The organism is Cupriavidus plantarum (assembly GCF_905397285.1).
In the GTDB taxonomy this organism is placed as follows: domain Bacteria; phylum Pseudomonadota; class Gammaproteobacteria; order Burkholderiales; family Burkholderiaceae; genus Cupriavidus; species Cupriavidus plantarum.
On record NZ_CAJPUX010000005.1, the window covers coordinates 398,273 to 455,298 of the forward strand.

49 protein-coding genes (2 of these 49 running past the window's edge) are annotated in these 57,026 nt (G+C 66.0%); 25 read left to right on the forward strand and 24 right to left on the reverse strand.

The annotated features are described in order from the left end of the window. Nucleotides 1-519, reverse strand: partial view of a GntR family transcriptional regulator gene (locus tag KHP16_RS21875; protein WP_109584390.1) — the 5' portion only. 423 nt of this gene lie to the left of the window's left edge; only the first 519 of its 942 coding nucleotides appear in the window; the start codon lies at nucleotides 517-519; its stop codon lies off the left edge, out of view. A gap of 106 nt (nucleotides 520-625) precedes the next feature. Here KHP16_RS21875 and KHP16_RS21880 point away from each other — a divergent pair, with 106 nt between their 5' ends. The 8 genes from KHP16_RS21880 to KHP16_RS21915 all read left to right on the forward strand — a co-directional run bounded on the left by KHP16_RS21880 (nucleotide 626) and on the right by KHP16_RS21915 (nucleotide 10,631). Beyond that, a complete protein-coding gene (locus KHP16_RS21880; protein WP_211961115.1) occupies nucleotides 626-1,780 on the forward strand; it encodes a C45 family autoproteolytic acyltransferase/hydolase in 1,155 nt (384 codons plus the stop codon). Nucleotides 1,781-1,800: 20 nt separating this feature from the next. Beyond that, nucleotides 1,801-3,396, forward strand: coding sequence for an ABC transporter substrate-binding protein (locus KHP16_RS21885; protein ID WP_244835944.1), 1,596 nt, complete (start codon nucleotides 1,801-1,803; stop codon nucleotides 3,394-3,396). A 15-nt stretch (nucleotides 3,397-3,411) separates the two neighbouring features. Then, entirely contained in the window at nucleotides 3,412-4,368 is a 957-nt protein-coding gene (locus KHP16_RS21890; RefSeq protein ID WP_244835945.1) for an ABC transporter permease, read from the forward strand. Further along, complete coding sequence (locus KHP16_RS21895; protein ID WP_115954215.1) at nucleotides 4,365-5,177, forward strand: ABC transporter permease; 813 nt, start codon at nucleotides 4,365-4,367, stop codon at nucleotides 5,175-5,177. Before KHP16_RS21890 ends, KHP16_RS21895 begins: the two co-directional genes overlap by 4 nt. After that, complete coding sequence (locus KHP16_RS21900) at nucleotides 5,174-6,820, forward strand: dipeptide ABC transporter ATP-binding protein (RefSeq protein WP_211961116.1); 1,647 nt, start codon at nucleotides 5,174-5,176, stop codon at nucleotides 6,818-6,820. Before KHP16_RS21895 ends, KHP16_RS21900 begins: the two co-directional genes overlap by 4 nt. Nucleotides 6,821-6,885: 65 nt before the next feature. Beyond that, a complete protein-coding gene (locus tag KHP16_RS21905) occupies nucleotides 6,886-7,785 on the forward strand; it encodes a LysR family transcriptional regulator (RefSeq protein WP_109583832.1) in 900 nt (299 codons plus the stop codon). 146 nt (nucleotides 7,786-7,931) lie between these two features. Next, nucleotides 7,932-8,543: a glutathione S-transferase family protein gene (locus KHP16_RS21910; protein WP_109583831.1), complete on the forward strand. Its 612-nt coding sequence runs from the start codon at nucleotides 7,932-7,934 to the stop codon at nucleotides 8,541-8,543. 45 nt (nucleotides 8,544-8,588) lie between these two features. Continuing rightward, nucleotides 8,589-10,631: a 2Fe-2S iron-sulfur cluster-binding protein gene (locus tag KHP16_RS21915; RefSeq protein WP_244835946.1), complete on the forward strand. Its 2,043-nt coding sequence runs from the start codon at nucleotides 8,589-8,591 to the stop codon at nucleotides 10,629-10,631. A gap of 20 nt (nucleotides 10,632-10,651) precedes the next feature. On the opposite strand, the gene KHP16_RS21920 is transcribed toward KHP16_RS21915, so the two are convergent. The 6 genes from KHP16_RS21920 to KHP16_RS21945 all read right to left on the reverse strand — a co-directional run bounded on the left by KHP16_RS21920 (nucleotide 10,652) and on the right by KHP16_RS21945 (nucleotide 15,400). Beyond that, nucleotides 10,652-11,398, reverse strand: coding sequence for a helix-turn-helix domain-containing protein (locus KHP16_RS21920; protein ID WP_121492304.1), 747 nt, complete (start codon nucleotides 11,396-11,398; stop codon nucleotides 10,652-10,654). A 48-nt stretch (nucleotides 11,399-11,446) separates the two neighbouring features. Beyond that, nucleotides 11,447-12,397, reverse strand: coding sequence for a PDR/VanB family oxidoreductase (locus KHP16_RS21925; protein WP_244835947.1), 951 nt, complete (start codon nucleotides 12,395-12,397; stop codon nucleotides 11,447-11,449). Nucleotides 12,398-12,424: 27 nt separating this feature from the next. Then, nucleotides 12,425-12,916 (reverse strand): MOSC domain-containing protein, encoded by a 492-nt coding sequence (locus KHP16_RS21930; protein WP_109583827.1) that lies wholly within the window; start codon nucleotides 12,914-12,916, stop codon nucleotides 12,425-12,427. 3 nt (nucleotides 12,917-12,919) lie between these two features. Next, nucleotides 12,920-13,309 carry a Rid family detoxifying hydrolase gene (locus tag KHP16_RS21935; protein ID WP_109583826.1) on the reverse strand — a complete coding sequence of 130 codons (390 nt, stop codon included), beginning with the start codon at nucleotides 13,307-13,309 and terminating at the stop codon, nucleotides 12,920-12,922. 99 nt (nucleotides 13,310-13,408) lie between these two features. Then, nucleotides 13,409-14,731, reverse strand: coding sequence for an MFS transporter (locus tag KHP16_RS21940; RefSeq protein ID WP_244214735.1), 1,323 nt, complete (start codon nucleotides 14,729-14,731; stop codon nucleotides 13,409-13,411). A 303-nt stretch (nucleotides 14,732-15,034) separates the two neighbouring features. Then, on the reverse strand, nucleotides 15,035-15,400 hold the full coding sequence (locus KHP16_RS21945) for a glyoxalase superfamily protein (RefSeq protein ID WP_109584387.1): 366 nt from the start codon (nucleotides 15,398-15,400) through the stop codon (nucleotides 15,035-15,037). A 197-nt stretch (nucleotides 15,401-15,597) separates the two neighbouring features. Between KHP16_RS21945 and KHP16_RS21950 the strand changes: the two genes are divergently transcribed. The 4 genes from KHP16_RS21950 to KHP16_RS21965 are packed head-to-tail and all read left to right on the forward strand — an operon-like array spanning nucleotide 15,598 to nucleotide 18,154. Further along, nucleotides 15,598-15,858, forward strand: coding sequence for a BufA1 family periplasmic bufferin-type metallophore (locus tag KHP16_RS21950; protein ID WP_109583825.1), 261 nt, complete (start codon nucleotides 15,598-15,600; stop codon nucleotides 15,856-15,858). Between the two features lie 48 nt (nucleotides 15,859-15,906). Next, nucleotides 15,907-16,842, forward strand: a complete 936-nt coding sequence (gene bufB, locus KHP16_RS21955; RefSeq protein WP_211961118.1) for an MNIO family bufferin maturase — start codon at nucleotides 15,907-15,909, stop codon at nucleotides 16,840-16,842. After that, on the forward strand, nucleotides 16,829-17,620 hold the full coding sequence (locus tag KHP16_RS21960) for an HvfC/BufC N-terminal domain-containing protein (protein ID WP_181366189.1): 792 nt from the start codon (nucleotides 16,829-16,831) through the stop codon (nucleotides 17,618-17,620). The genes bufB and KHP16_RS21960 overlap by 14 nt, the downstream gene beginning before the upstream one ends. A 12-nt stretch (nucleotides 17,621-17,632) precedes the next feature. Then, nucleotides 17,633-18,154, forward strand: a complete 522-nt coding sequence (locus tag KHP16_RS21965; RefSeq protein ID WP_244835948.1) for a DoxX family protein — start codon at nucleotides 17,633-17,635, stop codon at nucleotides 18,152-18,154. A gap of 8 nt (nucleotides 18,155-18,162) precedes the next feature. Here the strand turns inward: KHP16_RS21965 and KHP16_RS21970 are convergent, their stop codons facing one another. Continuing rightward, complete coding sequence (locus KHP16_RS21970) at nucleotides 18,163-18,393, reverse strand: zf-HC2 domain-containing protein (RefSeq protein WP_109583822.1); 231 nt, start codon at nucleotides 18,391-18,393, stop codon at nucleotides 18,163-18,165. A 16-nt stretch (nucleotides 18,394-18,409) separates the two neighbouring features. Beyond that, nucleotides 18,410-19,003, reverse strand: coding sequence for a sigma-70 family RNA polymerase sigma factor (locus KHP16_RS21975; protein WP_115954209.1), 594 nt, complete (start codon nucleotides 19,001-19,003; stop codon nucleotides 18,410-18,412). 154 nt (nucleotides 19,004-19,157) lie between these two features. On the opposite strand from KHP16_RS21975, the gene KHP16_RS21980 reads away from it, so the two are divergent. The 3 genes from KHP16_RS21980 to KHP16_RS21990 are packed head-to-tail and all read left to right on the forward strand — an operon-like array spanning nucleotide 19,158 to nucleotide 23,247. Beyond that, nucleotides 19,158-19,838: a (2Fe-2S)-binding protein gene (locus tag KHP16_RS21980; RefSeq protein WP_211961119.1), complete on the forward strand. Its 681-nt coding sequence runs from the start codon at nucleotides 19,158-19,160 to the stop codon at nucleotides 19,836-19,838. After that, nucleotides 19,835-20,923, forward strand: a complete 1,089-nt coding sequence (locus KHP16_RS21985) for an FAD binding domain-containing protein (protein WP_211961120.1) — start codon at nucleotides 19,835-19,837, stop codon at nucleotides 20,921-20,923. Before KHP16_RS21980 ends, KHP16_RS21985 begins: the two co-directional genes overlap by 4 nt. Continuing rightward, nucleotides 20,920-23,247, forward strand: coding sequence for a xanthine dehydrogenase family protein molybdopterin-binding subunit (locus KHP16_RS21990; protein ID WP_211961121.1), 2,328 nt, complete (start codon nucleotides 20,920-20,922; stop codon nucleotides 23,245-23,247). The genes KHP16_RS21985 and KHP16_RS21990 overlap by 4 nt, the downstream gene beginning before the upstream one ends. A gap of 16 nt (nucleotides 23,248-23,263) precedes the next feature. Here KHP16_RS21990 and KHP16_RS21995 read toward each other — a convergent pair whose 3' ends face one another. Beyond that, the gene (locus tag KHP16_RS21995) at nucleotides 23,264-23,404 is read right to left on the reverse strand and encodes a hypothetical protein (protein WP_167468486.1); all 141 of its coding nucleotides are present in this window, start codon (nucleotides 23,402-23,404) and stop codon (nucleotides 23,264-23,266) included. A 279-nt stretch (nucleotides 23,405-23,683) separates the two neighbouring features. Here KHP16_RS21995 and KHP16_RS22000 point away from each other — a divergent pair, with 279 nt between their 5' ends. Continuing rightward, entirely contained in the window at nucleotides 23,684-24,742 is a 1,059-nt protein-coding gene (locus KHP16_RS22000; protein ID WP_109583817.1) for an alpha/beta fold hydrolase, read from the forward strand. A gap of 90 nt (nucleotides 24,743-24,832) precedes the next feature. Here the strand turns inward: KHP16_RS22000 and KHP16_RS22005 are convergent, their stop codons facing one another. Next, nucleotides 24,833-26,323: a PQQ-dependent sugar dehydrogenase gene (locus KHP16_RS22005; RefSeq protein WP_179594142.1), complete on the reverse strand. Its 1,491-nt coding sequence runs from the start codon at nucleotides 26,321-26,323 to the stop codon at nucleotides 24,833-24,835. A gap of 278 nt (nucleotides 26,324-26,601) precedes the next feature. Here KHP16_RS22005 and KHP16_RS22010 point away from each other — a divergent pair, with 278 nt between their 5' ends. Then, a complete protein-coding gene (locus KHP16_RS22010; RefSeq protein ID WP_109583815.1) occupies nucleotides 26,602-26,904 on the forward strand; it encodes an RNA 2'-phosphotransferase in 303 nt (100 codons plus the stop codon). A gap of 107 nt (nucleotides 26,905-27,011) precedes the next feature. On the opposite strand, the gene KHP16_RS22015 is transcribed toward KHP16_RS22010, so the two are convergent. From KHP16_RS22015 to KHP16_RS22030, 4 genes are all read right to left on the reverse strand, one after another. Continuing rightward, nucleotides 27,012-27,692: a DUF2968 domain-containing protein gene (locus tag KHP16_RS22015; protein WP_109583814.1), complete on the reverse strand. Its 681-nt coding sequence runs from the start codon at nucleotides 27,690-27,692 to the stop codon at nucleotides 27,012-27,014. Nucleotides 27,693-27,896: 204 nt separating this feature from the next. Continuing rightward, entirely contained in the window at nucleotides 27,897-28,457 is a 561-nt protein-coding gene (locus KHP16_RS22020) for a GAF domain-containing protein (RefSeq protein ID WP_244835950.1), read from the reverse strand. A 16-nt stretch (nucleotides 28,458-28,473) separates the two neighbouring features. Next, nucleotides 28,474-29,451, reverse strand: coding sequence for a Bug family tripartite tricarboxylate transporter substrate binding protein (locus KHP16_RS22025; RefSeq protein ID WP_121492296.1), 978 nt, complete (start codon nucleotides 29,449-29,451; stop codon nucleotides 28,474-28,476). A 106-nt stretch (nucleotides 29,452-29,557) separates the two neighbouring features. Next, complete coding sequence (locus tag KHP16_RS22030) at nucleotides 29,558-31,390, reverse strand: gamma-glutamyltransferase family protein (RefSeq protein WP_211961122.1); 1,833 nt, start codon at nucleotides 31,388-31,390, stop codon at nucleotides 29,558-29,560. A gap of 115 nt (nucleotides 31,391-31,505) precedes the next feature. Here KHP16_RS22030 and KHP16_RS22035 point away from each other — a divergent pair, with 115 nt between their 5' ends. The 3 genes from KHP16_RS22035 to KHP16_RS22045 are packed head-to-tail and all read left to right on the forward strand — an operon-like array spanning nucleotide 31,506 to nucleotide 33,838. Continuing rightward, nucleotides 31,506-32,447 carry a LysR family transcriptional regulator gene (locus KHP16_RS22035; protein ID WP_109583811.1) on the forward strand — a complete coding sequence of 314 codons (942 nt, stop codon included), beginning with the start codon at nucleotides 31,506-31,508 and terminating at the stop codon, nucleotides 32,445-32,447. Between the two features lie 60 nt (nucleotides 32,448-32,507). Continuing rightward, entirely contained in the window at nucleotides 32,508-33,524 is a 1,017-nt protein-coding gene (locus KHP16_RS22040) for a 5'-nucleotidase (protein ID WP_211961123.1), read from the forward strand. Further along, nucleotides 33,521-33,838: a YnfA family protein gene (locus tag KHP16_RS22045; RefSeq protein ID WP_211961124.1), complete on the forward strand. Its 318-nt coding sequence runs from the start codon at nucleotides 33,521-33,523 to the stop codon at nucleotides 33,836-33,838. The genes KHP16_RS22040 and KHP16_RS22045 overlap by 4 nt, the downstream gene beginning before the upstream one ends. Here KHP16_RS22045 and KHP16_RS22050 read toward each other — a convergent pair. The 3 genes from KHP16_RS22050 to KHP16_RS22060 form a co-directional block, all read right to left on the reverse strand. Further along, nucleotides 33,816-34,988, reverse strand: a complete 1,173-nt coding sequence (locus KHP16_RS22050) for an alpha-hydroxy acid oxidase (protein ID WP_115954201.1) — start codon at nucleotides 34,986-34,988, stop codon at nucleotides 33,816-33,818. The genes KHP16_RS22045 and KHP16_RS22050 overlap by 23 nt on opposite strands. Before the next feature lie 22 nt (nucleotides 34,989-35,010). Beyond that, nucleotides 35,011-36,039 carry a Bug family tripartite tricarboxylate transporter substrate binding protein gene (locus KHP16_RS22055; protein WP_244835951.1) on the reverse strand — a complete coding sequence of 343 codons (1,029 nt, stop codon included), beginning with the start codon at nucleotides 36,037-36,039 and terminating at the stop codon, nucleotides 35,011-35,013. A 103-nt stretch (nucleotides 36,040-36,142) separates the two neighbouring features. Then, the gene (locus KHP16_RS22060) at nucleotides 36,143-36,868 is read right to left on the reverse strand and encodes a ribonuclease activity regulator RraA (RefSeq protein WP_109583807.1); all 726 of its coding nucleotides are present in this window, start codon (nucleotides 36,866-36,868) and stop codon (nucleotides 36,143-36,145) included. Nucleotides 36,869-37,051: 183 nt separating this feature from the next. Here KHP16_RS22060 and KHP16_RS22065 point away from each other — a divergent pair, with 183 nt between their 5' ends. Together KHP16_RS22065 and KHP16_RS22070 are read left to right on the forward strand one after the other, a co-directional pair. Then, entirely contained in the window at nucleotides 37,052-37,921 is an 870-nt protein-coding gene (locus KHP16_RS22065) for a LysR family transcriptional regulator (protein ID WP_109583806.1), read from the forward strand. A 118-nt stretch (nucleotides 37,922-38,039) separates the two neighbouring features. Next, a complete protein-coding gene (locus tag KHP16_RS22070) occupies nucleotides 38,040-38,447 on the forward strand; it encodes a VOC family protein (protein ID WP_115954200.1) in 408 nt (135 codons plus the stop codon). Between the two features lie 18 nt (nucleotides 38,448-38,465). On the opposite strand, the gene KHP16_RS22075 is transcribed toward KHP16_RS22070, so the two are convergent. Then, the gene (locus KHP16_RS22075) at nucleotides 38,466-38,696 is read right to left on the reverse strand and encodes a hypothetical protein (protein ID WP_109583804.1); all 231 of its coding nucleotides are present in this window, start codon (nucleotides 38,694-38,696) and stop codon (nucleotides 38,466-38,468) included. Nucleotides 38,697-38,825: 129 nt separating this feature from the next. Between KHP16_RS22075 and KHP16_RS22080 the strand changes: the two genes are divergently transcribed. The 3 genes from KHP16_RS22080 to KHP16_RS22090 all read left to right on the forward strand — a co-directional run bounded on the left by KHP16_RS22080 (nucleotide 38,826) and on the right by KHP16_RS22090 (nucleotide 43,254). Further along, nucleotides 38,826-39,716 (forward strand): alpha/beta hydrolase, encoded by an 891-nt coding sequence (locus KHP16_RS22080; protein WP_109583803.1) that lies wholly within the window; start codon nucleotides 38,826-38,828, stop codon nucleotides 39,714-39,716. A gap of 10 nt (nucleotides 39,717-39,726) precedes the next feature. Further along, complete coding sequence (locus tag KHP16_RS22085) at nucleotides 39,727-41,787, forward strand: penicillin-binding protein 1A (RefSeq protein WP_211961125.1); 2,061 nt, start codon at nucleotides 39,727-39,729, stop codon at nucleotides 41,785-41,787. Nucleotides 41,788-41,988: 201 nt separating this feature from the next. After that, the gene (locus KHP16_RS22090) at nucleotides 41,989-43,254 is read left to right on the forward strand and encodes an arsenic transporter (protein ID WP_211961126.1); all 1,266 of its coding nucleotides are present in this window, start codon (nucleotides 41,989-41,991) and stop codon (nucleotides 43,252-43,254) included. A 996-nt stretch (nucleotides 43,255-44,250) separates the two neighbouring features. Here KHP16_RS22090 and KHP16_RS22095 read toward each other — a convergent pair. The 5 genes from KHP16_RS22095 to KHP16_RS22115 all read right to left on the reverse strand — a co-directional run. After that, a complete protein-coding gene (locus KHP16_RS22095; RefSeq protein ID WP_211961127.1) occupies nucleotides 44,251-46,017 on the reverse strand; it encodes a ShlB/FhaC/HecB family hemolysin secretion/activation protein in 1,767 nt (588 codons plus the stop codon). A 93-nt stretch (nucleotides 46,018-46,110) separates the two neighbouring features. Beyond that, the gene (locus KHP16_RS22100; RefSeq protein ID WP_211961128.1) at nucleotides 46,111-46,542 is read right to left on the reverse strand and encodes a hypothetical protein; all 432 of its coding nucleotides are present in this window, start codon (nucleotides 46,540-46,542) and stop codon (nucleotides 46,111-46,113) included. Then, complete coding sequence (locus KHP16_RS22105; RefSeq protein WP_211961129.1) at nucleotides 46,539-55,070, reverse strand: hemagglutinin repeat-containing protein; 8,532 nt, start codon at nucleotides 55,068-55,070, stop codon at nucleotides 46,539-46,541. Before KHP16_RS22105 ends, KHP16_RS22100 begins: the two co-directional genes overlap by 4 nt. 163 nt (nucleotides 55,071-55,233) lie before the next feature. Continuing rightward, the gene (locus tag KHP16_RS22110; RefSeq protein ID WP_211961181.1) at nucleotides 55,234-56,244 is read right to left on the reverse strand and encodes an acyl-CoA dehydrogenase family protein; all 1,011 of its coding nucleotides are present in this window, start codon (nucleotides 56,242-56,244) and stop codon (nucleotides 55,234-55,236) included. A gap of 13 nt (nucleotides 56,245-56,257) precedes the next feature. After that, nucleotides 56,258-57,026 carry the 3' portion of an acyl-CoA dehydrogenase family protein gene (locus tag KHP16_RS22115; RefSeq protein ID WP_211961130.1) on the reverse strand. 383 nt of this gene lie beyond the right edge of the window, so the window shows 769 of its 1,152 coding nt (coding positions 384-1,152); the start codon falls outside the window, past its right edge — the gene reads right to left on this strand; its stop codon occupies nucleotides 56,258-56,260.

Below are 57,026 nucleotides of genomic sequence, written 5' to 3' on the forward strand. Positions count from 1 at the left end.
CAGGCGGAAGCGATAGCTCTCCAACCGGGCTTCGCTATACCAGACCGCGTCCTGGAACTTCCACCGGTAGCCAAGCCGCCGCTCGACGATACCGAGATCCGCCAGGCGCACGAGCGCCTGCTTGATGGTTACGCGCGTCTCGTTATAGCGCTCCATCAGATCGCGTTCCGAGACTTCGTCCGGTAACGCCTTGCGCTGCCTGTCATGCGCGATGCGCGCGAGCAGCTCGTCCTCGTCCGCCGGCGAAGTGACCTCGGCCTCCGCCACCGGCGGCGGCGCCAGCAGCGCCACGCCCTTGTTGCGGCGCCGCTCGACGAACCCCCGTGCCTCGAGCTGATCCAGCGCGGCCCGGATCGGCGTGCGAGACACCCCTAGCGACTCGGCGAGCTTCTGCTCGTTCAGGCGATCGCCCGCCTCCAGCGATTCGTCCCGGATCCATTGCGCGATGCGGTCCTGCAGCGCGAGACGCGTCCGGCCCGATCCCTCTCCCGGCGCCTCGTTCGGAACGTTGTTAGGCATGCTCATTGATTTTTTTGTGTCATCAAAATACACTTTGGATCATACAACAACGATTAGACACAACCCCAGCGGTACTCCTGACCTCTCCCGCCGTACGCTACCGACCATGACCGACACCCGACAAGCCGCACCCGCGCCCGAATGCCCGCTGATCGAAGTCAGCGGCCCGCCCCGCGAGCGCGGCCGCCAGTATGGCGAGCAAGCCGCCACGCGTATCAAGCGTGGCATTGAACATTACTCCCGACAACTCGAGAACAACAAGCTCGGCTGGCCGGAGTTGCAGAAGATCGTCGCTACATTCGAACCGACGATCGCCGCGTTCGACGCCAGTTACATCGAAGAAATGCACGGCATTGCGGAGGGCGCCGGTGTGGAATACGCCGCGGTGGTCATGCTCAACGCCCGGACGGAAGTGCTCAAGCTGGCCGACCGCATGCGCAACAAGCAGCCCGTGCCGATCGACCCGGACGGCTGCACGGGCGTGATCGCCCTGCCCGAAGCCACCGCCCATGGCCGCGTGATCCATGCGCAAAACTGGGACTGGAAGGCCGAATGCGCCGAATCGTCGGTCGTGCTGAAGGTCCATCGCGACGATGGCCCCGACTACCTGACGTTCACCGAAGCGGGAGCGCTCGCCCGCTCGGGCATGAACGCGGCCGGTATCGCGATCACCGCCAACTACCTCGAATGCGAACGCGACTATCGCACACTCGCCGTACCCCTGGCACTGATCCGCCGCAAGGTGCTGGAGCAGAAGCGGCTGGCGCTGGCGATGCAGGCCGTGTACGTGACGGCCAAGTCCGCCGCCAACAACATCATGGTGTCGCACGCCGGCGGCGTGGCCATCAACTTCGAGTGCGCGCCGGACGAGACCTTCCAGGTGCAGCCGGAACGCGGCGTGGTCGTGCATGCGAACCACTGGCTGAGCCCCGTCGCGCTGACCAAGCTGCGCGACCTCGGCGTCCAGAAGATGCCCGATTCGCTCTATCGTGACGAACGCGTGCGCCAGCTTGTGACGCCGCACATCGGCAAGATCACCGCCGACACGATCAAGAACGCGCTGTTCGACGACTTCGAGACGCCGTGGTCGGTCTGCCGGCCGCCGCGCCCCAATACCAGCAACAACCTGTCGGCCACCGTCGCGATGATCGTGATGGAGCCGGAACTGGGATCCATGGAGGTATCGATGCTGCCCGCGCTGTACCCGAGCTTCACGACATTCCATCTCGAGATGGACATCCAGAAAGCCACCGGCCGATGACGGCCGCCGGAGGAGACAGCATGGCCAGGGCGATGAGGACATCGGTCGGCACGACGGGGACGCGGATGGCGTTGGTGGCGCTGGTCGCCGGCCTGCTCGCCCCCGGCGCGCACGCACAGCCCACGCGGGACACGCTGCGCGTACGGCTCAACGCCGATATCCGATCGACCGACCCGGGCATCAACCGCGACGTCAATACCGATGCCGTGGTCGCGCATCTCGTCGAGGGACTCGTGGCCTTCCGCGAAGACACATCCGTGGGACCGCTGCTCGCGCAGAAGGTCGAGACGTCCGCGGACGGCCTCACGTACACGTTCACGCTGCGTCCGGGCCTGAAATTCCAGAACGGCGCGCCCATCACCTCGGACGACGTCGTCTTCGCATGGCAACGCTATATGACTCCCGCGAACAACTGGCGCTGCCTGTCGGAGTTCGACGGCCGCGGCTACGCGAAGGTGGTCAAGGTGGAAGCGAAAGACCCGCTGACGGTGGTCTATACGCTCGACAAACCCTCCGCCCTGTTCCTGAAGACGATGGCGCGGCCGGATTGTGGCGGCACGGGTATCTACCATCGAAGCGCCATCGGCCATGACGGCAAGTGGCGCGAGCTCGTCGGCTCGGGCCCCTACAGGCTGACTGACTGGAAGCGCGGCCAGTACCTGGAGCTGCAACGCAATCCCTACTATCAGCCGCTGCCCGGCAAGCGCGATGGCAACACGGGCAACAAGACGCCGGAGATCGCGAAGGTGCGCTTCATGGTCATTCCCGACCCCTCGTCGGCCAAGGCCGCGCTGCTGTCGGGCAATATCGACGTGATTCCCGACGTCGAGGACAACGACCTGCCCGAGTACCGCGCGCGCAAGGACCTCCTGCTCGACAGCACGCCGACGATGAGCCAGGCGGGCCTGCTGTTCCAGACGCGCGACCCGGTACTCAAGGATGCGCGCATCCGCCGCGCGATCGCGCTGACGATCGATGTGCCAGAGCTCGTCGATGCGGTGACGGGCGGCAACTCGACGGCGAGCCGCTCGGTGATCCCGCGCCCCAGCCCGTTCTACGGCAAAGCTCAGGCCGTGATGCCCGGCCGCGACATCGCCGCCGCGCGCAAGTTGCTCAATGAAGCCGGCTACCGTGGGCAGACCATCAAGATCCTGACGACAAAGCGCTACAACGCGCTGTTCGATATCGCCGTGCTCACGCAGGCGATGGCGGCGGAGGCCGGCCTGCGCATCGACGTCGAGGTACTCGACTGGGCTACCCTCCTCGACCGCTACACGCGCGGCGACTATCAGGCGATGGCGTTCAGCTATTCGGCGCGTCTCGACCCATCGCTGTCGTACGAGATGATTACCGGCCCCAAGGACAAGCAGCCACGCAAGGTCTGGGAAACTCCGGATGCGATCCGCCTGCTCAACGAGAGCATGAACGAGAGCGATCCCACGCGGCGACAGGCCACGTTCGACGCGCTCGAGGCCCGCATGCGCGAGGACGTGCCTGCCATCTTCGTGTACTCGGAGACGCGGACCAGCGCGGTCCGCAACGACGTGCGCAATTTCCATGGCTGGCCGCTCGGGCAGCCACGCGCGTGGGGCGTCACGTTCGCCAACGCCAAATAAGCGGAGCCGACTCCCGTGTCATCCTCCTTCATCCTCTATCTGCTGCGGCGCGCGCTGTGGACACTGCCAACGCTGCTGCTGGTGGCGCTGATCGTGTTCGTGCTCATGCGCCTGATCCCCGGCGATCCCGCGCAGTTGATCCTCGGCGACAGCGGCACCGCCGAACAACTGGCCGACCTGCGTTCGCAACTCGGCCTCGACCGGCCAATTGCCGTGCAGTTCGGCGTCTGGCTCTCCGATATGGTTCGTGGCGACCTCGGCCATTCCATCACCACGAACGAAGCGGTGCTGCCGCTGCTGATCGAGCGGTTCCAGGTCAGCGCGACCATCGTGCTCGTGGCCGTGGCCGCCGCGGCGGCGATCGCGGTGCCCGCCGGCCTCTTCGCCGCCTGGAAGCAGAATTCGCTGACCGATACCGTCATCGTGGCGGGCGCGACATTCTTTCTGTCTATCCCGAGTTTCTGGCTGGGCCTGCTGTTGCTGCTGCTGGTCGGCCTGAAGCTGGGCTGGGTGCCCGTGGTCGGGTACGTGGCGTTCAGCGAGGACTGGCGCGCGGCGCTGAGCTATCTGGCGCTCCCCATCGTCACGCTGACACTGATCGAGATGGGCGTGCTGACGCGCATGGCGCGCGCCAGCGCGATCGAGACGCTGCGCCTGGAATACGTCACGCATGCCCGCGCCAAGGGTCTTTCCGAGCGCCGTGTGCTGCTGCGCCACGTGCTACCCAACGCGTTCGCGCCCACATGGACGATGATCGGCCTCGTGCTCGGCAACCTGCTCGGCGGCATCGCGGTGCTGGAGACCGTATTCACGCTGCCTGGCCTTGGCCGGCTGCTCGTCGATGCGATCTTCGCGCGCGACTATCCCGTGGTGCAGGGCTGCCTGTTGTTCACCGCGGTGATCTACGTCGTGGTCAACCTCGTAGTGGACCTCTTCTATCCCCTCTTCGACCCGCGCGTGGCCAGCTCATGAAACTTCGTCTCAATGCGGCCATCGGCGGCACGCTTGTCGGCACCGTGATCTCGATGGCATTGCTGTCGACGGTGTGGACCCCGTTCGATCCGCTCAAGCTCAATCTGCGCATGCGGCTCAAGCCGCCCACCGGCCTGCACTGGCTCGGCACCGACGAGTTCGGGCGCGACATCCTTTCGCGGCTCATCGCCGGCGCGGGCGCGAGCCTGCTCGTCGCCGCGCTGACCGTGACGCTCGCGCTGCTGCTCGGCACGCTGTTCGGCCTCGTGGCCGGCTACTTTCGCGGCCGCATCGATCGCGTCATGATGGTCGTCAACGATGCGCTGCTCGCGTTCCCCGGCATCCTCCTCGCGCTCGGCATCATGGTGATCACAGGCGCCAACAAGTACGGCATCGTGCTGGCGCTCGGGCTCGCCTATACGCCCACCGTCGTCCGCCTCGTGCGCGGTACCGTGCTGTCGCTGCGCGAGAAGGAGTTCGTCGAGGCATCGCGCGTCATCGGCAACAGCGAGCTCACGACGATGCTGCGCCATATCCTGCCGAATTGCGCCGCGCCGCTGATGGTGCTGGGCACGTCGATGTTCGGCTGGGTGGTCCTGGCTGAGAGCGCGCTGAGTTTCCTCGGCCTCGGCGTGCCGCCCCCCGCGCCGACGTGGGGCAACATGCTCTCTTCCGGCCGTCCCTATATCGAATCCGCCGCGTGGCTCGGCATCGCGCCGGGCCTCTGCATCGCGCTGACGCTGCTGGGCATTAATCTGCTGGGCGACGCATTGCGCGACTGGCTCGACCCTCGCATGGAGCAGGCATGACCCATCCCGTGTCCCCCGTGGCGCCGCTGCTGTCGGTGCGTGACCTGACGCTGCACAGCACGCGCGGCAATGCGATCCTCAAAGGCATCTCGTTCGAGATGGCGCCCGGCGAAGTGCTGGCGCTGGTCGGCGAGTCCGGCAGCGGGAAGACCATGGCCGGCCGCGCAATCATGCGGCTGCTGCCCCTGCAGGTAAAGCAGACTGGCGGCACCATCGTGCTCGACGGCAAGGACGTCGGCGCGCTCTCTGACCGCGCCATGCGCGATCTGCGCGGACAGGTCGCCGGCATGGTGTTCCAGGAACCGATGGTCTCGCTGAATCCCGCCATGACCGTGGGTGCGCAACTGTGCGAAGGGCTGCTGCTGCACGAAAAGCTGTCGCCGAAGGCCGCGCGCGAGCGTGCGATCGAGATGCTGCGCCGCGTGCAAATCGCCGACCCAGAGGGCTGCATGGCGTCCTTCCCCCATGCGTTCTCCGGCGGCATGCGCCAGCGCATCATGCTGGCCTCGGTGATGCTGCTGAAGCCGCGCCTGCTGATCGCCGACGAACCGACCACCGCGCTCGACGCGCTGAGCCAGCGCGAGGTCATGGAGATCATGGCCGACCTGACGCGCAACAGCGGCACGGCCGTGCTGCTGGTCACGCACGACCTGCAACTCGTCGCGCACTATGCCGACTCCGTGCTCGTGCTGCGCCGCGGCGCTCAGGTGGAGTACGGCAGCGCGCGCACGGTGCTGTGCGAGCCGAAAACCGAATACACGCGCAGCCTCATCCAGGCGCTGCCGCAACGCGCGGTCGGCCGCCCGCCGGTTGCGGATGTGCCGCCCGTGATCGAGGCCAGGGACGTCTCGGTCGCCTACCCCGGCGCGCATCGCATGTTTTCGCGCGGCACGGACAAGCTGGCCGTCGATCGCGTATCGCTGGCCATCCGCCCCGGCGAAGTCGTGGCCGTGGTGGGCGGTTCGGGTTCAGGCAAGACGACGCTGGGCCGCGCGATGATCGGCCTGCTGCCGCTCACGGGCGGCACGCTGCGGTTCCGCGGTGAGCCCGTAGGCAGCGGCGGCAAGGCGCAACAGCGCGATTTTCGGCTCGCTTGCCAGATGGTGTTCCAGGATCCCTACTCCTCGCTCGATCCCCGCCAGCGCATCGGCGAGATCGTCTCCGAGCCGCTCGATCATGCCGAGCCGATGACCGCAGGCGAGCGCCGGCTGCGCGTCGATCGCATGCTGGCGGAGGTCGGGCTCGATGGACTGGCCGAGCGCTTCCCGCACGCATTGTCCGGCGGGCAGCGGCAGCGGGTGGCCATTGCCCGGGCGCTGATTCGCAGTCCGGCGCTGGTGGTGGCGGACGAGCCCGTGTCCGCGCTCGACATGACCATCCAGAAGCAGGTGCTCACGCTGTTCCGCGAGCTGCAGCGTACGCACGGCTTTGCCTGCTTCTTCGTGTCGCACAACCTCGCGGCCGTGTCCGAGGTGGCCGATCGTATCGTGGTCATGCATCAGGGTCGCATCGTCGAGGAAGGCAGCGTCGATGACATTCTTGATCGGCCGCAGCATGCGTACACGCGCGCGTTGCTGGAAGCGGCCTACGTCGCCCCAGGCCAGCGCACCCCGCTGACGATGAGGATGGAAGCCGCGGCCTAGCGTCCCTCACCGTCCCCGCCCGCAGTCGATATACTCCGTGCCATCAACCATCTCGGGGAGCACGCGTGGATCGACTGCAGGCCATGAGGACGTTCGTCTCGGTCGTGGAATCGGGTGGGTTCACAGCCGCGGCGCGCAAGCTCGATGTCTCGCTCTCCGTGGTCAGCCGCGTCGTGACCGAACTCGAGGCCCACCTCGGCGTGCGGCTGCTCACGCGAACCACCCGGCTCGTGCGGCCGACCGATACGGGCATGGCCTACTTCGAGAACTGCCGGCGCATCCTGGGCGAGATCGAAGAGGCCGAGTTATCGGCGGCGGGCACCCACGGCACACCGCGTGGCCATCTGGTCGTTACCGCGCCCACGCTCTTCGGCGCGCGGCACGTCATGCCGATCGTCGTCGAATATCTCCAGCGTTACCCCGAGGTCGATGTCAGCACGCTGCTATTGGATCGCAATGTGAACTTCGTCGATGAGGGCGTCGACGTGGCGGTCCGCATCGGGGAGCTGACGAGCTCTTCTCTGCAGGCCGTGCAGGTCGGCCGCGTTCGCCGCGTCGTCTGCGCGGCGCCCTCCTATCTCGAACGTCACGGCACCCCGCGCACGCCGGACGACCTCGCGCACCACAGCCTGATCCACACCACGGCCGTCGCGCTCACACCCGAATGGCGCTTTATGGCCGAGGGAGAGCCCTATCCATGGCGCTTCCAGCCGCGCCTGTCCACGACGACGAACGACTCGGCCATCCGGGCGGCGGTTGCCGGCCTGGGCATCGCGCGCGTCCTGTCTTATCAAGTGGCGGCCGAATTATGGTCAGGCGCGCTGCGGGTCGTGCTGGCGGAGTTCGAGCCACCGCAGCAGCCGATCCATGTCATCCATCGGGAAGGCCGGCATGCCATGCAGAAGGTCCGGGCGTTCCTCGACCTTGCCATCGAGCGGCTCCGGGCCGACAAATCGCTCAATTAAATCGAAGACGAGCCATCGATTCTTCTCGTTTCAAGAAGAATACCTTCTGCGAAAGCCTGTTTTTCGCGCGCTTGCGTGGCCCTATGATGGTTTCCAGCACGACATTACGTGCAAAACCCACAACACAGCCATCTGAGGACACGCAAATGAAGCTCTACTACCACCCGCTCTCCGGCCACTCCCACCGCGCCCGCCTGTTCCTGTCGCTGATCGGCGCCTCGTTCGAACTGGTGCATGTCGACTTGGGCACAGGCGCTCACAAGAAGCCGGAATTCCTGAAGATCAACCCGTTCGGCCAGGTGCCCGTGCTGGTGGACGGCGACACGGTGGTGGCCGATTCGAACGCGATCCTCGTCTACCTGAGCAAGAAGTTCGGCAAGACCGACTGGCTGCCCGAAACGCCGGCCGAGGCCGCCGCGGTGCAGCGCTGGCTATCGGTTGCCGCCGGCGATATCGCCTTCGGCCCCGCCGCCGCCCGCCTGATCACCGTCTTTGCCGCGCCGCTCGACAGCAAGGCCGTCATCGCCCGCGCCCATGTCGTGCTCAAGCGCATGGACGACGCGCTGGCCGGCCGAGAGTGGATCGCCGCCAGCCAGCCGACCGTTGCCGACGTCGCGCTGTATAGCTACACCGCACGCGCGCCGGAAGGCTTCGTCGATCTGCAGGACTACGCCAACGTGCGCGCCTGGCTGGAACGCGTCGAAGCCCTGCCTGGCTTCGTTGAATTCCAGAAGACGCCGGTCGGCCTCGCTGCCTGATCGCCCGCTCTCGATATCGAACTGACGATGCAGGAGGTACAGATCATGTCCACGACTCGTGCGCCCTGGCATGCCGGTGAACTCGCGCTGCAAACGCGCGTCGGCGTCGCCGCCAGAATGGATGAAGTCGGCCGCCGCGTGGTGCGCGACTACATGCCGGACCAGCATCGTGAATTCTTCGCGCAGTTGCCCTTTGTCGTGCTCGGTTCCGTGGCGCCGGACGGCCGCGTCTGGGCGACGCTGCGCGCGGGGCAACCCGGTTTCCTGAACTCGCCCGATCCGCGCGTGCTGGACATCGGCCTCGTTCGCGATGCCGCCGATCCCGCCGACGCGGGCTTGGAGGATGGCGATGCCGTCGGCCTGCTCGGCATCGACCTCGCCACGCGCCGGCGTAACCGCATGAATGGCACGTTGCGCCACGACGCGCCGGGGGCGGCCCATATCGACGTCGGGCACAGCTTCGGCAACTGCCCGCGGTATATCCATGAACGCACGCTGGCGCCCCTGGATGCGTTGGCGGGTGCAACCATCGAGGGTCCCGTGCCGCAATGGCTCGATGGGCTGGATGACCGCGGACGGGCCCTGGTCGCATCGTCCAGCGCGTTCTTCGTCGCCTCCTATGCCGATGTGCCGGGGGAGCCGAGACAGGTCGACGTGTCGCACCGCGGCGGCAAGGCGGGATTCGTGCGGCTGGATGCCGACGGCGGCATGACCATTCCCGACTTCGCGGGCAACCTGTTCTTCAACACGCTGGGCAACTTCATGGTCAACCCGATGGCCGGCGTGACGTTCGCCGATTTCTCGACGGGCGAACTGCTGCAAATGCATGGGCGCGCAGAGGTCATCGTGGACTCGCCGGAAATCGCCGCGTTCCAGGGCGCCGAACGCCTGTGGCGCTTTTTCCCCGAGCAGATCGTGCGGCGCGAGCAAGCGCTGCCGCTGCGCTGGATCACGAAGGCCGATGGCGATGCGCCGAGCTCGCTGCTCACGGGCAACTGGGACGAGGCAGCGGACCGCATGCGCGCGGCCAGCGTCGCGGATCAATGGCGGCCGTTCCGCGTGACGCGGATCGTCGATGAGAGCAGCGTGGTGCGGTCGTTCCATCTGGCACCGGCCGACGAGGTGGGGATCATCGCGCATCAGGCTGGCCAGCATCTGCCGATTCGCGTGACGCTGCCGGGAGAGGATGCGCCCGTCATGCGCACCTATACACTCTCGGTGGCCCCATCCGATGCGGCCTACCGTATCAGCGTCAAGCGCGATGGCGAGGTCTCGCGTTACCTGCACGATCACGTGAAGGCCGGCGACATCATCGAAGCGCGCGCCCCCGCGGGCGCCTTCACCATCGATCCGCTGGCGCGCCGCCCCGCCGTCCTGCTGGCGGCCGGCATTGGCGTCACGCCGATGCTGGCCATGCTGCGCCACATCCTCTACGAAGGCACGCGCAAGCAGCGCATGCGGCCAACGTGGTTCTTCCATTCGGCGCGATCGCTGGCAGAGCGCGCGTTCAGCGCGGAGCTCGATGCGCTCGCCTTGCGGGGCAATGGTGCCGTGGAGATCGTCCGCCTGCTCAGCGACCCGTCGGGCGCGACCATCGGCAAGGATTACGACGAGTCCGGACGCATCACGATCGACGTGCTGCGGGGGCATCTGCCATTCGACGACTACGACTTCTATCTATGCGGCCCGGCGCCGTTCATGCAGTCGCTGTACGACGGCCTGCGCGCGCTGAACGTGCCCAACGACCGCATCCACGCGGAGGCGTTCGGCACGTCCTCGATCGTCCGCGACAATGCGCCTGTGTTGGCGCCGGTCGCGGCGAGCCCGGTACCGGTCGTGTTCACGGATTCCGCCAAGGAAGCGCGCTGGATGCCGGGCGGCGGGTCGCTGCTGGAACTGGCCGAAGACCGGGGGCTTTCGCCGGCGTTCAGTTGCCGGAGCGGCAGTTGCGGCAGCTGCCGCACGCGCGTGGCCCAGGGGGAGGTTACCTACGCGCAGGCGCCGGAGTTTCCAGTGCCCGAAGGGGAAGCGCTGATCTGCTGCGCGGTGCCGGCGGCGGGCAGCCAGCCGGTTCACCTCGTGCTCTGAGTCAACGTCGCACCATGCCGCTAAGCGAGGGTTTCCTTGTCCGTGGTCGGCGCGTACATGACCATCAGCGCCTTGGCCGAGCCTGACAGGCTCCGGCCGCGGTGAGGAATGCGGGAATCGAAGTGGATCGTATCGCCGGGCTCGAGCACGTACTTGTCCATGCCGATCTGCCACTCGAGCTTCCCTTCGAGCACGTGAAGCAGCTCCTCGCCGTCGTGCTCGAAGAACACGTACTTGTCGATCTCCTCGGGAAAGCTGAACAGGAATGCCTGCAGGGCCTGGCCATGCGCGGCATTCGTGACGGACAGATAGTTGTAGCCAAACGCCGTGCCGCCGAGCACCGTCGGCCGGTGGTCGTCGCGCTTGACGAGGCTCACGCCGCGCCACGCGGGGACCGCAGTGCCCGGTCCGGCGGTTTCCGCAAGCAGCGCGCCGGGCTCGACGCCGAGCACCGCGGCAATGCGGGCCAGCGTCGCGATCGGGGGCACTTTCTTGCCGTTTTCGATCCGCGACAAGTATGCCTTGCCGAAGCCCGAGCGCTCGGCCACTTCCGCCAGCGTCATGCGCGCATCGAGCCGATGGCGGCGCAGCCGTTGACCGAGCGCGCCATGCGCGGAGCCGCTGGCGTCCTCCGGGGCGGACGGCTCGTTGGCGGCGGTGGAAATGACGGCGGCGGAAGCGGCTGCCGCCGGCGCGGACGACGGCGCCGACGATGGCGCGGCCTGCGGCGACTTCTTCCTGTTCCCGGAGATGCGGCTCGGTTTCATGCGTGCGATGCGAGTTGCCTGATCTGCGCGCAAGTTTACCGCATTGCCTCAGAGGTCCAGCGTCACCCCGACGCGCGCGCGCGACACGCACAGCGCAAGGGTCTCCTGGCGGCGTGACGCGTCGAGAAACGCATCCCGGTGGATGACCACACCGTCGGTATAGCCGCACACGCACGATCCGCACACGCCCATCTCGCACGACGATGCCAGCGGAAAGCCCCGCTCGCGCAGCACCGTCAGCGCCGACGCGTCGGCGGGCACGCGGATCGTTTCCCCTGTGGAAGCGATGCGGATATCGAACGGCTCGGCCTTGAAGTTCTCGTCGAGCGTCGGCGCGAAGACCTCGAAGTGGACCTGTTCGGCGGGCCACTCCTTTGTCGCTTCGCGTACCGATTCGACGAGACTTGCCGGCCCGCAGCAGTACAGATGCGTCCCCGGCAAGGGCGTGGAGAGCATTGCCGCGTCGAAACGCTGGCCTTCGGCGTCCCGGCTGAACCATGTCCGCAATTGACCGGCCGTGCACAACGACGCGAGTTCCGCGCGGAGCGGTGCCTCGGCAGCCGTGCGCGCGCAGTAGTGCAGCGTGAAGTCGGCCCGCGCCGCCGACAGATGCCGCACCATCGAGACGAACGGCGTGATGCCGATGCCGCCCGCGATCAGCACATGCCGCTCGGCGTCACGCGCGAGACCGAAGTTGTTGCGCGGCACCGTGACCGGAATCTCCATGCCCGGCACCAGATGCTCGTGCAGCCAGCGCGAGCCGCCGCGTCCATCGGCCTCGCGCTTGATCGCGATGCGATAGCGGCCGGGCTCCGCGGGATCGTTGCACAGCGAGTACTGGCGGATCTTGCCGCCGGGAATATGCACGTCCACGTGCGCGCCCGGCTCGGCCTCCGGCAGGGTGGGGCGGCGCGGGTGGCGAAACGTGACGACGCGGACGTCGGGCGTGTCGTCGATCACGCGATCGACGATGAGCTTCATGATGATGCGTGCGGACATGAGGCGGGATGCGGTAGAAATGCGGTTTCAGTCCAATGGCTCGATGGCGTCGCCCTTTTCGATCCATCCACCCTCGACGATCGAGCAGTTGAGGCCCGAGCGGTTGTAGAGCGGGAGGTAGAGCGGCATGCCGAGCAGCTCCTCGAGGTACTTGCACGGAAAGTTCAGCCGGCCGCCCTTGAGCACCACGTTGCCCACACGGAATCGCTTGCCGACGAGGTAGTCGAGCGGCACGCCGGACACCGTCAGATTGCGGCGGTGTTCCTCGGGCTTGAGGTGGATGGGGCCCTGTTGGAGCGGCGGGTCGTTGCGCGCGAGCGCATCGAGGACTTCGGCCGCAAACAGCGTGACTTCGCGGACGTCAGGCTTCGGCGAGTACGTGCCCGTGCCGAGGAAATAGCGGTCGCCGACGATGCCCTTGCCGGCGACGAGTTCGGCGCGGTCGAGCTCTTCCATCTCGTACGACGCCGACGGGGCGATATGGATATGGTGCAGTCGTCCACCGGTCCACTGGATCATGACTTACTCCTCGGTGGCCACACCGGCGATCGCCTCGATCTCCACGAGCACGTCGCGCGGCAGGCGGGCCACTTCGATCGTCGAACGCGCGGGAACGCTCGCGCCGAAGCATTCCTGATAGACGGCATTCATCAGTGCGAACTGGTTCATGTCCTTCAGGAACACGGTGGTCTTCACCACGGTCGCCAGGCTCGCGCCGCCGGCCTCGAGCACGGCGGCGACATTGGCGAGCGACTGGCGGGTCTGGCCTTCAACGTCCGCGGGGATGTTGCCCGTCGTGGGGTCGATCGGGAGCTGTCCCGAGCAGAACACGAGGTCGCCGAGGCGCACGCCCTGCGCGTAGGGCCCGACGGCGGCGGGTGCCTGCCCGGTCTTCAGAGTGATAGGTTGCATGGAGCGGTACGTGTGGTATCAGTACGTGATCGATAGTTTCGGAGGTTTCCGAAAGTTTCCCGATAGGAAACTTTAGTCTAACGCAGGAACGTCGCCCTGTCACGCATGGTGAATGGCATCGCCACGCGTCTCCCGCGCAAACAGCGCAGCGATGAGCGTCACGATGGCCACGCCGATCAGCAGCAGCGACACGCCCGCCGTACCGCCGAGCTTTTCCACGAGCACGGTCGCGAAGATCGGCGTCAGGCCCCCGCCAATCGCCGCCGCGACCTGGAAGCCGAACGACGCGCCGGTATAGCGAGCCCGAGCGCCGAACAGCTCGGGGAAATACGTTGCCTCGATGCTGAACATCATCCCCTGCCCAAGAATCAGACCCATCGCGATCGCGGCAACGATCAGCGTGGGATCCCGCGTATCGACCATCCAGAACATCGGGTAGGCAAACAGGACCGTGAAGGCGGTGCCGATGAAAAACAGCGGCCGGCGTCCGATGCGGTCCGCGAGCAGGCCGAACAGCGGCATGATGAACACCTCGATCACCGCGGCGATGAAGATGGCATTGAGCAGCATCTTCTTCGGCAAGCCGAGTTTCGTCGTGGCATAGACAACCAGGAACACCGTCAGCAGATAGACCCACGACACCTCGCACAGCTTGAGGCCGATGGCCACGAGGAACGACTTGCGATGGCGCGTGAACACTTCCTTGAGCGGGTTGGCCGCAAGCTCGTTCTTCGCCTTCATCTCCTCGAATACCGGGGATTCCGTGATGCGCATGCGTACGAAGCTGCCGAGCCCGACCAGCACGATGCTGAGCAGGAACGGCACGCGCCATCCCCAGCTCATCAGCGCTTCCTCGGGCAGCGAGGACACGGCCCAGAACACGGCAGTGGACAAGATCAGGCCAAGCGGGAAACCCACCTGCACGAGACTGCCATACAGCCCGCGACGATGCTTCGGCGAATGCTCGAGGACCATCAACGCCGCCCCGCCCCACTCGCCCCCGAGCCCGATGCCCTGCACGATGCGCAGCAGCACGAGCAGTATCGGCGCCCAGACGCCGATCTGCTGGTACGTGGGCAACAAGCCGATGGCAAAGGTACCGACGCCCATCAACAGCAGCGACATCAGCAACATCGACTTGCGGCCGAGCCGGTCGCCCATGAATCCAAACACCGCGCCCCCGAACGGCCGCGCGAGGAACCCGACCGCCGCGCTGCCGAGCGCCGCGAGCGTACCGAGCATCGGATCCGCGGCGGGGAAAAACAGCTTGTTGAAGATCAACGCGGCGGCGGTGCCGTAGATCAGAAAGTCATACCACTCGATGATGGTGCCGACGGAGCTGGCGAAAAGCACCCGGGCAAGATTGGATTCGTCGGCGACGGCCGGCTGTGCCGGCGTCGCAATGGCTGCTGGATAGGTCACGGTGGCACTCCCCCTAGGGTTTCCCAAAAAGTTTCCCGATGTTTCCCATATGCACAACGTGTGCCACCCGGCGTGGCATATAGGAAAGCGGGAACATGAGGGTCGGCGGACCTACCCGGGGTCACTTGAAGACGCGGAAACTAACGGAAAAAAAGCGCGATTTGAGTGCGGCGAGCACTACGGAAGTGCGGGGAAGCGCGAGGCTGGCACCACGATCGCGGTGCCGGAGGCCTTGTTCTGAGGCTAGCTCTGGTTTTCCCTATTGGGAAACTTCGAAAGGGGAAACTTCGAAAGCTTCGTTTTTTAACCCTTGGAGAACTCGCAGAACCGCAGCCGGTTGCCGAACGGATCGGCGATCTGCATCTCGCGGCCCCAGCCGGTCGGCTCGATGCCTGGGCGGGCGTAGCCATACTGCCTGGCGATCAATTCCTGCTGAAAGGCGTCGATGTCTTCCATCGGCACGAAAACCGCGGAGCCGGGCGTGGCGTCGCCGTGGTGTTCGCTCAGATGCAGCGTCAGGCCGGATCGGTGGATTTGCGCGTAGAGCGGCAGGTCCGGTTCGAAGCGGTGCTCCCAATCCAGCGTAAAGCCAAGGAAGTCGAGGTAGAACTCCTTGGCTTTGTCGACGGAGAAGATACGGAGGATGGGGACCGCGGCGGAGAGTTGCATCGTGAGCGACGGGACGAATAGGAAGGACTTCGATGATACGGGAATGCCAGCGGCCAGGCCCGCAAAAAAAATCTCGCGAAGTGTGTAAGGAACGCAGGCAAGGCTCCGACTACCGTCCAGATCGTCGCCGACGGTCGCCGCAACGGCGCTTCCCAATGCTGCCGTGCGGCATTGACAGACACCAAGGAGTCTTCACCATGAACAAGCAATCCGCCCTCGTCGCCGCCGCCCTCGTCGGTCTGTTCTCTGCCGGTGCCGGTGTCGCGCATGCCGCCGACGCCAATGCCGACAAGGAGAAGTGCTACGGCGTCGCCATGGCTGGGCAGAACGACTGCGCGAGCAGCTCCGGTAGCCACTCGTGCGCGGGGCAGTCGAAGGCCGACAAGGATCCGAAGGACTGGAAGTACGTTGCCAAGGGCACCTGCGCGCAGATGGGCGGCAAGCTGAGCGCCAAGTAAGCGACAAGTAAGCACCAAATAAGCACGACACCCCGGCGGAGCCCTGCCATGACCTCGCGTCCTCCCTCACGCGCCGCCGCGCCCGGCGATCTCGGCTTCGGTATCGGGCTGCGCACGTCGCTCTATGCGGAAGTGCTGGCCCGGCGCCACGTTGCCGATCGCGCCGACTGGTTCGAGGTGCATACCGAGAACTACCTCGGCGCGGGCGGGCGCGATCTTCGCGTGCTCGAAGCCCTGCGTCCCGACTATCCGTTGAGTCTGCATGGCGTGGGACTGGGACTCGGCTCCGCCGCCGACGATCATTTCGCCCCGCATCTCGAGCGCATTGCCGCATTGGTCGAGCGGATAGAGCCGGCGCTCGTCTCCGAACACCTGTGCTGGAACCGCATCGCGCGGCATCAGTTCAACGATCTGCTGCCGCTGCCGCTCACGGATGGCGCGCTCGCGCTGATGGCCGACCGCGTCGACCGCATGCAGGCGCGATTGCGGCGGCCAATTCTCGTCGAGAACGTGTCCACGTTCCTGCGTTACCGCGACGATCAAATGAGGGAGACCGAGTTCCTCGCCGCGCTCGCGCGGCGGACGGGCTGCGGGATCCTGCTCGACATCAACAATCTCTACGTGAATCAGTTCAACCACGGCGAGGACGCTCATCGCGCGCTCGACGATCTTGCCGCCTTGTCCACCGGCACGATCGGCGAGATTCATCTGGCCGGGCATCTCGAGGCCGGCGACGATGCGACCGGACGCGTGCTCATCGACCATCATGGCGCCGCCGTGGCGGAGCCGGTCTGGGCGCTGTACGAAGCGGCGATCGCCAGGCTCTGCCGCGGCGACGGCGTGGCCATTCCCACGCTGATCGAATGGGACACCGACGTGCCGCCGCTCGACGTGCTGCTGGCCGAACGCCGGCTGGCCATCGATCATGCATGGCACGCAATGCGCCCCGTCGTCACGCGAGAGGACGGCCATGCGATCGCCTGACGCCCAGCAACGGTTGTTCGCCCGGGCGATCGTCGCCTCTCGGCTCGACACCGGCATCGCTTCCGCCTGCCTGTCCATCTTCACCGGCGAGGAAGATGCCATCCGCCGCCGCCTGGCCTATTACCGCGGGAATCAGCAGGCTACTGCGCTGTCCGTACTGGGCAATGCGTATCCCGTAGTGCGCGCATTGCTCGGAAACGAGTTCTTCGAAGCGCTGAGCGACGTATATCGCCGCGCGCATCCGTCGGACGATCCCGACCTGCATCGCTTTGGCGGCGCGTTCAGCGATTTCCTCCGGGCGTTCGAGCCGGTCGCGCCCTACCCCTACGTGCCTGAGGTCGCGCGACTCGAATGGCTTTGCCATGGCGCCTACTACGCGCGGGACGACACACCGCTGACCGTGGCCGACCTTGCGGCGTTGTCGCCGGACACGGTGGCATCGATGCCCGTCGCGCTGACAGCCTGCACGCGGCCGTTCACGTCGCCCTGGGATGCGGTGACGATCTGGCGCGCGCACCAGCCCGACGGACCGGCGCTACCGGAAGATCCGCAAACGACGAGCGCGGGCATCGTCGTGCGTCCGGGCTGGCGCGTGAACGTGTTGCCCGCCTCCCCGGCGGAAGCCGTCGCGCTAGCCTCGCTGGCATCGAGCGCCGTCGACAACCCCACGGCGCTCGGCGCGTTGCTGCAACGCGCGGCTACTCTCGATCGTCAGTTTCAACCCGCTGAGGCGCTGTCGCGCTGGCTTCATGCCGGCATGCTGCGCCACGTGTCCTGAAAGGAACGAGACATGAACACCATGACCCAACCCTCGCCACAACCCTCGGACGACGGCTCCCATGCCGGCGCCGCGCGCCGCACGTTTCGGCAGGCCGAGCAATGGCTCGGCGACTGGGGACTGTCGCTCGTGCTGCTCGGCATCCGCTGGTATGTCGGCTGGCAGTTCTTCGCGTCGGGCAAGCTCAAGCTGATGGACTGGGGCTCGACGCTCGCGCTGTTTCGCGACGAGTATCACGTGCCCCTGCTGCCGCCGCATATCGCCGCGATCGCGGGCACGTTCGGGGAGCTCGCGTTTCCATTGCTGCTGTTCGTGGGATTGTTCTCGCGGCCGGCCGCGCTGGGCCTGTTCGCGGTGAACCTGATGGCGGTGATCTCGTATCCGGATCTATGGACGTTCGAATGCCCGGCCGCGATCCAGAGTCATCTCTACTGGGGCATGCTGCTGCTCGTACCGCTGACCGCCGGTGCCGGACGGCTCAGCCTCGACGCTCGCCTACACGCAACCCTCCACGCGCTGCGCAACCGCCGCTGAGCGGTCCGTCAATCGTCGCGCTCGCCCGGCTCCTGCTGACCGAGCCGGCGCATCGCATTGCGCATGATGCGCATCTGGCCGTTGAAGTTCGTGCACGCGTCGCAGATGGCCAGATGCATGCGCATCCGCACGCGCTCCACCCACGTGAGCGGCTGATCCATGCCCTTCATGGTGAGAAAATGCACCTCTTCGCATTTAGGCAGCAGGTGCTTGCGGGGACCATCGGGAAAATCTGGCATGGGATTCCTGTGAGCGTCAGGTCCCGCGCTGCCCGAACCAGTTGAGTTCCAGGCATTCGCGCAGGCGCATGCGGGCGCGATACAACATCACCCATGCGTTCGTCGCGCTGATCTTCAAATCCTGACAGATTTCTTCGGTCTCGAGTTCCAGCCATTCGCGCATCATGAAGATGCGGCCGGCCTTGGCGGGCAGCTTGTCTACGCACAACTGCAAGATCTCGAAGAACTCGCGCCGCTCGAGCGAACGGTCGGGATTGCCCCAATCCGAAGGTGGATCCTGATAGTGGCCATTGCGCGTGAACAGCGCATCGAAGGCATCGTCGTCCGATTGCGCCTCGCCATCCTCGTTCGATGCCAGCGCGATGCGTACCTCGCGCTTGCCGCTGCGCAGCAGGTCCACGATCTTGTGCTTGAGGATGCCGACGAGATAGGTGCGCAGCGCGGACTGCCCGGCGAACCGCTCGGGATGCTCGAGCGCCGCGAGGATGGTCTCGGAGACGGTGTCCTCGGCGAGGCTGTCGTCGCGCAGTTGCAACCGCGCAAAGCGCAGCAGATACGGCCGGACGGTCTCGAGTTCGTTGGGGTCGATTCCCGCGGTAGACGATGCCATTTGATCTCGTGGCTCTTGTTCTGTGAGTCGGCACGATCCTCATGCCGCGACGATCGCCATGATACCCGTTAGACATCCGAAAAGCACAGGGATGGAACAGCGCTTGCGTCGAGCGTGCAGCGCGCATGTCCCCACAACCCGCAAAGGACACCCCATGCCAAGCTCACCCAGCGATACCGTCGCCATCCGCCCCCCTCCGCGCTCACGCGCCGACACCGCCGCACCCGGCACCAGCACGGATGACGTGGAAACCACGCGTCATATTTCCGAAATTACCGCGCAAACTTACAAGCCGCCCGCGGCACATCCGACCCACCTCCGCATCAACGGTACCGAGTACCGGCTCGACATTCCAGCCTGGACCACCCTGCTGGACCTCTTGCGCGACCGACTGGACCTCACGGGCACCAAGAAAGGCTGCGACCACGGCCAGTGCGGCGCCTGCACCGTCATCGCCGATGGACGGCGCATCAATGCCTGTCTTGCCCTGGCCGTCGCTTACGACGATGCGGATATCACGACCATCGAAGGCATCGCCACCGAGGAAGCGGGCGATACCCCCGGCGGCCTGCATCCGATCCAGCGGGCGTTCATGGCGCATGACGCGTTTCAATGCGGCTACTGCACGCCGGGCCAGATCTGCTCCGCGGTCGCGTTGCAGAACGAAGCGCCCGTCCTCAACCGCGCCGAACTGAGCGAGCGCATGAGCGGCAACCTCTGCCGCTGCGGTGCATACGCGCAGATCGTCGACGCGATCGCCAGTGTGCTCCTGACGGACGGCGATGCGTCCAACAACGCAGCCAACAACACGACCAACAACAAGGAGCAGCCATGACGCCGTTCCGCTATCTGCGCGTGGACACCGTGCCGGAGGCGCTCGCCGCGATCGCCACGCTCGCGGGCGATGCCGAACCGGGCCACGACCGCGAAGGCCGGTTATTCGCCGGCGGCACCAACATGCTCGACCTGATGAAAGAGAACGTGATGCACCCGCACGCGCTCGTCGACATCGGTCGCCTGCCGCTGGCCGATATCGGCTACCGCGACGACGGCACGCTGCACCTCGGCGCGCTGGCGCGTAACGCCGATACCGCCGAGCATCCCGACGTGAAACGCGATTTCCCGATGCTGCGCGCCGCCATTCTCGCCGGCGCATCGGGCCAGATCCGCAACATGGCGACCAATGGCGGCAACCTGCTGCAGCGTACGCGCTGCATGTATTTCTACGATGCGGGGGTGCCCTACAACAAACGCGCACCGGGCACCGGATGCCCCGCCGCGCACGGCATCGCGCGCCAGCACGCCATTCTCGGCGCAAGCGAGCATTGCATCGCCACGCATCCGTCGGACATGTGTGTAGCGCTGGCCGCCCTGGATGCCGTCGTCCATGTGGAATCCATACGTGGCACGCGAGAGATTCCGTTCGTGGATTTCCATCGCCTGCCCGGCGACAGACCCGATCTCGACACGGTGCTCGAGCCCGACGAACTGATCACGCATGTCGCGGTCCCGCCCAATCCGTACGCACCCCACAGCACCTATCTGAAGGTACGCGAGCGCGCGTCGTTTGCGTTCGCGCTCGTCTCCGTCGCGGCGGCGCTGGAGCTTTATCCGGACAACATGATCCGCAGCGCGCGCCTCGCGCTTGGCAGCGTCGCGCACAAACCGTGGCGCGATACGGAAGCGGAAGCGATGCTCGTCGGCAAACCCGCCACGACAGACACGTTCATCGACGTCGCGGCATTCCTGCTGCGCGATGCGCGCGCTTGGGGCGGGCCCGCGCTGCCCGAGAGCACGCAGGGCAACGCCTTCAAGATTCCGCTCGCGCAGCGCGCCGTCGTGCGCGCGCTGGAGATGGCGGCAGCCGGCATCGTCACCAACACCGGTGCGGACGCGTTCCGCATGGAGGGTCAGCCATGACCAGAACGACATTGCCTCCGGGCGAGGACGGCCGCGACTGGCATGCGGAGTCCAACCAGCAGCCGATCGCCCCGCCGAATACGGGGCCCGCGGGCATCGGCACCGCCGTACCGCGCATCGACGGCCACGCCAAGGTGACGGGCACCGCGCGCTATGCGGCCGAGCATCCTGTCGCCGACCTGTGCCATGGCGTGGTGGTCAACAGCACCATCGCGCGCGGGCGCATCGTGCGCATCGATACGTCCGCCGCGCTTGCGGTCGAGGGCGTGCTCGACGTGCTTCATCATGACAACCGTCCCTCGATGCGCTCGCTGCGCGTCTTCTACAAGGACATGACGGCGCCCGCGGGCATTCCATTCCGGCCGTTGCACGACGCGCAGGTGCATTCGAGCGGGCAGCCGGTGGCGCTCGTCGTCGCGGAAACGTTCGAGATCGCGCGGCATGCGGCCAGCCTCGTGCATGTCGAATACGAGGTGTACCCGCACGAGACGCACATGCTCTCGCGCCGCGACGCCGCGCACGAACCCGGCGGTTACAAGGCGGGCTACTCGAAACCGCCCAAGCCCAAGGGCAATCCGGATGCCGTGTTCGCGCAGGCGGACGTCACGGTCGATGCCGAGTTCTATGCGGGAGCCGAACACCACAATCCGCTCGAGATGCATGCGAGCACCGTCATTCGGGACGATCGCGGCCATCTCACCATCTACGACAAGACGCAGGGGTCGCAGAACTCGCGATGGGTCGTGTCGCGCGCGTTCGGGCTGCCGGGGCGCAAGGTTACCGTGCGCAATCCATTCGTGGGTGGCGCGTTTGGCTCTGGCCTGCGGCCGCAGTATCAGCTCCTGATGGCCGTCATGGCATCCCTCCAGCTGAAGCGCTCCGTCCGCGTCGTGCTGACGCGCCAGCAGATGTTCACGTTCGGCCATCGGCCGGAGACATGGCAGCGCGTCCGGCTCGCGGCATCGCCGGACGGCAGGCTCGGCGCGATCATCCACGAAGCCGCGGCGGCGACGTCGCGCGACGAGGACTACGTCGAGGTCGTGGTCAACTGGTCGGGGCAGCTCTATGCGTGCGACAACATCCGCTACAGCTACAAGCTCGTCGATCTGGATCAGTTCACGCCGATCGACATGCGCGCGCCCGGTGCCGCGCACGGCGTGCATGCGATCGAAGTGGCGATGGACGAACTGTCGTATGCGCTTGGCATGGATCCGCTCGCGCTGCGCAAGATCAACTACGCCGAACGCGACAGCAACAAGGACCTGCCGTTCTCCACCAAGCAGTTGATGGAATGCTACGAGCAGGGCGCGCGCGCCTTTGGCTGGGATCGCCGGCCCGCGGCGCCGCGGAGCATGCGCGAGGGGCACGAGCTGATCGGCTGGGGCATGGCCACGGGCACGTGGGATGCGATGCAGATGGCGGCGCGGTCCAGCGCCACGTTCCATGCCGATGGGCGGCTCGAGGTCGCGTGCGCGGCGACCGATATCGGCACGGGCACTTACACCGCGATCTCGCAGATCGCGGCGGGGGCGATGGGGTTGCCGCTGGAACAGGTCGTATTCCGCCTCGGCGACTCGGATTTGCCGTTCGCGCCAATCGAGGGCGGGTCTTCGCACATCGCCACCGTCGGCGCCGCCGTCGATGCCGCGTGCGAGAAGCTGCAGCGCCGGTTGTGGCGACTGGCGCGCGGCATCGCGGGGCATGGCTTCGAGGACAGCGCGTTCGAGGACGTGATGTTCGTGGACGGGCACATCGCATTGCGCGCGCGCCCCGATGTCGCGCTACCGCTGCATCGCGTGCTGCAAATGCGGGAGCGCGCCAATATCGCCGTGCGGCACATGCTCGTGCCGGACATGCTGCGGCAGAAGAAGTCGGTACGCGCGGTGCATTCGGCCGTGTTCTGCGAGGTGCGCGTCGATGAAACGCTCGGGACCATGCGCGTCACCCGCGTGGTCAGCGCCGTGGCCGCGGGGCGCATCGTGAATCCGCTCACCGCGCGGAGCCAGGTCGTGGGTGGCGTGGTATGGGGGATCAGTCAGGCGCTGTTCGAGGAAACGCTTGCCGATCACCGGCTTGGCCGTTTCATGAACCACAACCTTGCCGAGTATCACTTCGCGGCGAATGCCGACATCCACGATATCGACGTGATCTTCGTCGAGGAGGATGACCGCGTCGTCAGCCGCATCGGCACGAAAGGCGTCGGCGAGATCGGGCTCGTGGGCGTGGCGGCGGCCATCAGCAATGCCATCTACCACGCCACGGGCGTGCGGCTGCGGTCCACGCCGATGACCCCCGACAAGCTGCTGCGGGGGTCGGCGGTGTAAGTCCGCTGTCCGAATGTTATGCGCCCCAGCCGGTCATTGCGGCATACGCGATGCCGGTGGCGCAGACGATGCCCAGCAGCGCCGCATAGTAGCGGACGCCATGCTGCTGGCACGGTCCCCGATAGTTCCGGGCGGAATGCTGGATATGTGGCTTCATGGCTGACCCCCATCGACGCGCTGTATTGGTGCGCCGCACGGCCCCCCGTGCGGCGTTTTTGCTTTGTAGCAACTTCCAGGCCATCTGTCCGCCGCAGCGTGGATGGGCCGTCTTGCGGGGCGGTGTGTATCGTCATATGTGTGGCGATTACGCTAATACACGGCGATACAAATCGGCCCGGATTTGACACATACGGCTTGCGATGCGGCCCCAGACTTCATTCCAGTTCCTTGCGACCGCCCTCCGCGGCAACCCCATCAGGCATAACTGGAGAAGAACATGACGGACAAGATCGACCTGCCTCGCCGAGGCTTTCTGGGTACCGCGGCGCTGTCGCTGGCGGCGGCGCAGTTTGGCCTGATACAGGCAGCCCATGCGCAGGGCACCCTGCCGAAGGCGGCGTCCGTCCCGCCGACGGCGCCGGGCACGCATACCTCGCTCGGTCCGATCAAGCAGATCCAGGCGGGGGCGTTGAACGTCGGTTACGCCGAGGCCGGCCCCGCCGATGGTCCGGTGGCGCTGCTGCTGCATGGCTGGCCGTACGACATCTACAGCTTTGCCGACGTGGCGCCGCTGCTGGCCGCGCGCGGGTATCGCGTGATCATGCCGTTCCTGCGGGGCTTTGGGACGACGACGTTCCTGTCGGCCGACACGCCGCGCAACGGGGAGCCGGCCGCGCTGGCGGTGGATGCGATCGCGCTGATGGATGCGCTGAAGATCAAGACGGCCGTTGTGGCGGGCTACGACTGGGGTGGCCGCACGGCGGACATTCTCGCCGCGCTGTGGCCGGAGCGGTGCCGTGGGCTGGTGGCCGTGAGCGGCTACCTGATCGGCAGCCAGGCGGCGGGCAAGCAGCCGTTGCCGCCGGAGGCGGAGCTCCAATGGTGGTACCAGTTCTACTTCGCGACCGATCGCGGTCGTCTGGGCTATGAAAAGTACACGCACCAGTTCGCCAAGCTGATCTGGCAACTGGCCTCGCCGAAGTGGAAGTTCGACGATGCGACGTACAACCGCAGCGCCGCGGCACTGGACAACCGCGACCACGTGGCCATCACGATCCACAACTACCGCTGGCGCATGGGCCTGGCCGAGGGCGAGGCCAGGTACGACGACATCGAAAAGAAACTGGCCACGGGCCCGACGATCGGCGTGCCGACCATCACGATGGAAGGCGACGCCAACGGCGCGCCGCACCCGGCGCCGAGCGCCTATCGGAGCAAGTACACGGGCAAGTACGAGCATCGGGACATTGGCGGCGGCGTGGGCCACAACCTGCCGCAGGAAGCACCGACCGCCTTCGCGCAGGCGGTGCTGGATGTGGACAAGTGGGGGGGTTGAAGTTCTGACCCAGGGGGGGCCAAGCCCCCCCCGTCACGCTGCTGCGCCACAATCCCGGCGACACGCTCGACCGGGTAAGCGATCGCCCCTTCAAGTCCCGCGCGTCACGCGCAACACCTGCCCGTTGCTGAGCACATAGAGCTCGCGCGCGGCATCCGAGCCGAACGAATACACGGTTCCCGGCAACGGCAGCGACCAGTCGACGGACTCCGTCACCGCCCCGTTCCGATAGGCAAAGCTCTGCAGCCGCCCCGTGCACAGATCGGTATAAAAGTAGCGCCCCTTCAGCTCGGGCACCGCGCTGCCGCGATACACATAGCCGCCCAGAATCGCGCACCCGCCATCCGCATGGCTGTACTCGAACGCCGGCGGCGTCAGGCCCGACGTATCGCACGACGACGCGCCCACGCAGGTAGTGCCCTCGGTCCGGTCCCATCCGTAGTTCAGCCCCGCGGCCGTCGAGGGCTGCACGTTCACCTCTTCGCGCGCGCCCTCGCCCACATCGGCGATATACAGCAGTCCGTCCGTATCGAACGAGAAGCGCCACGGATTGCGCAACCCGCTGGCCCAGATCTCGGCCCTGCCGCCGCTGCCGCCGGCGAACGGGTTGTCCGGCGGCACGACATAGCCGCTGCCACGCACATCGATGCGGATGACCTTGCCGAGCAGCGAGCCCGTGTTCTGCGCATTGCCGGCGGGATCGTTCGAGCCGCCCCCGTCTCCGGTCGCCAGATACAGCATGCCGTCAGGACCGAAGGCGAGTTGCCCGCCGTTGTGATTCGACTGCCCCGGGTGCGGGATCGACAGCAGCACCGTGCCCGACGGATCGGCCACATTGGCATCGCCGGTCGACACTTGATAGCGCGCGACGGTGATCGCCCCGTCCGTGGCCGTGTAGTAGACGTAGAAGCGGCCGTTTGTTGCATAGTTGGGGTCGAACGCCATCGACAGCAGTCCGCGCTCGCCATCGGTCGTCGTGAGCGCCGACATATCGAGGAAAGGCGTCGCCAACGGCGTCGCCGGTGCGTTGCCATTCGGCAGGATGCGGATGCGCCCCGCCCGTTCGACCACGAAGAGGCGAGGATCGTTGGCCGGGGCCGTCAGGAAGATCGGCGCGCTGAGGCCCGTGGCCACGGTCGTCAACGCCAGACGGAAGGTTTGCGGCGCGCCATAGGCGACCGTCACCGATGGCGATGCGCCTCCGCTCACCGTGGCGGTCTGACTTGCCTGCGCCGCGGTGTAGAGCGAGGTGCCGTTGAGCACGCTGTCGCCAGCGATCGTATAAGTGCCCGCGGCCAGCCCGGTCAGCGTGGTCGACGCCGTCACGGTGCGGCTGAAGCCGCCCGGCCCCGTCACGGAAACATTGGCCGGCGTATTGGCGGGCAGCCCCGACACGGACAACGCGAGGGTCCCGGTGCCGCCGCCACCGCCGGGATCGTTCGGTCCGCCTGTCGATCCCCCGGAAGCCGCCGTCCCGGCCGACCCACCATCCCCACCCCCGCCACACCCCGCCAGCGCGAGCACGCCGGCACATAGGACAAGACACGAAAACTGCCGGAACTGCCGGATTACGGTGAGCATGACCGCCTCCTGGAAAGAGAATTCCGCTGCAGAGTGAAAGAAATGCAGAACAGATTTACATCGAAACAGGGACACCACCGTTTCCACGCAGGACAGCGCGGGCGACCGGAGGGAAAGGCCATCGGATAAAGCAATTTATCGACCAAGAAACTTCTGAAAATGTTGTGGGATTGATCTGGATTGAAATCGGACGCAGGAGGCGGGGGTACCATCCCGGTCGTTTCAGAGATTCGCGGTCGTTTTAGAGATCCGCGGTCGTGTCCACGATCGACAGACACATGCCTACCGACACCATGAATGCTCAAGATATCCAACCCGCCATGCCGCCGAGCATGCTGTTCCACGGCACCGCGAACCGTTTCGTGCCGTCGATTCTCGCGCAGGGCCTGCTGCCCGGCACACGCCGCCATGTCACCCTCGCGCACGACCCCCACCGGGCGGCCGTGGTGGGACATCGCTATGGGCAGGCAGTCGTGCTGACGGTGCATGCCTTGCGCATGCACGACCAGGGCTTCCGGTTCTACCGGGATGCGGACGGTAACTGGCTGACAGCGCATGTGCCGGCCTGCTTCATCCGCTGAACAGGTGACCGCCGCCAAAACAAAAACGCCGGACCCTGGGGTCCGGCGTTCGGCAGCGGTGCGGTGCGGTGTGATGCGGTGAGGTGTGATGCGAGGCGAGGCGACGATCAGCGCGTGCGCGTCACCGTGCCGCTGACTTTCTCCTGTTGCTGCAGGCGAGCGATACGACTCATCGTCTCGCGGAGTTCCGCCTGCGCGGCGTCCTGCTGCGCCTGCAGATCCTGCACCTGGCTGCGCTCTTCCTGCCCGCGTTCCGCGGCAAGCCTGGCCTGCTCCTGCGCCACGCCGATATCGGCTTCCAGACGCCGCTCGACCTCGCGCGCGGCCACGAGCTTCTGCACGACCTGCGTCTTCTGCGTTTCCACGCGGGCGCGCTGCATTTCCACATCCGACAGCCGTTCGGTCTGCCGCACGAACATCGCGTAGTTGGCATTGGCGCGGACTTCGTCGCCGCTGCGGATCACGCGCCAGTAGGTCTGTTGCTGGAGCAGCGCGACGTAGTACTTGCCCAGCTGGCGATCGAACAGGAGCTGCGCTTCGTAGCTGCCGTTGGCCGTCTTGCGCAGCGCCGCGACGGTGCCGCCGGCGATGCGTTGCTGGAGTTCCTGCGCGGTGCCGGCGCTGCTGGCGTCCACCGCCACCACGACCGGTTGCCGAGCCGCCTGCGCCGGAGGCGCATCCTTGTCCGGAGCGCTGACGCCCTGCGCGAATGCCGTTTGACCCGCCGTCAGCAGCACCGCGACGGCAAAGCCCGAAACGGCCTCCGTTCGGCCGATGAACTTCGTCATATCCCTGTTCTCCCCTTCGGAAAGGCCCCGTCCGCGCGGGGCAAACCAACGCCGTACAGACTTGACCTCGGCGTGTTAACGGCTGGGCATTTTGATTGCTTTAATCCCAAGCTGCGGATTTTGTCAGAAATGATTGATCCGTGGTTGATATTTGCAATCGCACCACAGTGGGACTTCTGGGGAAATGAGAGAAGTTAGCGAGGGCTATCGGTACTTCGCAGCGAGGAGCGCGAGCAACCCCGGCAATGCCAGCTGGCCAAGCCATTGCAGCATGGCCACCTGCGTCTCCCGCCAGCCATCGACGTCGGCCAGATAATTGAACGTGCCGATCACGCGGCCGCCGTGGCATAGCGGCACGTTGACCACGCCGCGCAGCCCAAGCTCGCGAATCAGCGCGATATCGTCGAATACCGCCGACAGCGCCTCGTCGCCCTCGCCCACGAAGACTTCGCCGCGTTGCAGCAGTTGCCGCGTCCACGGGGTGTCGCCCTTCGCCTTGGTACCGCCGACGGGGTACGCCGCGATATCGGACGACCACAGCCGCTCGATGGTCGCGGTCTCGGCATGCCACGCGTTGATCGTCAGCAGGCCCGGCCCGAGCAGGCCGAGCGTGGCCCTGCCCACGGCGTCGAACACGTCGGCCGGGGCGACGGCGCCCCGCAACGCCTCGCACAGGCGGCCGACCTGGCCGACAGTGAGCAGGACCAGCTCGTCGTTGTCGCCGCCGTCGGTGGCGTCGCTGATATACGTGTCGCTGGACATCATGCGGCCCGGCATCGGGTCATTCAGCCTGAATACCGAGTTCGCGAATCAGCTTGCCGTAGCGGTCCGCATCGCGGCGCAGGATCTTGCCGAACTCCTGCGGCGTCGATGTCGCGGTCTCCACGCCGATCTTGTCCATCTGCGCCTTCACTTCGGGCAGCGTCATCACCTTGTTGATCTCGGCGTTCAGGCGCTTGACCAGATCGGCCGGCATGCCCTTGGGACCGAACGCGCCGTACCACACCGACAGTTCATAGCCAGGCAGCGTCTCGGCGACCGTCGGCACGTTCGGCAGCAGCGGCGAGCGCTTGGCTTCGGTCACCGCCAGCAGGCGAAGCTTGCCCGCGTTGACGTGCGGCAGCGTCTGCGTGCCGGCCGAGAACAGCAGCTGCGTCTGGCCCGCGACAAGGTCGACCACGGCGGGCGCGCCGCCCTTGTACGGCACGTGGAGCATCTCGATGCCCGCCATCTTCGCGAACAGCACCGCGCTCAGGTGGTTGGTCGATCCCGAACCCGCCGACGCGTACGCAATCTTGCCCGGGTTGGCCTTGGCGTAGTCGATCAGCTCCTTCACGCTCTTGGCGGGCACCGACGGATGCACCACCATCGTGTTGGTCACGTAAGCCAGCAGGCCGAGCGGCGTGAAATCGTCCACGCCCTTGAACGGCATCTTCGGCATGAGCGCCGGGTTCATGGCGTGCGTGCTCATCGAGCCGACGAGCAGCGTGTAGCCGTCCGGCTGCGCGCGCGCGACGAAGGCCGAGCCGATGTTGCCCGATGCGCCCGGACGGTTATCGACGATGACGGGTTGGCCGAGCGATTTGGTCAGATGCTCCGACAACACGCGCGCGAGGATGTCCGTGGACCCGCCCGCCGCCCAGGGCACGATCAGCGTGATGGGCTTGGTCGGATACGCATCCGCCGCGCCCGCGGCGGTGGCCATGCACATTGCCATCGCGGCCACACCGCGCAGCAGGCTCTTGACTACGGACCTCATGTTTCAACTCCCTGTCGTGTTGCGGACGCCTCGTCGGTATCGAACGATGGCCGCGGGTTTCGTCTGAGTTGTCTCTTGTCGTTGTTATGAACGTCGCGCGCCCGGCCTATCGGCCGACCGCGTATCCCTGCATGCCGCGCGCGTTGGCTCCCGCGCGCAGCACCAATCGTCCCCGGCTGTCGCGGTCGCGCGTGGCGGCGGACATGCGGCCCTCGGACCAGTCGTCGCCCACGCGCACTTCGTGCCCGCGCGCGCGCAGGCCCGCAATCGTTTCCGCCGGCAGCCGCCCTTCCACGCTCAGGCGATTGAGCACGGTCTGGCGCGGCCAGAACGACCCCGGGAAATGGTCGATATGCCAGGCGGGCGCGTCGATCGCTTCCTGCAGGTTCATGCCATGCACGGCATGCCGCAGGAAGAATGCCAGCGACCATTGATCCTGCTGGTCGCCGCCCGGCGTACCGAACACCATGTACGGTTCGCCGTCTCGCAACGCGAGCGACGGCGACAGCGTGGTGCACGGGCGCTTGCCCGGTGCGAGCGTATTGGGCAAACCCGGTTCCAGCCACGTCATCTGCAGGCGCGTGTTGAGCGCGAAGCCGAGCGAGGGAATCGTCGGGCTCGACGACAGCCAGCCGCCGGACGGCGTGGCCGCGACCATGTTGCCGTGCCGGTCGATCACGTCGATATGGCAGGTGTCGCCGACGAACAGCTCACGTTCGGCCCATTCGCTGACGGGGGGCAGCGACGCGAAGGTCGGCTCGCCGATGCCGAAGCGGACGTCGGCCGTGGCCAGCGTGCGATCCGCCACACCAAGGTCCGGCAGGCGCGGGGCCATGCCATTCAGCAGCGTGCCGGCATCGATGGCGGTCGCCGCTTGCGTGCCGATGCGCGCGGCGCGCGCCGCAAGGTATTGCGGGTCCAGCAGCGCGGACAATTGCGACGGGACGAAGTCGGGGTCGCCATACCACGCGAGGCGGTCGGCCATTGCGAGCTTGGCGGCTTCCGCCACCTTGTGCACGAACTCGATCGACGTCGGCGTATGCGCGTCGATGCCCGCGTGGCGCAACATGCCGAGCTGTTGCAGGAATACCGGGCCCTGGCTCCAGATACCGCACTTGGCCACGGTGTAGCGGCCGAAGTCCATCGTGGCGGGGGCTTCGACGGTGGGCGCGAAGGTGGCCATGTCGTCGTAGCGGATCAACCCTTTGTGGCGCTCGCCCGTGGTGTCGCGCACCGGCGTGGTGCGGCAATACGTGTCGATTTCCTGTGCGACGAAGCCGCGGTACCAGCAGTCCATCGCGGCATCGATCTGCCCCACGCGCGTATCGGCCGCACCCATGGCGGTTTCCACGATGCGCGTGTACGTGTCGGCCAACACCGGCAGCGTGTGCAGGCTGCCGGGACGCGGCACCTTGCCTTCGGGCAGCCAGGTTTCGGCCGAGCTGTGCCACTCGTCGCGGAACAGCGACTGCACGGCGAGGATGGCTTGCGAGATGCGCGGCACGAGCGGGAAACCGTTGCGCGCGTAGCCGATCACGGGCTCCAGGACCTGCGCAACGGTCCACGTGCCGTGGTCGCGCAGCATCGTCATCCATGCGCCAAACGCGCCGGGCACGGTGGCGGGCATCAAGCCGATGCCCGGCATCATCTCGAGGCCCATCGCGCGCATGGCCGCGGGGTCGGCGAGCGCCGGCGCGGGGCCTTGCCCGCAGACCGAACGCACCTGCCTGTCGCGTTCGCTCCAGAACAGGATGGGGACTTCCCCGCCCGGGCCGTTCAGGTGGGGCTCCACCACCTGCAGCACGAACCCCGCCGCGACGGCCGCGTCGAACGCATTGCCCCCGCGCTCGAGGACGCCCATGGCGGTCTGCGTGGCGAGCCAGTGCGTGGATGCGGCGACGCCGAAGGTGCCGACGATTTCCGGGCGGGTCGTGAACATGGGCGAAAAGTCCGTATGAGTGCGGTCAGTATAGGACCATGAAATAACCGTCACGCGCGATTTCATTATTGTGGTATTACTATTTGGTTATACCCAACGATGCGCCGCCCTGCTTATGCCCGCTCCTTCGGACCAACTCCTGCACAACGTGGTCTCGCGCCTGCGGCTACGGCACCTGCCGCTGCTGCTGGCGCTGGAACGCCAACGCTCGGTGTCGCGCGTGGCGGCGGAACTCGATCTTTCGCAGCCGGCGGTGACCAAGGCATTGCGGGAGATCGAGGACATCTTCATGACCCCGTTGTTCGAACGCACGCGCCAGGGGCTGGAGCCCACCGCCGTGGGCACCGCGGTACTGGCCCATGCGCGCGTATCGCTCGCCGAAGCGGAGGCGTTGGGCCGCGAACTCACGGCCATCGAGGCGGGATTGCGCGGTCGGCTACGGCTCGGCGTCATTCCCTACATCTCGCGCCCGGTGCTCGATGCGGCGTGCGCGTATGGACTGGACCAGCAGCCTCGTTTATCGGTACTCGTGCGGGAGGGGACGACCGACGAACTCGTCAACGCGCTGCGCCTGCATGAACTCGACTGCGTGATCGTGCGATCGTTCTATGTGCCCGGCGAGGACATCGTGCAGGCGCCGCTGTATCGCGAGGAACCGGTACTGGTCGTCCCATCGCGCGCGGCAACCCGGCTCGCACGCGGCCCGCTGGACTGGCATCGGCTGGCCTCGCTCGACTGGATCCTCCCGCCACCTCACACCCCGGTTCGCCGCACGATCAACACGATGTTCGCCACGGCCGGGGTGGCACCGCCATTGCCCACCGTCGAGACCTACTCGATCAAGACCACCGCCACCCTGTTACGAAGCCAGCCCGCCGCCATCACCATCGTTCCCAAATCAGTCGCCGCGGAGCTGGTGGACGGCGGCGCGGCGGCGGTGCTGCCTTACACGCTGAGCTGGGATCTACCGCCGGTGGGGATCATGTGGCGCCGGCAGGCGGAGCAGAACGAGGTGGTGTCGGCGTTGGTCACGGCGTTACGGAAGGTGGTGGCGTAGTCTCCAGCGCTTACGCCCCCGCTTGGGGGAGAGGGCACCACCTCTCGCATATACTGCCGTATGGCCTACGATCTCACCGATAAACTCGTCATCGGCATCTCCTCCCGCGCGCTGTTCGACCTCGAGCTGGAGAACGGTATCTATCAGCGCGACGGTGTTGCCGCCTACACCGCCTATCAGCGCGAACACGAAGATGAGCCGTTGCGGCCCGGGACCGCGTTCCCCCTCGTCCGCGCCCTGCTGAAACTGAACACCGCCATCCCCGGCAGGCGCCTCGTCGAAGTCGTGGTGATCTCGCGGAACTCGCCCGACACGGGGCTTCGCGCGTTCAATGCCATCGAGGCCCACAAGCTCGACATCACGCGCGCCGCATTCACCGGCGGCGAGTCCATCGACCGGTATCTGCATGCGTTCAAGGTAGACCTGTTCCTGTCGCGCGATGCCGCCGACGTGCAGGCGGCGATCGACGGCGGCGTGGCGGCCGCGCAGTTGTACGACGTGCCGCCCGACTATCAGGCCCCCGACAACCAGATCCGCATCGCCTTCGATGGCGACGCCGTGCTGTTCTCCGCCGAGTCCGAACGCATCTACAAGCAGAAAGGACTCGAAGCGTTCATCCGCCACGAACAGCGGCATCGCCACAAGGCCATGACCGAAGGGCCGTTCGCCAAGCTGCTGCTGCGGCTCGCGGAAGTGCAGCAGCATTTCCCGCCCGGCGAATGCCCGGTGCGCATTGCCATCGTGACCGCGCGCAACAGCCCCGCCCACACGCGCGTCATCCACACCCTGCGCGCGTGGAATGTGGAGATCGACGAGGCGTTCTTCCTCGGCGGGCTGCCGAAGGACCAGGTGCTGCATGCCTTCGGCGCCCACATGTTCTTCGACGATCAGGAGATCCACGTCGAGAGCGCCGCGGCCGTCGTGCCGTCGGGTCATGTGCCCTACAAGGGCGGGCAGCTGCTTGCGCCGTCGCGCAAGCGGCGCGTGGCCAAGCCCGCCACGCCCGCCACACCCGCCACACCTGACATCGACCTGCTGACGGAAGCATCCGGCGACGCCACGCCCGACGCCGCATGAAGACCGTCCCGCTATATGTACTCACCGCGCTGGCGGAGATCCTCGGCTGCTACCTGCCGTACCTGTGGCTACGCCAGAACGGCAGCGCATGGCTGCTGCTGCCGGCTGCCGCATCGCTCGGGCTGTTTGCCTGGCTGCTGGCGCTGCATCCCGACGCCTCGGGACGCGTGTACGCCGCGTACGGCGGCATCTATATCGCGGTCGCCATCTGCTGGCTATGGCTCGTGGACGGCGTGAAGCCCAGCCCTTGGGACATCGCCGGCGTGGCGGTCGCCATCGCGGGCATGGCCATCATCGTGTTCCAGCCTCGCTAGCTTGGCCAGGTGGGGGCCACAGAAAGCGCTCGTCGATCTCGGCGACCGACGTCACGCCGAGCATCGCCATGTTGCGCGACACTTCCTGCTTCATCAGCGCAATCGCCTTGCACACCCCCGCCCTTCCCTGCACGGCAGCCGCATAGCAAAACGGGCGCCCCACGAACACGAACTTCGCCCCAAGCGCGAGCGCCTTGAGGACATCGCTGCCCCGCCGCACACCGCTGTCGAGCATGACCGGCACGGACGGACACGCCCGCACCACGTGCGGCAATACCCGCAGCGGCGCCACCGCGCCATCGAGCTGCCGCCCGCCGTGGTTGGACACGATGATCCCATCCACACCCGCATCGACCGCCATCCGCGCGTCCCGCGCATCGAGAATGCCCTTGATGACGAGCGTCCCCGGCCACAGCTTGCGAATCAGCGCGAAATGCCGCCAGTCCAGATGCCCGCGGTCGGCAAAATCGCGTTGCACGTTGGGCGAGAGAATCGGCGCCCCACGCGTCGCGTAGTTGTTCTCGAAATGCGGCAGGCCATGCCGCACCACCGTCCGGAGGAACGTGCCGAACAGCCAGCGCGGATGCGTAACGCCCTCCCACGCGAGCCGCGCGCTGGGCCGCAGCGGCGCGGAAAATCCCGCCCGCGCATAGTTCTCGCGATTGGGCTGCACCGGCGTGTCCACCGTGACCACGAGCGTGCCGAAGTTCGCGGCGCGCACGCGCTCGATCAATGCAACGATGTTCGGCTCGTCGCCGGGTAAATAGGCCTGAAACCACGCCTCGGGATTGACCCGCGCAACCTGCTCGAGCGGAATCAGTGACGACCCGCTCATGATCATCGGCACGTTCTCCTGCGCGGCCGCCTCCGCCAGCACGATATCGCCGCGGTACGCGGACAGCGCCGCGAGCCCCATCGGCGCGATGCCGAACGGCGACGCATAGGTGCGGCCGAACAGCGGCGTGGCCATCGAGCGGCGCGAGATATCGACGAGCACGCGCGTGACGAGGCCCACATCGTCGAACGCCTCTCGGTTCCCCTGGAACGAGCGATACCGCTCGGCCGCGCTGGCGATGTAGCCGAATACCGGCGCGGGCAGGTGGCGGCGCGCGGCCGCCTCGAAATCATCGAGACACAGCATCTCGCTCATCGGGTCGCTCTCATCGGGTCACTCATTCCGGCTTGATGCCCGACTTGCGCACGAGCTCGCCCCATTTCACGCTCTCCGACGCCATGTACTGCCTGAACGTCGCGCTGTCCGAGGCCTCCACCTTCATGCCCTGCGCCGCCATCTTGGCGCGCGTCTCGGGATCGGACGTCACCACCTTCACGCCCTGCTCGAGTTTCCGCACGACATCGGCGGGCGTGCCGGCCGGCGCGTACAGGCCAAACCACGTCAGCGCCTCGAAGCCCTTGAGCCCGGACTCCGACACCGTCGGGATAGTCGGCGCGCTTGGCGCCCGTTCGAGGCTCGACACGGCAATCGCACGGAGCTTGCCGCTACGGATGTAGGGCAGCAGCGTCGGCAGGTTGCTGAACATCAGCGGTACCTGGTTGCCGAGCACGTCGGCGATGGCATTGGCCTCGCCCTTGTACGGCACGTGCACCATCTGTACGCCGGCCATCGTCGAGAACAGCTCGGCCGCGACATGCTGCGGACCGCCGGGGCCCGACGATGCATAGTTGAGCGCGCCGTTCTTTTCGCGCGCGTACTGGATGACGTCCTGCACCGTGTGCAGAGGCAGCGATGGATGCACGACCAGCACGAGCGGCACGGAGGCGATCAGCGAGACCGGCGCAAAGTCCTTCACCGGGTCGAAACGCAGCTTCGGATACATGCCCGGCGCCACGACCATCGTCGATTGCGTGCCGAGCAGCAGCGTGTAGCCATCGGGCCTGGCGCGAGCGACGGCTTCCGCCGCAATGGTGCCCGTCGCGCCGGCGCGGTTCTCGATCACGAACGACTGGCCCAGGTCCTTGCTCAGGCCCTGCCCCACGAGGCGCGCGACCTGATCCACCGCGCCGCCCGCGGAGAACCCCACCAGCAGCGTGGCGGGCTTGGTCGGATAGTCGGTGGAGGCGGCTGCGATGCCGGTGCCGCCGAACGTGGCGGCAAGGCCCGCGCACAGCGATGCCGTGATGAACTGACGGCGCGAGGCCGCCGGCCGTGGCGCGCGGGCTTCCCCGCCGGTGTGTGTCATGTCTGTCTCCTTTGATTTATTGTTGGGCGGCCGCGTCGGGCGCGACCGTCCCCGCAACGCGCGCTGCGCCGCGCGTTGTCCTGCCCTGCTCAAGCGTTGTGAGTCAGTCTTTCTGTTGCGCGCGCCAGGCCTGATAGCGCTTCTTGTTCTCTTCGTTGGGCGGATACAGGCCCGGCAGCTTCTCGCCCGCCTCCACCTGCTGCATGATCCAGCCCTCGACGCGTTCCTGCTCCTCCGCCTCTGCTACGACTTCCTCGAGCAGATCGGCCGGGATGAGGACAGCGCCGTCGTTGTCGAGCACCACGACGTCGTTCGGGAACACCGCCACGCCGCCGCAGCCGATCGGCTGCTGCCAGGCGACGAACGTCAGACCGGCCACCGAGGGCGGTGCCGCGGCGCCACTGCTCCACACGGGCAGGCCCGTCCCGCGCACGCCGTCCACGTCGCGCACGACGCCGTCCGTCACGAGCGCGGTCACGCCGCGTTTGCTCATACGCGCGCACAGGATGTCGCCGAAGATGCCGGCATCCTTGACGCCCATCGCATCCACCACCGCGATGCACCCCGCGGGCATGTCCTCGATGGCGGCACGCGTGGAGATCGGCGACGACCACGATGCCGGTGTCGCCAGGTCTTCGCGCGCGGGCACGAAGCGCAGCGTGAAAGCGCGGCCCACGAGCCGCGGGCTGTTCGCATGCAGCGGCATCGCGCCGCGCAGCCAGACGTTACGCAGGCCCTTCTTGAGCAGTACCGTGGTCAGCGTGGCGGTGGTGATCTTCGAGAGCACCCCAATCGTGCGCGGGTCGAGCGGCAGGGATTCAACGGTCATATTGGATGGGCCTCCTGGCCGGAAAAGGAATGGTTCAGATGCTGGCGATCAGCCCGCCATCGACACGGACGACCGAGCCGGCGATACCCGGCCTGCCTCGCCGGGCCATTGTGGGCATGTCCAAACTGCAGGACAATTGCGTTTTCTCGCGTTCAGAGTGAAGTTTTTGTTTGGTGTGCCCACATGGATACACGTTTCATCGACACCTTCGTGATGGTGGCCGAATGCGGTTCGATGGCCGAGGCCGCGCGGCGGATCAATATCACGCCGACGGCGTTGTCGCAGCGGCTCCGGACGCTGGAGCGTGAGCTCGGCGCGCCGCTGGTGACGCGGTCCGGCAGGTTCGTGCGCCTTACCGAAGCCGGTGCGCGGCTGCTCGCCCGCGCCCGCAGGTTCCAGCGCGACGTCAGGGAACTGGAGATGGCCGTCTCCACGGAAGGGTTTCCGGGAGGCCTGCGCATCGGCACCATCCGTACCGCGCTGACCAACGTCATGCCCGACCTGCTGCGGTACATCGCCCTCCGTCATCCCCGGCTGGACGCCACGATGGAGATCGGGACCTCGCACGACCTCTACCATCAGGTGGTCACGGGCAAGGTAGACGCCGCGCTGCTGGTGGAGCCGCCGTTCAAGCTGCCGAAGGCGTACGTCTGGCACACATTACGCACGGAACCCCTCGTGCTGCTGGCCCCCGCGCATCTGGCCGACCAGAACCCCGACAGGATCCTCGCCGAACAGCCAATGATCCGCTACGACCGCCGCACCTGGGGTGGGCTGCTGGGCGAGCAATATCTTCAGGAACGCGGGCTGCATCCGCAGGAACGGTTCGAGCTGGATTCGCCGGATGGCATCCTGCTGCTGGTGAGCATGGGGCTCGGCGTGTCGCTGGTGCCCGACTGCTACCCGCGCACCGCGGTGCCGGACACCGCGGTGATCCTGCCGCTACCGGAGGGCAGGCCCGTCAGGCAGCTCGGCTTCCTGTGGCCGAGGCAATCGCAATACGCGAGATTGTTCGAGGCGATGGTGGAGACCCGCCCCGCCGGCATGCCCTGATGCCGATGGTTCGCCCCCCTCTCCCTCGGGGAGAGGGGCCGGGGGAGAGGGTTCAATGGTCTGGCGAGCCGCAGGCAAAAACCCTGTAAAGTAGCCCCATCACACCAGGAGGCCCCGCATGACCCTTGCGATCGATCGCATCGACCACATCGTCCTCAACGTGAAGGACGTGGAAACCAGCGCCGCGTGGTATCAGCGCGTGCTCGGCATGCAGCGCGAAGATTTTCCGTCACGCACGGGCCCGCGCGTGTCCGTGAAATTCGGCCAGCAGAAGATCAACCTCAGGCCGATCGGCGAAGACACCGTCGCATGGTTCACGGGCGCCCACCCGACCGCGGGCAGCGACGACCTGTGCTTCATCACGCGAATGCCACCCAACGAAGTGGTGGCGCATTTCCTCGCGCACGAGGTCCCCGTGGAAGCCGGCCCGGCGCAACGCACCGGCGCGCTGGGCCCCATGAACTCCGTCTACTGCCGCGACCCCGACGGCAACCTGATCGAGGTCGCCAGCTATCCGCCGGCCTGACGAACCGGCGGCAGGCAGTCAGCGATTGCCGTCCAGCAGATCGTTGAGCATCTCGTCGAACGTCGCCTGCGCGTCTTCCAGCGCCTGCAGTGCGGCATCGAACGTTTGCAATGCGAGCTTGGATGGCTTGCCCGCGCCCTCCGGCGGATACTGGCTTTGCAAGGCGGTAAAGGCAACCTGCACCTGCCGCGTGGCAGCGACCACGCGCTCCATTGCCTGCGCCTCCTCGGCGCGCTTCTGTTCGTCCATGGCTGGCCCCCTCGGCCGTGTAATGCTCCAAAGCGCGTATCGTACAAGAACTTGCGCGCGAACTTGCGTCAACCAATCGCTGTCTGAATGGATCCATCGAAAAAAACAGGCTTCATGTCATCGAGCCTCATGTCAACACTGATCCGCCGGACGCTCGCCACCACGCTGGTCACGGCCGGCGGCTTCGTCTGCTATTGGACGTACCTCGCGGTCAACCAGGAACGCCTGCTGTTCGACGCGCGCCGCCGGCCGCCCCGCGAACTGCCCGAAGGCATCCTCGCGTATTCGCACACCGTGCCCGGCGGCATGCTGCGCGGATACCTGTATCACGCGGGCGACGACGGCGTGGACGACCTCCTGTTCTATTTGCCCGGCCGTGGCGAGGATGTCCTCGAGACGCTCCAGTACGTCAAATGGCTGCCCGACGGGATGGGCTTCGCGACGTTCGACTATCGCGGCCTCGGCCACTCGGATGGCATGCCGTCCGAAGCCTCGGCCGTCGCGGACGCGAGCCAGTTCCTGCTCCATATCCGCCGCGCGTTCCCCGGCGTGCGCGTGCACGTGGTCGGCCGCTCGCTCGGCACAGGAGTGGCGATCCAGCTCGCGGACCTGCAGGACTTCGAGAGCCTGCAGCTCATCACGCCCTACGACTCGCTGCTCGAAATCGTGCGCAAGCGCTTTCCGCTCGTGCCGCTGCGCCAGCTCATGCGCCACCATTTCGACTCGATTTCCCATTGCAAGAAGGTGGTGCAAAGCACCAAGGTCCTGCTCGCTGAGTCCGACGCCGTCGTCCCGCACGAATGCTCGGAGCGCCTGATCGCCGCATGGCCAGGCCCCGTGGCGTTGCAGACGATCCCCGGCACCGACCACTTCACGATCGTGGAACGCGAGGAAACGTGGCTTGCCCTTTGCGCATTCGCACGACAGGTGCCTTCCCGCGCACCTGTAAGGACGATCGCGCCACCGCCGGCGGATCACTCGGAGGCCGGTGAGCCTTTGCCGCTCGCTGCGGCGCGGTAGAATCGCGGCCATGAAAAAAATCGCAATCTGGACCGCCACCGCCTTCGCGGGGCTGGCGGCCGCCGGCGTGCTGCTTGCCGGCTTCGCCGCGGTGGTCAGCCTGCGGCAACTGCCTTCGATCGATGCGCTGCGCGACTACCGGCCCGATGTCCCGTTGCGCATTTTCACCAGCGACAACACGCTGATCGGGGAGTTCGGCACGGAACACCGCGAGTTCATCCCCATCGAGCACATGCCCAAGCGCATGACCGAGGCGCTGCTCGCGGCCGAGGACGATCAGTTCTATTCGCACGCCGGCGTGGATTTCGCGGGGCTGGTGCGCGCGGCGCTCGCCAATATCGGCGAAGGCTACGCGCAGGGCGCGTCCACGATCACGATGCAGGTCGCGCGCAATTTCTATCTGTCGCGCGAGAAGACGCTGTCCCGCAAATGGTACGAGATCCTGCTGGCGTGGCAGATCGACCGCTCGCTGCCCAAGGACCGCGTGCTCGAGCTCTATATGAATCAGGTCTATCTGGGCGAACATGCGTATGGGTTCGGGAGTGCCGCGCAGGTCTACTTCGGCAAACCGCTTGCGGACCTGTCGCTCGCGGAGACCGCGATGCTCGCTGGCCTGCCCAAGGCGCCTTCGACCATGAACCCTGCCGTGAACCTGCCGCGCGCGACGCGCCGGCAGGAATACGTGCTCGGCCGCATGCTGTCGCTCGGCATGATCACGCAGGACCAGTATCGCGATGCGCGGGCCGAGAAGATCAGCGTGGTGGCGGAAGGCAATGGACGCTACGCCGGCCATGCCGAGTACGTGGCCGAACTCGCGCGCCAGCTCGCGCATGACCGCTTCGGCGACGAGGCCTACACGCGCGGCATCAACGTCTACACCACGGTGTCGTCCGTACGCCAGACCATGGCGTACGACGCGGTGCGCGCGGGCATCGACAAATACGGCCAGCGCCATGGCGGGACCACCCCGCAGGCCGCGCTGATCTCGCTCGACAGCCAGACGGGCGCGATCGAGGCGATGATCGGCGGATCGGACTTCCAGACCAATCGCTTCAACCACGCCACGCAGGCGCAACGGCAGCCGGGCTCGACGTTCAAGCCGTTTATCTATTCGGCCGCGCTGGAGCGTGGCGTATCGCCTGGCACGCTCATCAACGATGCGCCGCTGGACGATCCCAAGTGGAATCCCTCGAACGATGACGATCGCTTCGTCGGGCCGATTCCGGTTCGCGAGGCACTCGCCGAGTCGCGCAACCTGCCGGCCATCCGCACGCTGCGCGAGATCGGCATTCCATACGCGATCGACTACGCGGGCAAGTTCGGGTTCTCCAAGAGCCGCCTGCCACCGTACCTGCCGATGGCGCTCGGCACCGGCACCACATCGCCCATGCGGCTCGCCGCGGCATACGGCGTGTTCGCCAACCACGGCTACCGCGTGGAGCCGTACCTGATCCAGAAGATCACCGACGGCGAGGGCAACGTCCTGTTTCAGGCCGATACGGCCGTTGCACCGACGCGCGTGATCTCCGAGCGCAACGCATTCGTCATGGACAGCCTGCTGCATAGCGTGGTCGATGCGGGCACCGGTACCGCCGTCCGGCGCTATACCAGGCGTCAGGACGTCGCGGGCAAGACCGGGACCACCAACGATTCGATCGATGGATGGTTCGCGGGTTACGCCGGCGAGATCGTGACCGTGGCCTGGATGGGCTTCGACGACAACCGCCCGCTGGGCAAGCGCGAGTTCGGCGCGACCACGGCATTGCCGATCTGGGCCGCGTATATGGAAGGCCGGCTCGCGGGCGTGCCCGTGTCGCTGTTCGAGGCGCCGTCGGGCGTCGCGCGCATCAATGGGGACTGGACCTATACCGAATATCCGGAGGGCGTCCACGCTGTCGCGTCCATCGGCTTCCCGCCGCCCGCGCCCGCGGAGGCCCCGCTCGACGGCGCCACGCCGGCTAACGACGGCTTTGGCCCCGCGGCCGTGCGCGATGGCAATGGCGGCGCGGCAACGCCCGCGCTGGGCATGCCCGCCACGAACGCCGCCCCGCGCGGCCCCGGTCAGCTCTGAGCATCGTGCGCGCCCGGCCCACGCCCTTGCCCACGCCCTTGACCACGCCCTTGACCACGCCCTTGACCACGCCCTTGCCCAGCCGCGTCGCACCGTCCGCGTGCGCGGCCCTCTCCATGGCGGCCCGCGCACCGCTCATGCCCCCTTTTGCGCTGCGCGATCGGCGCAGCGGGGCGAGTTCCACCTTAACCTGACGAATCTGTGTCCGCCTGGTCTACCCCCCTGATCTGGAGCATCGCGTGCGCCGCCACGCTCGGCGTGTTGCTGCGCCCGTTCCGCCTGCCCGAATGGTGCTGGGCGATGGCGGGCGCGATCGCGCTCTGTGTCGCGGGCCTGCTGCCGCTGGCCGACGCATGGGCCGCGGTCGCCCGCGGGTATGACGTCTACCTGTTCCTCGCGGGCATGATGCTGATCGCCGAGCTCGCCCGCAAGACGGGCCTGTTCGACCACGTGGCCGCGCTTGCGGTACGCCGCGCGCAGGGCTCCGCGCGGCGCCTGTTCGCGCTGGTCTACGGTTTCGGCACGGTGGTCACCATCTTCATGTCGAACGATGCGACCGCGGTCGTGCTGACTCCGGCCGTGCTGGCCGCGACCCGGGCCGCACGCGTGAAGTATCCCCTGCCGTATCTGTTCGCCTGCGCGTTCATCGCCAACGCGGCGAGCTTCGCGCTACCGATCTCGAATCCCGCCAATCTCGTGCTGTTCGGCGAACGCATGCCGCCGCTGGCCGCATGGCTCGCACGCTTCACGCTGCCATCGATCATCGCGATCGTCGTGACGTTCGCGGTGTTGTACTGGACCCAGCGAGAGGCCCTGTCGGAGCGCATTGCGGAAGAGGTTCCCACCCCGCCGCTGTCGCTGCAGGCATGGCTGACGACGGCGGGCATCGCCATCACGGGCATCGCCCTGCTGACCGCATCCCTGCTCGGCCGCGACCTCGGCTGGCCCTCGGCGCTGGGCGGTCTGGTCACGTTAGGCGCGGTATGCCTGTCGCAACCGCGGCTGTTCATGCCGGCGGTGCGCGAAGTCTCATGGGGCGTGATGCCGCTGGTGGCCGGGCTGTTCGTGCTGGTAGCCGGCCTGGAGCACACCGGGGTGATTACGCAACTGGCGCACTGGGTGCAATGGCTGTCCTCGCACCCGCACGATATCGCGGGCCATGTCGGGACGATCGCGGCGGGCGTGCTGGTCGGCCTCGCCTGCAACATCGTGAACAACCTGCCAGCCGGCCTCATCGCGGCGTCAGCCCTCTCCGCCGGCCACGCCTCCGAAGCCGTCACCGGCGCGGTACTGATCGGCGTTGACCTCGGCCCCAACCTCTCGGTCAGCGGCTCGCTCGCGACACTGCTATGGCTGACGGCGCTACGACGCGAGGGACATATGGTCACCGCCATGCAGTTCCTGCGGCTTGGGGCACTGGTGACGCCTATTGCGTTGGTGGCCGCGCTGGCGGCGCAGTTGTTGTAATCCGCGCCGTTCGAGAGATGGTTTCGGAGCCATCAAAGACGCGAAATCATGGGCCTAAGTCCGTGGGCCTGAATTCATGAGTCTGAGCTCATGCGCGATGCCAATCCTATAAATTTTCTCACAACGAGGAAGCGCAATTTATTCCTCTTCCCATGGCCCCGTCCGTGGAGGTGGCTCTGATTCGCCACGGTCTCTCCGCCTCTGTGCCCGCAGGTCTCTTACGAAGTAGTAGGTGATAGCCACGAAGAAAGTGAGAAAAACCGGCAAGCCGGCAATAAGCGGCCTCCACCCGGCCCCCTGAGCCAAAGAGAAGCCCGCCGCCACAAGGACGAGGTATGTCAGGCTGAGATAGCCCACAATCAGACGCTTGAGTATTTTTTTAAGGTTACCCGGAGAATTCATATCCGATCCTCGACCTACAATCCGAGCGGCACGCCAGCGCCCTTTCAATCCTCTTCCCACGGACTCTTCCACGGAGGAGGTGGAGGCTCATCTCGCTCATCCCGCGCTAGTGCGCGTAGCTCCTTGATAAACTGATAAGTAATTCCGACGAAAAACGTCAAATAGACGGGGACTCCAACAAGAACCGGCCTCCAACTGGCGCCTTGGACGAGACTAAAAGCAAGAGCAAAAAGAGGCATCGATATCCACGCGATATAGGCTCTTAGGAATTTTTTCTGCAATTGCTTTCGCTTTTCGTTCATCCCTATCATCTTTCGCTCGGATCTTTCTCAACAGATGTTTTGAGAGAATCAGCCATAGATTGCGTCAGTTAAATATCCTCATCGGACTTCGCTGCAAGTGCTTCCTGCTTCATCTACGACTAATCGTAAAGCTTGCGCGTCGGTCGCCGCCTCGCGCTGGGCGTCCGCGATATCACCGACCGTCCCCGTAGCCGCCTCCCCTGCCGCCCGCTGCGCCGCCATCCTGTCGGCCTGGCGGCGCTGCACGCTGACAAAGTCCTGATACTTTTGCCGACCGCCGTGTGCGTCGTGCTTAGTACTGATAAACAACCTGCAATCCCGCCGTCACTGACGCTGTTTGAAACTGCTCTGGCTTGTACACCGGCGTGCCGAGGAACACATCGTAAGACATCCCGCCAAATTTGGCCGAACCGATACCGCCGCGCAGGCCGACGACAGCGCCGGCGAGTTGCGTGCCCACCAGTGCCTCGGTTGACGGGCCATAGACGCGACCGTAGTCCAGGCCGACATACACGGCCTGATTGCTTTCGCCCAGCGGCGCCTGTAGTTCGTTGCGCCAGTAGAACCCTTTCTCGCCCGCCAACTGGCTTTCTCCGTCGAAACCTCGCACGGTATAGCGGCTGCCGATTGTCAGGTCGTCGATGTAGTAGAGGCGGTCGTTGGTAAACTGGCCTCTTACGGTGGTCACGTATCGCAATGCCTGCTCGGCGACCTTGACGGGGACCGACAGGTTGGCGTCGAGCACCATCATCCGGTAGCGCCATGTGGGGCCGCCATCCGACGCCAACGCATCGTCCTGCGCCCCAAGCGCGCCGACGCCTTGACGGAAGGAGAGCGTCGCGTCCAGTTGCGACTGACCGAAGTAATGGCGGTCCGTCACGCCAACTTCGACGATCGTATTGTTGCGGTGCTGCTGCGGAATCTCGGTGTCTTCGATATAGCTCTTGCCGAAACGGCGCGTCAGCTTGATCTGCATGCCGAAGATATCGTTCTGGCTTCGGCTTAGGACACGGTGAAGTTTCAGGTCAACGTTCTCCGACTTGCCGCTCGACACGAACGTCGTGTTCACGCCCGCGATTTGCTGGAAGTAGTTGCTGCTGTATGCCGACAGTGTCGCGGTCCAGTAGCCCCATGGCACTGAATAGAACCCGTTCCATCCGCGCGTGCCGTGCTCCTTGTTGCCGAACATCAGATCCTGGTTGTAGCCGACGTTGAAGATGTCGCTGAGGCCAAGCGGGTTGTCGATGCCGACGCTGACGTTGCCCTGCCATTTGCCCGTGGACCTGGAACCGGAGTTGTCTACCGACGCCACGACTGTCCATGGCTTGTTGCGTTTGACCGCAATGACGACATCGCTGCGGCCGGGCACGGCGGTTGGGACGATCTGCATGTCCACGTCCTGACTCGCCACGCGCTTCATCTGCTCGAGCCCTTGCTCGAGATCGCGGAGGTTCAGCAGTTCGCCCGGGGCGGTGGGAAACGCGCTCTTCCATGTGCCCCACAGTTCGGGGTCGTTGAAGCGGATATCGCCGATGACGCCGGGGATCAGGGACAGGATCAGCGTGCCTGACGATAGGTCTTGCGTCGGGATCAGGACGCGGGTGGTGACGTAGTTTTTTGACAGGATGGTCTGCGACAGGCCTTTTACCAGCGTTTCAACGCCCTGCTTACCGATGCATTCGCCTTCATAATGGGATAGCCATTGCTGGGCGAAGGCGAACGGGTCCATGGGCAGCGCGGAGGCGCCGATGGACTGCATGGCAGGCGGGAGGTCTTTTGGGACTTCGAGCTTGAACTGCGTGATGCGAAAGCAGGGGGCTTCCTGTGGCAAGGTCGGGTACTCAGCCCGCGCGATGGCCTCGCCGCGGACGGCGGGCGCGTTGATCGCGGCGGCGCGTTCGCGGGATTCTTGTTGTAGGCGCGTGCGTTGGTCTTGTTCGGCGTTGGTTAGGGCGGCGGATTGAGTGGGAGGCTGGGGAACCTGGGCGTTCGCGTTGGATGCGTAGAGGATGACCGCGATCGTCGTTGCGGACGCGAGGGGGTAGCGATTGTGAGACATATAGGAATATGCAACAGTGACCGAACCGCGGCGTTACGAACGCCATTTTTCTTATCTGCACCGACTCAAGCCCGATATATTTTCGGCGCCAGCCTAATCCGCACATGCCGCACGCCGCTCGGATGGATACGTCATGTAGAGGTATCCATTGCGCGTACTGTCATCGAACATGATGAGGGCGGAGGCACCACTCTTACATAAGAAAATTTTTTCGCCCGAATTATTGGATGTCATCCATCCCAACGAATTCAGTTTTTCCTTATATTTTTTCATCAAAGCTGTAGACCATGCTTCGGACGAAACCGTAAGCCTTAGCGTAGCGCTGCTTATTTTCGTTTTTTTGTCATCATCAAAATCGAGAATCTTTACATTTTCACTGCGGATGATTTCCATGTCATGCCGCATCATCTGACGAGCCGATCTGGTCTCCGCAAGAGATGGGTTCGACTTGAATGAATCTACGATGCCTATCAGGACAATAATAATAAAAACAATCGATAGCAAAATCTCGGTACTCTTTTTCATTTTCTCTTGCGATCTATTTTTACGTTCACGCCTGTTCCGGCGGCAACCCCTGCCGAGCCGAATCCGACCTCCAAAGCGAGTCCGCCCCCGACCGCCTTATTGATATTCAGACAGATCCCCCAACAACCACCCACGACATACGACGCACCCTCCAGAAAAGAGTTTGTGGCCAGACTCGCATCACCATGCTTGCTGAAGATAAAGCCCCAAACAATGCTGCCGGAGGGCGCGATTGGAACTGTCCCACCTGCACCGACGTAGGCCTGACCATCGTGGAGGTTCAGCGCTGCATTTCCGGCCAAGCCGGCTCCAGAGCGATTAGCGCTCACATAGTCCGGCACGATCGCTGGTCGCGACCCTGGCAGGGCAGTCTGCTCCGGTGAAAGCCGGCCATCGTTGCTCCCCCCGCGGAAAGGATTGTTGTACTCGCCAGTCGTGGCGACGAAAAGATGGCCGGCATTTTGACTGATGTAAGCCACGGCGTACTGGTCTCCACCAGGGCCCGCTTTCGCTACTGCATCAACAAGCCTATAACCTGTGCCCAATAGCATGCTTTCCGCCTGATCCACTGTCAGAACAATACCGGTCCTACCTCCATAAAATGCAGCGAAAGCCTTGGCATTATCCTTTGCCCACTTTCGCTCATCTGGATGCAACTGCCGATTAAACCGATCCGCAGTCGCCGCAGTCGCCGCACCTGACCCACCGCCAGCAACAGCGCCGATGCCTCCCGCCGCGAGGTTCGCCGCCAGGTTGCCGATCGCCTCATCCAGATCCTTGTTGCCAGTCCCCGCGCCCTCCGCCACCGCCTTGCCCACCGTCGCAAGCTGTTCCGCGGCGAGGGATGACACGCGAGCGCCTGCCGCGCCAGCGAGGGCGTTGCCGCCGCCGAGGCCGGCGATCATGGCGCCGCCGGCGGCGTGGAGGGCGGCGCGGTAGGGGCCGCCGTCCTTCCAGCCGTCCACATCCGCCATGGCTTGATCGAGCGCTGCGCGGTTCTCTTCGGACGGGTTCGCGTCGTAAGCAATTTGCGCCGCGATCTGCGCGTCGGTCGCCGCCTTGCGCTTCGCATCCGCAATATCCCCGACCGTCCTCCCCACCGCCTCCCCTGCCGTCTGCGCCGCCGCCATCATGTCGGCCTGCTTGCCCAGCACGTTGTTGAGGTCCGGACCTTTGCCGACCGTGGTGTTGGTATTGCCGAGGTCCCGGTTCAGCGTCGCCACGTCCTGATTCTGATTGGCCTGATCGGTGATCGTGATCGTGCCGGCCGCGATACCCGACTGGGTCACACCGCGCTGGCTGCCGCTGTCATCTTGCGGGATGAAAGGGCCCACGCCGCCCGTGTTCTTGCCCGCCGTCTGCCCCGACTTCTGGTCGATCGCCTTCTGGCCAAAGGTGGGCCCACCGGACAGGCCCATCGACGTGCCGCTATAGTCCGACTTGTTCTCGATATCGCTCCACGTCAGCGTACCCGTGGTCAGCTGATTCTTGTCCTCATCGGCAGTGCTCGCAATGACGGCCCCCTTCAGATCCGTGTTGCCCTTGACATGGATATCGAACCCATCGTCGCCCGCGCGAATGCCCGATTGTTGCGTCACGTTGGCGTAATCGCTGTCGGCCTTTCCCTTCGAGGCGGAGAACGAACCACTCGCGCCGCCCTGGCTGATGCTCAGACCGCCGCCCATGCTTTTCTGTTCGGCGTGGCTGACCTCCGTGTCCTGCCGGCTGGCGATATTCAGGTTGCCGCCAATATCGGCCGACACCTTGCCGCCGCTGACCATGCCGCCAAGGATATTGGTGTCGTTGCCCGATACGATCGTCACGGATTCGCTGCCTGTCACGTGGCTGTTCACCTGCGTCGTGCCGACCGTATCGCTGTTGCCCTTGCTCATCTGGCCCGACACCGACACGCCGAAGCCCTGCGCGCCGTAGGACACGCCGATACTGCCGCCGCTCGACTTGTTCGTGGCATGGCTTTCGTAGGTGTCGGTGGCCGAGACGATATTCACGTCGCCCCTGGCGCCTAGACCCACTTTGGTGGCCGAAACGTCGGAGCCGATGATGTTCAGGTTGCCGGCGGTCTTGTTGCCGTCGGCATCCACGCCCGTTGCGATGAACGTGGCGGTGCCGCCCGCCTGAATATTCGACCCCATATGGGTCGTACTGTCCTGCGTCAGCGTGTTCTTGCTCTGGCTGGTGCCGAAGGACAGCGTGATGGCCGCGCCCTGTGGCCCCTCTCCCGCTTTCAGGGCGTCATAGGCGGCGCCTGCACCAGCGGCCGCGTCATAGGCGTCCCGACCTGCTGCGATGCCCCACAACGCCGACGCGCGCCCATCTTCGCTCTTCGTGCTCGCGTTGATCTTCTGGCCGGCATTGATCGCCGCGCCGATGGCCCCGCCGCTCACACCGAGCGTGAAGCCCGTCTGCTTGATCTCGTGCGTCTCGTCGTGGTGCTCGCTTCCTTTGGCGGCCTCGATGATGACATCGGCGCCCACGCCAGTCAGGTCTTTCGCTGCGATGACCTGACTGCCGGTGATTTGCAGCGTGCTGCCTGCTTTCAGGGTGACGCTGCCGTCGGTGCTGCCGACGAGGCTGCCGGTCTGCGTGACCGAGCTGTCATGCGTCGTGTCCTTCTGGTCGCGCATGCCGTAGGACAGGCCGCCACCGGTGGCACCGAAGCCGGTGGCCTTCGTATGGGAATACGTCTGGCTTTCGCTGGTGCTCTCGGCCGTGGTGATGGTCAGGTTTCGACCGGCTTCGAGACTGAGATCGTGCGTGCCGGCGACGGTCGAGCCGGCGATGGTCATATCGCGGCCGGCGCTGCCGGTGATGGTGTCGCCCGACACGACCGAGCCAACCGCCACGCTGTCGCGCGTGCTCGACGTCGTGGTCGTTTCCTTCTTCGACATGAAGCCCGAGCTTTCGGTATGGGACCAGCTGTCGCTGCGGTGCTGCTCGGTAACCGTGCCAATGGTCACGTCGCCGGTGGCGACCAGCTTGACGGCGCCGTCCGTGCTCGACACGCCAGAGCCGAGGATCGCCACATTGCCAGTGCCGTCGGACTGCGCGGCAGCGATGCCGTTGCCCTGCAGGATCTGATTGACAACGGCGGTCTGCCCTGCCCCAAGCGTGACGTTGCCGCCTGCGTCGATAGTGGCGGCGCGGGTGCTTTCGTCGTACGCGGATTGCGTGAACTGGGAGGCCTTGTTGCTCATCGCACCGGCGGCCTGCGTGTGCGTGTCCATGGCGGCGGTTACGGTCGTGTTGCGGCCGGCCACCAGCGCGGCGTCTCCCCCCGCATCGATGGCCGAGCCCGTCAGCGTCGCATCACGTCCCGCCACCGCGGTCATGCTGCCGCCGGTCTTCACCGTGCTGCCGGCATTCACGGTGGTCTCTTCGCGCAGATAATCCTTCCCGCCATGCGCGGTCGCATCCTGTGTCGTGCCGAGTTGTACCGTCCCGATGTTCAGGTCACGGCCCGCAGCCAGCATCGCGTTGTTGCCGGCATCCACCGTACCGCCAGCAATCGTGATGTCGCGGCCGGCCAGCATGGCGACGTTGCCCGTGCCTTCGATGGTGGCCACCGCGCCAATGCCGGTGGCGCTTGCGCTGTTGCCGTTTGCCAGCGTCGTGGTATTGGTGATCGTCTGCGACTGGTTGACGATGTCGCGGCCCGCCGCCACGACGACGTCCTGTCCGCCGATGCGGCCGCCCAGATTGCGAACGTCCTGCGTCGCGCTGACGACGGTCGTGCCGCTGCTGCCGATGCCGCCGATGCTACCCCGGTTGACGATGTCGGTGCCAACCACCTGCGTGGCGAGGTTGCCCACGATCGATCCACTGTTGTTGACGGTGTCGGTTGCATCGATCGAGACCGTATTGCCCGCGATCAATGCGCCGGTGCTGTTCAGGTCTACGCCGTTGCCTTGGGCCAGATAGACCTTCGGCACGAGCACCGACTGCACGGTGCCGTCCGGCAGCGTCACGTCCTGCGACACCATCCACACCATGTCGGTCGTGAGCTGGCGCATCTGCGCTTCCGTGAGACCGACGCCCGGAGTCAGGTCGAACGCCTTGGCATACGTGACGCCGTTGTTCATCAGCGCCTTGTACTCCTCCAGCTGGTCCGTGTAACCCGTGAGGAAGGTCTTGCCCGTCAGCTGGGTGATCTGATCGCGGACCAGCTTCTCTTCGTAGAAGCCGTCGCCCAGGCGCTTCTGGGTCTTCTGCGGATCGAGACCGAGCGCGCCCAGCATGTAGTCGCTCGAGATGAAGTTCGTGTACTGCGTGAAGCGCGGGTCCGTGGCGACAAGGTAGGTGTCGCCCGGCGCGGTGCGGAAGCGGTAGAGGCCGTTGGTGGGCAGCGTGAGGTTGGGGATGCCGCCTTGCGGTGTGCCCAGCGTCTGCACTACGCCCTTGACGGTGCTGGTCCCGACTGCGCCGGCCTGCCCTGCATTGCCCGTGGCGCCGGCAGCCTGCGTACCGGTGGCACCGCCGCCGGAGACCGTCGCGCCCGTCACCGCGGCGCCGACGGTGTTCACCGACGCCACGGTCACGTTCTGCGCGGTGGTCTGGACGTTCTGGTTGGCGGTCGCCACTGCGGCGAGCGCCGACGTTGTGGTGGGGGCTTGCGGCGCGCTCGGATAGGCAACCACCTGCGTGTCCGAACTGCCGCCCGTGCGCTGGTGCCAGTAGAACGTGGACGTATCCTGTGTGGTCACCGTTTGCTGCAACACCGTGCCGACATCCTGAATCCTGCCGTTCGCGGCCACGCGGATCAGGTTGCCGCCGGCCGCCATCGTCGACGACTGGTTCAGGATATTGCCGTTGTTACTGTTGATGCGGATGTTGCCGGATGCCTGGATCTTCGCCGCATCCGTCGCGCTGACGAGCTGGTCCGTCGCGGTCATCGTGACCGTGGTGCGGCTAATCTCGTTGTAGTCGTGACCGAAGTTGGCCTGCTTCACCTCGTCCGGGCGGATGTGCAGGTTCGGATCCCAGTCGGGCCACAGCGTGATGCTGTAGGTCGTGCCGTTATCCGTGATCGACTGGTAATACTGCGTAGGCCGTGTCGCGATCTCTCGCGTGCAGATGCCTGTGGCCTGGTCGCAGGGGGAACTCGCCGTCGCGATCGGGTCGAGGTATTCCTCGATGGGCGATTTGACGAACGACAGCGTCTTGTTAGCCGGGTCGAGGTTCTTGACGTCGGCCTTGTCCACCGTGACGGTGATGGGGTTACGGAGCGCGTTTGTCTGCGGCGTGCTGACCTGCGCGGCCGATGTGCTCCAGCTCCACTGTGGGAAGGTGAGGCTAAGGTGCACCGACAGATCGATGCCCGACAGTCCGGCCTGCCACAACGTCAGCGTCTGCGAGGCGGTCTCGGTGGGCGTGCCCGCGGCCGTGACGATGCGCGTGCGCGTATTGCTGACCTGATTGGCGGCGATATCGATGTCGCCATCCGCCTCGATGTTCGCGGAGCGGTTGATCAGCGTGTTCGTCTGATTGGCCAGCAGGCCTGTGCTGGCGTCCCGGGTGCCATCGCGGGCGATCTGCATATTGCCCGCGCTGTAGAGCGTGGCGCCGTCGAGGTTCTGGACCGCGCGGGTCAACGAGCTGGTGGCGTACAGGTTCAGGTTCTGCACGGCGGCCATCAGGGCCGTGGCGCCGTTGTTGACGATGTCCGTGCCCTGCACCTGCACGTTGTTGCCAATCACCGTGCCGGTGTTGGTCACCGTCGGGCCGGTGACCCGGACGGTATCGCCTTCGATGCGGCCCGCGTTGGAGACAACGTTGGTGGCGGTGACCGTGGTGGTCGTGGCGTTGACGCCTGCGGAGGCGGCGTTGACGACGTTGGTACCGGACACGGTCACGGCTCCCGCCGAGGCGAGCGTGCCGGTGTTGGTCAGCGTGCCCGTCGTCGTGACGCTCAGTTTGCCGTTGGCGTGCAGCTGGTTCGCAGCGTCGTTGGTGTAGTCGCCCGCCACGTTCAGCGTGAGGTCGCGGCCGGCGATCATCGTGCCGCTGCCCGATAGCGCGCCGGCGACGGCAACGTCCTGATTGGCCTTGACCGCGCCGCCGAGGTTCGACATCGAACCAACATTGACGCTGACGTCCTTGCCGGCCAATACCTGCCCGCTGGCGTTGCCGAGTGCGGCGCCCATCTGGTTCAGTGTCAGGCTCTGCCCATAGAGGGTGCCGCTGCGGTTGTCGACGCGAGAGCGCACTTGCAGGTCGAGCGCGCGACCGGCCGCGATCTGCGCGCCGGCGTCGTTGGCCAGCGTCTGCGCGGCGACGGTGATGTCGCCGTTGGCGCCGATCTTGCCCGCCGTGTTGGTGAGCGTGTTGGCGACGGTCACCGTCGTCGCGCCATCGCCGGCGTTGACGATCGCGCCCCGCGTGTTGTCAATGCTGGTGGCGGTGACGGTTGCCGTGCCGGAGGTACCGTTGGCAGCGAACGTGCCGCCGGTGTTGAACAGCGCGCCGGTGGCCCCGACGGCCAGATTGCCCGCGGTCTGGGCGGAGCCCGACGTGTTGTCGATGCTGCCGCCGCTTGCCAGCGTCAGACCGGTGTTGCCGTAGACCATGCCCTGCCGGTTCGACAGATCGCCACTGGCGACGACGTTGGTCTTGCCCTGCGCGGACATCGTGCCGCTGCTGTTGTTCAGCGTCGCCGCTTGCGCCGCAAGGTCGCCATTGGTCTGGATGACGCCGCCGGTGTTGGTCAGCGTCTGCTGGCTCGTGACGGTCAGGCTGCCTGTTCCCGCGTGAGACAGGGTGCCACCGTCGTTGGCCACCTTGCTGGCGCCGATCGAGAGGCGGGTGCCGTTGGCGACGATCGTGCCGCCGGTGTTGTCGAGCGTCCCGCCGGCGGTCAGGGTGGTGTCGGTCGCGCCAGTTTGCCTGAGCGAGCCGCCACGGTTGACGAGGTCGCCCGTCGTTTGAATCGCGAGTTGCGTGCCTTCGATCTGGCCGCCGGTGTTGTCGAGCGACTGCGCGGCGATGACCACGTTGCCGCCAAGCACCTTGCCCTGCCGCGTGCCAAGCGCGGCGGCGTTGGCCGTGAGCGTGCCCGCCGCCTGTACGGTGGCGCCAGACAGGTCCATCGCACCGGCGGACAGGGTGAGGCTACCGTTGGCGGCAGTCTGGCTGCCGGCAAGGTTGGCGCTGCTCCCCTGAAGCGTGTCGTTGCCGCTGGACGAGTTTCGGCCCGTGGCAGCCAGCGCGCCCGATGCGTTCAGCGTCAGGTCGGCGGCCCCCGCTGTCGCGCCGTCTGGCGTCATGCCCGCGGCCAGCGTGCCGGTGGAGGCGATGGTCTGCGCGTTGACGCTGAGGCCCTGCTGCGCGGCCAGCGTGCCGCTATTGGCGAGCGTGCCATCGGTCTGCACACGCATCGCACCGAGGGCGTACGTCGTGCCACTGTTGTCGATGCCATCGCGCGCAGCGATCGCGAGATTGCCGCTGGCGTTGGTCTGACCCGCCAGCACGAGCTTGCCTTGCGCGGTCAGGATCATGTCACCGGCCTGCGCCGCCGCCACGCCGCGTAGCGAGACGCCGACGCCGAGTTCCGTGGATGCCAGCAGGATCTTGTTGGCGTACATGCCGCCAAGCTGGCTCACGTCGATGCCGGCAGACGGCGCCGGGCCGGTGCCCGCGATGGCGTTGGCTTCCAGCGTGTTGTAGTTGACGTTGTTGGCACCGGCACCGGCAACGACGTTGAGCCGGTTCGCGTAGAGCGCCGCGTTGGCCTTGACCGCCCGCGCGATCACATCGACCTGATCGACGCTCGCGGCGTTGAGACCGCCGCCCTCGACACTGATCTGACCACCCGTCACGCGAAACGCATCGAGGCTGCCGCTGCCCCCATAGATCGGCGTGCCCGTCGTCAGCGTCGCGCGCGGCGTGTTGATGAAGCCCGCGCCGTCAACGAGGATCCCGTTCGGATTGGCGATGACCACCTGCGCGCCGGGGCCGGCCACTTCCACGTAGCCGCGCAACTGGCTCGGGGACATGCTGTTGACCTGGTTGACGATGATGCGCGCGGAGCCGCCGGGAAGCAGGTTCGGATTCCCGTTGATGAAACCCGCCTGCTGCGTGTTGACGATGCCGGGCGAGTTGTTGAGGATCGCGCCGCCGCGGTTGACGTCGAACTGGGTGTAGTGGTTCGTGGAGACGCCCGCGTTGGAGGGACGCGTGATGTTGACCTGCGGGAGGCCGTTGGCGGTCGTGACGACCGTGGGACGGTTGGCACCCGCGTTGGGGTCGGCGACGATCTGCGCCGTTGCCATCGTCGGCAGGGCCATGTACGTCCCGAGGGCGATCCATACCGCCAGTCGAATCGCCGGTGTCGCCGGGATCGTGAACCGATGCACGGCAAAACGATGCACCCCACCTCGGGGCAGCGTGCCGCGCTGCGCCGTGCCCGGCGCGGCAGTGCGCCGGCCCGTTCCGGTGCTGCTGGCGGTCTCCGCCACGGCCATCGGCATGGCGCGCGTGCGGTGGAACACAATGCGGTAACGAAGGCGATTCATGGGACCCCGAATGACACTTTCGGGGCGCCGCGTAGGGGATGTTTTAAGGGTTTTACACCCTACTTTTTGTGATAGTTAAATTGACTTCGATCCACATACCCTCAACGCTGCAAAATAGTACCAACGCGCAGGCCGCACCGCATATGGTGTTTCGTCCATTTTTTCAGCGACCGAGTGGATCGTCGGAGGCCGCAACACTTTCCCCACTCCACCGCCGAATCTCCTCCACCACCTCGGCTTCACCATCCAGCGCCATCCCGCCAATCCACCTCCCCCAATACCGCTCCGACCCCTCCGCCATCCGCCACGCATGCAGCCGCCGCGTGAACAGTTGCAGGTCGTATTCCTCGGTTACGCCGATCGCCCCATGCACCGCATGCGCGAGCGCGGCGACCGTGGACGCGGCCTCGCTCGCCTGGCATTTGCCGATGGCCGCGCGCATGGCGTCCGGTTGCCATCCCTCCCCCTGGCAAGCCAGCTGCGCCGCCATCCGGGTGGCCGCCACATGCTCCGCCTGCAGCGCGATCTGGTGCTGGACCGCCTGAAACTTCCCGATCGGCCGGCCAAACTGCGCGCGGTCGTTCGCGTACTGCAACGTCAGATCGAACGTCCGCGCCATCGCGCCCGCGATCAGCGCCGTATGCACGGCGGCGCCGATGCTTCGCAACGTGCCGCGCGGCAACGCGAAGGAGGCCGGCAAAGACTCGACGCCGATCGTCACGCCGAGGTCCGCATGCGCCCCGGTGCGCGCCATCGCCACCGCATCGCGGGAAAGCAGTGCAGCCCGATCGCCGTCCTGCACGAGATACCACGCAGCCGTCGCCCCATCGGCAACATGCGCGCGCGCACCGCCCTCGACGCCCTCGACGGTGGCCAATGCAATCGGTCCATCCGGCACCGCAACGTCCGCGGCAACCAGCACGGCCCGCGCAAACATCGTCTGCCCTAATGGCAATGGCACCGCATAGCGCCCCATCGCCACGAGCATCGGCCCGGCATCGCACAACGACAGTCCCGCATCCGGCAACAGGCAATCGGCAAACCCGCTCTCCCGCAACACCGCCCACAACACCTCGCCCGAAGCCGCATCGCCAGCCTCGACAGCACGTGCCACCGCAGGCGTGCAATGGTCGCGCAACAACGATTCCAACGCGTCCGAATACTCGTTATCCATCATCGTCCCCCGTTCACCGCAGCCCAAGCCCACGCGCAATCATCCCGCGCAGAATCTCGCGGGTACCCCCGCGCAGCGAGTAGGTCGGCGAAATCTGGTTCACATACGCGCACGTGCGATAGAGATCGGCATCGGCAGCCAATGCGGGATCATCACCAAGCGCCGCCTCCGCCAAATCGCCGATCGACTGCTCGAGCGCCGTGCCGAGGTCCTTGACGACCGCCGCTTCGATCAGCGGGCTCTCCCCGCAAGCCAGCCGCGACGTCACCGCCAGCGACATGGCGCGCAACGTGGCCATGCGCGCCAGCAAGCGGCCCACCGTTTCCTCATCCCGACGCCCCGAAGGCAGGCGACGCAATGCATCGAGCCACGTATCGAGCAGCACCACACTCGAATAGATGCGCTCCGGCCCGCTACGCTCGAAGGCAAGCTCCGCGTTCACCTGCTCCCACCCCGCCCCTTCACGGCCGATCAGTGCTTCGGCTGGCAGGAACACATCGTCGAAGAACACCTCCGAGAAATGCGCATCGCCCGCAAGATCGCGAATGGGCCGCACCGTCACGCCCGGCAACGACAGATCGACCACCACCTGCGACAACCCCTTCTGCCGATCCCCCGGCTCGCCGGACGTGCGCACGAGCGCCAGCATGTATTGGCACCGGTCCGCATTGGTCGTCCAGACCTTGCGGCCATTGAGCCGAAAGCCACCGCCCTCGATAGCCGTGGCGCGCGTCGTCACGCTCGCCAGATCCGACCCCGCATTGGGTTCGCTCATGCCGATG

Excerpts from the sequence above, each read along its gene's own strand:
- KHP16_RS21880 (WP_211961115.1), top strand. The coding sequence starts at position 626 with ATGACCGACACCCGACAAGCCGCACCCGCGCCCGAATGCCCGCTGATC.
- KHP16_RS21885 (WP_244835944.1), top strand. The coding sequence starts at position 1,801 with ATGGCCAGGGCGATGAGGACATCGGTCGGCACGACGGGGACGCGGATG.
- KHP16_RS21895 (WP_115954215.1), top strand. The coding sequence starts at position 4,365 with ATGAAACTTCGTCTCAATGCGGCCATCGGCGGCACGCTTGTCGGCACC.
- KHP16_RS21900 (WP_211961116.1), top strand. The coding sequence starts at position 5,174 with ATGACCCATCCCGTGTCCCCCGTGGCGCCGCTGCTGTCGGTGCGTGAC.
- KHP16_RS21910 (WP_109583831.1), top strand. The coding sequence starts at position 7,932 with ATGAAGCTCTACTACCACCCGCTCTCCGGCCACTCCCACCGCGCCCGC.
- KHP16_RS21915 (WP_244835946.1), top strand. The coding sequence starts at position 8,589 with ATGTCCACGACTCGTGCGCCCTGGCATGCCGGTGAACTCGCGCTGCAA.
- KHP16_RS21920 (WP_121492304.1), bottom strand. The coding sequence starts at position 11,398 with ATGAAACCGAGCCGCATCTCCGGGAACAGGAAGAAGTCGCCGCAGGCC.
- KHP16_RS21925 (WP_244835947.1), bottom strand. The coding sequence starts at position 12,397 with ATGTCCGCACGCATCATCATGAAGCTCATCGTCGATCGCGTGATCGAC.
- KHP16_RS21930 (WP_109583827.1), bottom strand. The coding sequence starts at position 12,916 with ATGATCCAGTGGACCGGTGGACGACTGCACCATATCCATATCGCCCCG.
- KHP16_RS21935 (WP_109583826.1), bottom strand. The coding sequence starts at position 13,309 with ATGCAACCTATCACTCTGAAGACCGGGCAGGCACCCGCCGCCGTCGGG.
- KHP16_RS21945 (WP_109584387.1), bottom strand. The coding sequence starts at position 15,400 with ATGCAACTCTCCGCCGCGGTCCCCATCCTCCGTATCTTCTCCGTCGAC.
- KHP16_RS21950 (WP_109583825.1), top strand. The coding sequence starts at position 15,598 with ATGAACAAGCAATCCGCCCTCGTCGCCGCCGCCCTCGTCGGTCTGTTC.
- bufB (WP_211961118.1), top strand. The coding sequence starts at position 15,907 with ATGACCTCGCGTCCTCCCTCACGCGCCGCCGCGCCCGGCGATCTCGGC.
- KHP16_RS21960 (WP_181366189.1), top strand. The coding sequence starts at position 16,829 with ATGCGATCGCCTGACGCCCAGCAACGGTTGTTCGCCCGGGCGATCGTC.
- KHP16_RS21965 (WP_244835948.1), top strand. The coding sequence starts at position 17,633 with ATGAACACCATGACCCAACCCTCGCCACAACCCTCGGACGACGGCTCC.
- KHP16_RS21970 (WP_109583822.1), bottom strand. The coding sequence starts at position 18,393 with ATGCCAGATTTTCCCGATGGTCCCCGCAAGCACCTGCTGCCTAAATGC.
- KHP16_RS21975 (WP_115954209.1), bottom strand. The coding sequence starts at position 19,003 with ATGGCATCGTCTACCGCGGGAATCGACCCCAACGAACTCGAGACCGTC.
- KHP16_RS21980 (WP_211961119.1), top strand. The coding sequence starts at position 19,158 with ATGCCAAGCTCACCCAGCGATACCGTCGCCATCCGCCCCCCTCCGCGC.
- KHP16_RS21985 (WP_211961120.1), top strand. The coding sequence starts at position 19,835 with ATGACGCCGTTCCGCTATCTGCGCGTGGACACCGTGCCGGAGGCGCTC.
- KHP16_RS21990 (WP_211961121.1), top strand. The coding sequence starts at position 20,920 with ATGACCAGAACGACATTGCCTCCGGGCGAGGACGGCCGCGACTGGCAT.
- KHP16_RS21995 (WP_167468486.1), bottom strand. The coding sequence starts at position 23,404 with ATGAAGCCACATATCCAGCATTCCGCCCGGAACTATCGGGGACCGTGC.
- KHP16_RS22000 (WP_109583817.1), top strand. The coding sequence starts at position 23,684 with ATGACGGACAAGATCGACCTGCCTCGCCGAGGCTTTCTGGGTACCGCG.
- KHP16_RS22005 (WP_179594142.1), bottom strand. The coding sequence starts at position 26,323 with ATGCTCACCGTAATCCGGCAGTTCCGGCAGTTTTCGTGTCTTGTCCTA.
- KHP16_RS22010 (WP_109583815.1), top strand. The coding sequence starts at position 26,602 with ATGCCTACCGACACCATGAATGCTCAAGATATCCAACCCGCCATGCCG.
- KHP16_RS22015 (WP_109583814.1), bottom strand. The coding sequence starts at position 27,692 with ATGACGAAGTTCATCGGCCGAACGGAGGCCGTTTCGGGCTTTGCCGTC.
- KHP16_RS22020 (WP_244835950.1), bottom strand. The coding sequence starts at position 28,457 with ATGATGTCCAGCGACACGTATATCAGCGACGCCACCGACGGCGGCGAC.
- KHP16_RS22025 (WP_121492296.1), bottom strand. The coding sequence starts at position 29,451 with ATGAGGTCCGTAGTCAAGAGCCTGCTGCGCGGTGTGGCCGCGATGGCA.
- KHP16_RS22030 (WP_211961122.1), bottom strand. The coding sequence starts at position 31,390 with ATGTTCACGACCCGCCCGGAAATCGTCGGCACCTTCGGCGTCGCCGCA.
- KHP16_RS22035 (WP_109583811.1), top strand. The coding sequence starts at position 31,506 with ATGCCCGCTCCTTCGGACCAACTCCTGCACAACGTGGTCTCGCGCCTG.
- KHP16_RS22040 (WP_211961123.1), top strand. The coding sequence starts at position 32,508 with ATGGCCTACGATCTCACCGATAAACTCGTCATCGGCATCTCCTCCCGC.
- KHP16_RS22045 (WP_211961124.1), top strand. The coding sequence starts at position 33,521 with ATGAAGACCGTCCCGCTATATGTACTCACCGCGCTGGCGGAGATCCTC.
- KHP16_RS22050 (WP_115954201.1), bottom strand. The coding sequence starts at position 34,988 with ATGAGCGAGATGCTGTGTCTCGATGATTTCGAGGCGGCCGCGCGCCGC.
- KHP16_RS22055 (WP_244835951.1), bottom strand. The coding sequence starts at position 36,039 with ATGACACACACCGGCGGGGAAGCCCGCGCGCCACGGCCGGCGGCCTCG.
- KHP16_RS22060 (WP_109583807.1), bottom strand. The coding sequence starts at position 36,868 with ATGACCGTTGAATCCCTGCCGCTCGACCCGCGCACGATTGGGGTGCTC.
- KHP16_RS22065 (WP_109583806.1), top strand. The coding sequence starts at position 37,052 with ATGGATACACGTTTCATCGACACCTTCGTGATGGTGGCCGAATGCGGT.
- KHP16_RS22070 (WP_115954200.1), top strand. The coding sequence starts at position 38,040 with ATGACCCTTGCGATCGATCGCATCGACCACATCGTCCTCAACGTGAAG.
- KHP16_RS22075 (WP_109583804.1), bottom strand. The coding sequence starts at position 38,696 with ATGGACGAACAGAAGCGCGCCGAGGAGGCGCAGGCAATGGAGCGCGTG.
- KHP16_RS22080 (WP_109583803.1), top strand. The coding sequence starts at position 38,826 with ATGTCAACACTGATCCGCCGGACGCTCGCCACCACGCTGGTCACGGCC.
- KHP16_RS22085 (WP_211961125.1), top strand. The coding sequence starts at position 39,727 with ATGAAAAAAATCGCAATCTGGACCGCCACCGCCTTCGCGGGGCTGGCG.
- KHP16_RS22095 (WP_211961127.1), bottom strand. The coding sequence starts at position 46,017 with ATGTCTCACAATCGCTACCCCCTCGCGTCCGCAACGACGATCGCGGTC.
- KHP16_RS22100 (WP_211961128.1), bottom strand. The coding sequence starts at position 46,542 with ATGAAAAAGAGTACCGAGATTTTGCTATCGATTGTTTTTATTATTATT.
- KHP16_RS22105 (WP_211961129.1), bottom strand. The coding sequence starts at position 55,070 with ATGAATCGCCTTCGTTACCGCATTGTGTTCCACCGCACGCGCGCCATG.
- KHP16_RS22110 (WP_211961181.1), bottom strand. The coding sequence starts at position 56,244 with ATGGATAACGAGTATTCGGACGCGTTGGAATCGTTGTTGCGCGACCAT.